Source organism: Alteromonas sp. I10 (genome assembly GCF_003201515.1).
Lineage (GTDB): Bacteria > Pseudomonadota > Gammaproteobacteria > Enterobacterales > Alteromonadaceae > Alteromonas > Alteromonas macleodii.
This window is the reverse complement of record NZ_QJJN01000004.1, coordinates 288,358-346,028: the sequence shown is the minus strand read 5'-3', so window position 1 is coordinate 346,028 and position 57,671 is coordinate 288,358. Positions and strand designations below refer to the sequence as shown.

Here is a 57,671-nt window from a genome sequence, read left to right as displayed (position 1 = left end):
TTTCAGTATTTCATACTGATTGTCGTCTGCTTTGTCGTCTAACCATTCGCTAAATTCAAGCAGAGCAAGTTCGGCTTCCATTCTTACTTCAGGCGCCAACTTATCGTTAGTTACTGCTTTCATCACTGCATTTAACGCCACTAACTGTAAGCGTTTTGCTAATGGGCTTTGTGACTTATTTTTATACCAATGAACGTTAAGTATTTGCTTCACCAGCATAGAAACGCCTACTTTTTTACGTCTGTCATTAGTGCTTCTTGTTTGCCACTCCAAGCGGTTTAAGCGCTCTGGGTGCAATAGTAATTCAAACGCAAAGTTAGATGCAGAAGCGGCGGTAGAAACAGGGTCTAACATTAACCCCATTTTGCCCTTAAAGTGCTCGCGAGTAATATCGTCGCCATACGCTGTCGGTGGAATAAGGGCGAGTACCGATTCAGGTATCGTCAGGTAATCAGCGGTAGTAGCTGTAATTAACTGCTGCATAGCGCGTTGCTGCACTGCAGGCGCTACAAACTGTTGGCCCTGTGCTTTGGTATAGTCACCTTTGCGTTCGTATTCATACACTAAGCCGCCGACTTGCTTTGCAACGGCTTCTAACTGATAACGGTGGAGTAAGTAAATAGGCACTAAAGCATTTTCAAGCGAGGATAAACTGCTATTTGGGCTTAAGGTGTCTAAACCTAAATTGGCTAACGCCAGTTCGCGTACTTGTGAAATTTCATCGAAAGCATCTAGCGGATTGCTACCGTTTTCCCACATATGGCCGTTTGCCGATGCATGGCGACTACTGCGGGTATCGGGGTCTGACTTAAAACTTAAACCCTCATTACGGCCTTTTACGATAATTTTTGCCAAGACTTCGGTTGCCTCTACGTCGCTGGCAAAATCTTGATAGCCATACGCTACGGCGTGAATATCCCATGCGCCTATGCCTTTATCATACGCGCCTTCCAAGCTAATTTTGCCGTTTTTAATACTAATTTTGGGATGAGGATAATCCATTACCGACGCACGGTTATTTTCACTTGCCGCAAAGTTGTGGGCTATACCCAATGTGTGCCCTACTTCGTGGGCTGAAAGCTGCCTAATGCGGTCTAAAGCCATTTCTTGCTGTGCAGTGGTGTCGGTGCTGCCGTCCTTAAAAGGACTGGTTAGGCCAAGGGCAATTAAATAATCTTGTCTTACACGCAATGAGCCGAGCGTAACGTGACCTTTGATAATTTCACCAGTGCGCGGGTCGACAACCGACGAACCATAAGACCAACCGCGCGTTGCGCGATGTACCCAGTTGATTACGTTATAGCGCACGTCCATTGGGTCGGCACCTTCGGGCAATACTTTCACCTGAAACGCATCTTTGTAGCCTGCGGCTTCATAGGCTTGATTCCACCAGCTCGCCCCTTCTTTAAGCGCGGTCATTACGGGTTCTGGAATACCAGGATCTAGGTAATACACAATAGGCTCCACTGCTTCGCTCATTGCAGCATGCGGGGTTTTCTTGTTTAAACGATGGCGGGTAATAAAACGCTGTTCAGTAGGCTCGCTGATAGGCGTTGAATAATCAAAGTAACTGAATTTCCAGTAGCCCGAGTACGGGTGGTACTCTCTGGGCGTGTAATTATCGTCAGGCAGAGCCACAAACGAATGATGCAAGTGCACCGACAAGCTTTCTGGGTCGGGCGTAACTTGCTGCACGTATTCGCCTGGCTTCTTACCTGCAAAGGTGACTAAAGCCTCTAATTCAGTATTTTTTTCAAAACCTTTGGTTTTAGGTAAATACACGCCGCTTCGCATGTTATCTACGCTAAAACTGCCTTGGTTAGTTCCCGCTAAGCGATTGCCAATGCCATGGATATCGCTTAATAAGAACGGTGTGTAATCTATTAGACTGGCGCTGTCGTTTTTGGCTACCAGCGTAAAACCTGCGATAACCGAATCAGCAAAGGCTTCATCAATGCTCTGCTTCTCAGCGTCGCTGCCATGGGCTGCTCGGTATTTGGTGTTGTGCTGCTTTAATAAAACCTTGTTTCCAAATTTTTCAAAGCTTACTAAACGCGTGTTGCCTAGCTGGCCGCGATCAAGGCCAATGTCGTTAGACCCTACACCGTACGGCAAGCTACTTTGAAACAGGTATTCGGCGTGGTCTGTTGGCACCGCCAAGTAAACTTTGTCACTTTCATCGTCATAGTAAACAGGAATTAAACCATCTTTTTTGGTCATATTGCTGGTGAATTCACCAATGCTTGGCAGCGCAGCCAATGCGGAAGACGTAGACACGACAAATAATACCGTAATCGCAATGGCCGATTTGCCCGATGCTTTTACTTGTCGTGCCGCTTTATGAAAAATGTTCAATTGCAGCATGCAGTTAGTCCTTATTATTGTGAATTTCTAGCCTACCCTATGTGGTGGGTTTTGCCCATGGTAGTTCATCGTTTAATGCGCTCTTTTTGCTTGTTATTTAGCTGTGAACAGGCTTGGTTTTTCCTACCGAAGGTAATGCACTAAAAACGCAACTATATGGAAGAAAACAGCTGGCATTGACTCTGCTCAATTGCCGTTTAAACATTCAAAAACACAAGCGACAACAAATTATTTGATCTTGGTCAACACCAAGCTTTGTTTGAGTTGTAGAGGTATTTTACGGCTTATAAAATCCGCCGCCTTGTTTAAAGCGTCTAGTAGCGGTTTTTATCTATGACTTCAAAATTATCACCTAATCGCAGCTCTTCTAACCTACGTGAAGACTCAGTTTCAACATTGCCAAACCAAACGTTAATCGCGCCAGAGTTGCTTGCACCTGCGGGTAGCTTACGCAACATGCGCTACGCTTTCGCCTATGGCGCTGATGCTGTTTATGCTGGGCAGCCACGCTACTCGCTTCGCGTAAGAAACAACGAATTCAGCCTTGAGAACTTAGCGATAGGCATAAAAGAAGCACATGCTTTAGGTAAAAAGTTCTATGTAGTAAGCAACATTGCTCCGCACAACAGTAAGCTAGGTACCTACCTTAAAGATATTTCACCAGTAATTGCTATGAAGCCCGATGCGTTAATTATGTCAGACCCAGGGCTTATTATGATGGTGCGCGACGCCTTCCCTGAAATGCCTATTCACTTGAGTGTACAGGCCAATGCGGTGAACTACGCCACGGTGAAGTTTTGGCAGAAACAAGGCATAGAGCGCGTTATTTTGTCCCGAGAGCTCTCTTTGGAAGAAATTGAAACTATTCGCGAGCATGTTCCAGACATGGCATTGGAAGTGTTTGTGCATGGCGCGCTTTGTATGGCGTATTCGGGGCGCTGCTTATTGTCTGGATATATGAATAAACGCGATCCGAATCAGGGCACTTGTACCAATGCTTGTCGATGGTCTTACGATGTTAAGGCAGGCGAGGAAAACGAAACTGGCGACATCGTTCTAACCAATGAGATTAATAAGGCAGTTACAGCACCTCAAGTGGTAATTCCTACCCTTGGTGAAGGCACGCCAAGCTCCCAAGTGTTTATGTTAGAAGAAAAGGAAAAGCCTGGCGAACTGATGCCAGCTTTTGAAGACGAACATGGCACCTATATCATGAATTCTAAAGATTTGCGTGCCGTGCAACATGTTGGCAGGTTAACCCAAATGGGCGTGCATAGTTTAAAAATAGAAGGCCGCACTAAATCACATTACTACTGTGCCCGAACCGCTCAAGTCTATAGAAAAGCAATTGACGACGCGGTAGCAGGAAAGCCATTTGATAGTACATTAATGGGAAGCTTGGAAACTTTAGCTCATCGAGGTTATACCGAAGGTTTCTTGCGTCGCCATGCGCACCACGCGTATCAGAACTATGAGTATGGCCACTCAGTCAGCGATAAACAGCAATTTGTTGGTGAAGTGATTGACCGTTGTGAAGAGTCTAACTATGCAATTATAAACGTTAAAAACAAATTCTGTGTAGGTGACTCGCTTGAGTTGATGACGCCAAGCGGCAACATTACCTTTACTCTAAATGAGATGCTGGATAAGAGAAACCATTCTATTACGGATGCTAAGGGTTCAGGACACCAAGTAAGAATACCGATACCCAGCGATGTGTCTCTAAACTTTGCCCTACTGCTGCGAAATTTAGATGAAGGCGTTGATACCCGCAATCCGTTTCGAAAAGCTCCTAGTGCAGTAACACCCGAAAACGCGAGCGAGGCATAATGCATGGCACTGCTTATTCTTGATAGCTGCATTAACTGCGACATGTGCGAACCCGAATGCCCTAATGCCGCTATAAGCATGGGCAGTAAAGTGTATGAAATAGACCCATTACGCTGTACAGAATGCGTGGGGCATTACGATGCGCCCACTTGCGTAGCGGTATGCCCAATAGATGTTGTTAAGCCTGACCCGCACAATAAAGAATCACTAGACGAGTTGGCCGAAAAGTTTGTTCGTTTAAATAGTTATCTATGAAGTAAGTCAGCGAGTTAATTGTACTTCTCGAAGAATTCCCTTGAATCATAACCAAGAGTGATCCCTAATTGCGGTACAGTTTGAATTGGCACTACTAATAAGGGTTTTATTTTGAAGTTTGCCTCTCGCGCTACAGTGATCTCTCCGTTTCTTGCTATGGCCTATGGCGAAAAAGCCACGGCACTAGAACAGCAAGGTAAAGATGTTATAAGACTTAATTTAGGCGAGCCTGATTTCGGCGCACCCGCGGCAGTGCTCGCCGCAATGAAAGAAAGCTTAAATGCCCCAGTTTTTCCCTATACCTCGGCGCTGGGCATGCCTGAACTACGTGAAGCCATTGCACGCTTTTATGAAGTTAAACATGGCGTAGCTGTAAGCCCTTCTAGAGTGGTCGTGACCGCTGGGGCTTCTGGCGCTTTACTTTTGGCAAGTGCTGCCTTGGTTGAACCAGGCGACAACGTGATATTGGGCGACCCTTCTTACCCTTGTAACCGACGTTTTTTAAACGCATTTGGCGCAGAGGTAACGCTGGTACCAACACGCAGTGAGGATAACTTTCAGCTAACCGCAACAAGTGTTGCCGATAATTGGAAGCACAACACGAAAGGTGTACTTATTGCCACACCTGCCAATCCTACTGGTACGGTTATAGATGCAGAAGAGTTGACTAAAATTGGCGAGTACTGCAAATCCAAAGGTGGCTTCTTAATTGTTGACGAAATTTACTTGGATCTATCGCTTTCGGCTGATCTTGATGTACGCAATGATACATTCGCTTCCCAATCGACCTTGGGCACTGATACCAAACTTCAAACCGTACTTGCCAATGCACAGCTTGAAGAAACAGTGGTCGTAATAAACAGTTTTTCCAAATATTTTGGCATGACCGGCTGGCGTCTTGGCTGGTGTGTGGTACCTGAAGCAATGACGCCCATCGTTGAAAAACTCGCGCAGAATTTGTTTATTTGCCCCTCTACCCTATCGCAAAAAGCCGCTCTTGCGTGCTTTAAACCAGAAGCATTGGCGCAATGCGAGCAAAACCGCCATACGCTGGAAAAGCGTGCTTCCCTTGTTTTTAGTGCACTTGAAAATATGGGGCTTGGTTTAGATGCAAAGCCTGACGGTGCGTTTTACGCCTACATCAATATTAAACATACGGACTTAACTGCAATTGAATTTTGTGATGCCCTACTTTCACAACATAACGTAGCGCTTACGCCGGGTAATGATTTTGGTGAGCACAATGCCAACCATTACGTAAGACTGTCTTTCGCCACTAGCATTGAACGCTTGGAGGAAGGGCTTTCACGGCTTGCTGAGTTTGTAGAATCATTAAGCTAACGCTTTTTTATGCTCACCATTTAATTTCGTGAATAGACAAATATTACCGAAAAAAATGATAGATATGGGTGCTTGTGCGTATATTGAGTAACGCATATTGATGACACGTGTCGAAACGAGATAAAACAGGACAAAACAATGAGTAACGAACGGGAATTTGATGTAGTTATTTTCGGTGCTACAGGTTTTACGGGTAAGTTAGTAGCTGAATATTTTCAGGCTCAGTATGGCAGCGATGACAACGTTAAGTGGGCGGTCGCAGGCCGAAACGAAGCTAAACTCAACGGCGTAAAAAAGGAGCTAGGCATTAGTGAAAGCGTTGCTAGCATTGTAGCCGATGGTGATGATGATGACGCGCTAAATGCGTTGACGAAGCGCACAGCCGTTGTACTTACCACTGTTGGTCCGTATCAAATTTACGGTGAAAAGTTACTTTCTGCATGTGTCGATAACGGCACCGGCTATACAGATCTTTGCGGTGAGCCAGCCTGGATGCACCAAATGATCAATAAATACGAAGCGAAAGCTAAAGAAACCGGCGCAAACATTGTGTTCTCGTGTGGCTTTGACTCTGTGCCTTTTGACCTTGGTGTGTACTACCTTCAAGAACATGCCAAAAAGCAAACTGGCGATGTCATTGAATATGTAAAAGGTCGCGTTCGTAAAATGCAGGGCACGTTCTCTGGCGGTACGGCTGCAAGTTTAAAAGCGACCATGGCGGCTGCGCACAAAGATAAGTCTGTCATGGCGGCACTTATTAACCCGCACTCATTAACCGATGGCGCGTCAAATCAGCCACAGCCCGATGGCAATAAACCTTACTTCGATGAGCAGTTAGGCACATGGGTTGCACCATTTATTATGGCGGCCATCAATACTAAAAACGTTCATCGCACGAACTACCTGGGCGGATATAGCTACGGCAAGAACTTTCAATATGATGAAATGATGATGACTGGTCCAGGTGAGAAAGGTGAAGCCATGGCGAATCACGTTGCCAAAGATAAGTCGCTTGCAAGTGATGATGGCCCTAAACCAGGTGAAGGCCCGAGCAAAGAAGAGCGCGAAAATGGCTTTTACGATGTCATGTTTGTGGGTACCGCTACCAATGGTGATATGCTAGCCGTATCGGTAAAAGGCGACAAGGATCCAGGTTACGGCTCTACCAGTAAAATGATTTCAGAATCTGCCCTTTGCTTGTGCAAAGACGTTAGTTTATCTGGTGGTTTCTTCACACCTGCGGCAGCACTTGGTAACAAGCTTATCCGCCGTTTAGAAGAAAATGCAGGCTTAACGTTTGCTATCGAGAAATAGCGATTCAAAAAACGAAGGCTGAACACAAATTGCGTTCAGCCTTTTCTCTCTGCGCTAGGTGTTATTGTTGTTTTTTAAGCGAGTACCGCTTTTAATGCTTTAACGCACGCGTCAGTTTCTTCAGGTGTCCCTACGCTAATACGTGACCATGAGTCGTACCCAGGCCACGTGCGCCCTACAACCTTTATACCTTGAGCTTTCATCTTTTCTGCAAATTTATCGTGCGGCATGCCCGTATCTATGTAAATAAAATTCCCTTGTGGATTTGGCGCAAACGGCTGCTTTAACTCTTTAGCTACTTTTACTAACTTTTCACGCTCAGTTTTAATGCGTGAGCGCATTGTGTTTAAGTTCTCATGATCATCCATACTTGCCATACCCGCTACTAATGCCAAGTAATTCACACCACCCATGCGCAGCATACCGCCCATTGTTTTAGCTTGCTCAGCAGGCATGATGGCGTAACCGAGACGCTGTCCCGCCATGGCGTGAATTTTAGAGAAGGTGCGGCAAATCACCACGTTGTACCCTTCAGCTACTAGCTTCGATTGCACATTAGCGGGGTAAGCATCAGACATTTCAATGTAGGCTTCATCGATGAAAACCTGTGCTTTCTTCGATACGCGTTTTGCAAAAGCGGTAAGCTTCGCCGCATCTACCATGCTCCCTGTCGGATTATTTGGATTACATACGTACACAGCAGTCGTATCTTCGGTTACTGCAGCTTCAATTGCATCTAGGTCAAAAGTCATATCATTGGCTAACGGCACGTAGGTCACGTCTGCCCCCATAAACTCAGCGCCCCGTGGTACGCCTTCGTAGGTTGCCATAGACGTTACCAGCTTATTGCCGTTTTTGGTGATCCAGTCCGCATAGCCAAAAAGAATAGGTGAAGATCCATTCGTAATTACGATTTGCTCAGCAGATACGCCTTCTTGCTCAGCAATTTTTTGCGCTAACACTTCAACCGTAGCGTCGGTATAACGCGCTAGGTTTAAAAGCTCACTTTGCATTGCCTTTGCGGCTTTTTTTGACGGCCCAAAGGCATTTTCATTCGACGATAGGCGAATAAGACCATCGTTTACATTGGGGGTAGCAGACGGGAAGTGTTCAGTTTGCATACCTGCGGCACGAAGGTCGCCCATAATACTGTCAACGCTGGTCGTTAGCGCTACTGCTCCTGCACCTAATCCCACTGACTTTAACCAATTACGACGTGAAGAATTCACGGTGCTCTGTTGTTCATTTTTATTCATATTTCGCTCTGTCTTCCGTCTATATTCACTTTAGACTAAAGGCTTAATTTTAAACGCGCAATAGCATAAAAACGCTAAACCATTGACATAAATGCACTTTCTACGTGCATGTGGCGCACTAAAATTGACAATGTAAGTAGTTTTAATGTGTTAAGCGGTTACATTGCGGTGCAGTGCTTTTATTAGCATTTAGGCGTTTGCGATGAATGACATTTTTTAGAGAGGAGTGATAAAAAATAAAAGCGTGTACGAACACGCTTTATCTATGTAGTAATTGAAATAGCTCAGCTATTGACTTTACTTCCTGCGTTTTAGTCGCAAAAAAGCAGCGGCAGATAATATAAAAATGCCAAAAGATGCAGGCTCTGAAACTTGAGCAACTGAGAGTTGTGCGTTTCGGCCGATATCATTAGCTTCTTCATCAGTTCTGATATACCAAGTTCCATCGTCAAAAAACTCCAAATCGAATCTGACTAATTTTAAGAGAGCTTCTTCACCTGTATTGACCAAAGTACTCATCTTAATATATTCGCCGGTCGACTGGTTCACAGGGACATAAGTATCAAAAGATATCGATAAAAAATAACTTTCCAAATCACCTGTAATTTTACCTGATACGCTCAAGTTCTCGCCAAATTCAGCGTAATAGCCCTCTGGAGGAACCGTACCAATAACTGTAGTGACAAAATCAGTCCGTCCAATGTCGTTAAATATAGCGTCAGAGTTATCAATCCAAGTATCTCCTGAAGAATAACTCGCGTTATATATAATTAAATTGTCTACATGATTTGATGGACCATCGTATTGAAATGAATAAAGGTTAGACGAATTAAACCGAAAATCTTCGCCATAAGTAAAGCCATCTACAACAATGTTACCAGATACATCTACTGCATTTGAAAAACTATTGTCTCCCTTCGTGCCTAAACAATCAGAACAACTTCCTGTCCAACTAATTATCGTTCTGTTTTGAGCATCGGTTTCGAGTATTAAGCCGGCCGACGCTGATGAAGCCACTCCCATTAAAGCTACTGAAAAACAGGCATTTCTTAAGTACATCTTAATTCCCTTTGTTAATTATTGTGATACATCCAAGATATATAATGCTTTCATTATTAAGCAAAAACTAATCCACTTTTATTTTATAATTAATTCAATCACTTAAAATAACCAGGCTCAATGCTGTAATTTTTTTCGACACCCATTTATGAGTCGGATGTTTTCTAACTGTTAGATTTCGTAAGGAAAGTGCGAAAAAAGAAATGATGAGATTTGGCAAGATATCAACCTTAAAAAATGACTAAAAATTGGTATTTAAAGAAAGGCTTCATGAGGATTTAAACTATTTCCGAGTACGCCAGTAACTATTGCTAGTAGTTTACAAATGACAGGAGTTAAATATGGCTAAGGACCACGGCAACCAAATTAAAAACGACGACACTTACGAAGCCCTTCGCGACGAAGGCTACAGTAAAGAGAAGTCGGCGCGCATTGCCAATGCGCAAGCCAATAGCGAACAAACGCCTTCTAAAGATGGTGGAAAAGGCAAAAAGTACGAGGATCGCACTAAAGATGAACTGTATCAAAAGGCCAAGGAAGTGGGTATTGAAGGTCGCTCTAAAATGAGCAAAGACGAATTAATTGATGCGTTACGCAATCATTAGTGGCTGATAGACCGCCACATACAAAAACTGGTCACTGTGGCGGTGATGATTATGTTTTATCAGACACGCATAATTTGTGCATTTCGTAGCAAACTTCAACTTCAAGTAAAGATCTACCGCCTCAATAGTAGGCGACTACCTCTTCGCCCGACCAATACATGACAATATTTCATGATAAAATGAAAATAAGTCATTTTTATTCATAGTTAAATCAACGTATAACGTGTTCATAGCTTTTACAGCAGTCTCACTACTCGGTTTAACTTTAGGAATAGAAGCGCATTCTCATGAACAACAACGTGAACACAGATTTCTCTTTTACTATTAACAGCGTTCAGTTTAATGAAGATTATCGCCCTTCAGACAACACACGCATCACCACCAACTTCGCCAATTTAGCTCGTGGTCAACGCCGCAAAGAAAATTTGCGCGATGCACTAAGCATGATAAACAACCGCTTTAATGCACTGGCTAGCTGGGATAATGAAAGTGGCGATCGCTATGCTGTCGAACTTGAAATTGTGTCGGTAGATATCGACGTTGAGGGTAACGGCAACACATTCCCAACTATCGAAATCTTACAAACCAATATCATTGACAAAAAAACGGGCAAGCGTACCCAAGGTATTGTGGGAAACAACTTCTCGTCTTATGTTCGCGATTATGACTTTAGCGTTCGCCTCTCTAATCACAATCGCGGCCAGTCTTCGTTCAGTGTCCCTACCGATTTTGGTGATCTGCACGGAAAGTTGTTTAAGTATTTCGTTAATTCAGAAGCCTATAAAGCACATTTTTCAAAGCTGCCGGTCATTTGTTTAAGCGTTTCCGACAATAAAACCTACCGTCGAACAGAAAATCAGCACCCCGTTTTAGGTGTTGAATATCAGCCTAATGAATCATCACTAACTGAACAGTATTTCAAGAAGATGGGCTTAAACGTGCGCTACTTCATGCCACCAAACAGTGCTGCTCCTTTTGCATTTTATTTCTTTGGTGATTTGTTAAACGACTACACCAATTTGGAGCTTATCAGCACTATTGCCACGATGGAGACCTTCCAAAAAATTTATCGCCCTGAGATTTATAACGCTAACGCCCAGGCAGGTTTAAGCTACAAACCAAACTTGAAAAATAGCGATCACTCAGTGACTCGCATTGTTTATGACCGTGAAGAGCGGACTCATCTAGCCGTTGAACAAGGCAAGTTCGTAGAAGAGAACTTTATAAAGCCTTATCAACACAAGCTAGCGCAATTCACAGCAAGCTACGCCTGATCCGTTCATCTAGATACTTGCGATATTCAAACCGCATACGTTGCGACACAAAACTATGATAAGGGCAGCACGTTCTGCCCTTCGCGCATCCATACAAATTATTGATTAGAAGAAAGCGAATTACATGAAAAAACTACTCCCCACTTCAATTGCAGGCAGTCTTCCAAAACCATCGTGGCTTGCACAGCCTGAAACCCTGTGGTCGCCGTGGAAGCTAGAAGATGAAGCATTAGAGGAAGGCAAAAAAGACGCGCTTCGCGTTACGCTTCAGGAACAAGCCCTATCAGGCATAGATATTGTGTGTGACGGTGAGCAAACCCGTCAGCATTTTGTAACTACCTTTATTGAGCACCTTGACGGTGTTGATTTTGAAAACCGTAAAACCGTACGTATTCGCAATCGCTACGACGCTAGCGTACCTGTCGTTACCCAAGCTGTTACACGGCCAAAATCAGTGTTCGTTGAAGATGCAAAGTTCTTAAGGAGCCAAACCGATCAGCCCATCAAATGGGCGTTACCTGGCCCTATGACGATGGTTGATACGCTGTACGACGACCATTATAAAAGTCGCGAGAAACTTGCGTGGGAGTTTGCCAAAATACTAAACCAAGAGGCAAAGGAGCTTGAGGCTGCTGGTGTTGACATTATCCAGTTTGATGAACCTTCGTTTAACGTATTTTTCGATGAAGTCAATGAATGGGGTATTGCCGCATTAGAAAGAGCCATTGAAGGGCTTAAATGCGAAACTGCAGTGCACATTTGCTACGGATATGGCATCAAAGCTAATACCGACTGGAAGAAGACATTGGGCTCTGAGTGGCGACAATATGAGGAGAGCTTTCCTAAGCTAGCAAAATCTAATATTGATATGGTTTCTCTGGAGTGCCATAACTCTCATGTACCCATTGAACTGATCTCGCTTCTTAAAGGCAAAAAAGTGATGGTGGGCGCTATTGATGTTGCAACTGACACAATAGAGACACCAGAAGAAGTAGCAGCTACATTACGTGAAGCATTAAAGTACGTGGATGCCGACAAACTCTACCCTTGTACAAACTGTGGTATGGCCCCCCTTTCTCGAAAGGTTGCTCGTGGCAAGCTTGAAGCGCTCAGCGCAGGTGCTGAAATAGTAAGACAGGAATTACTGTGTAAACTCAGCGCTTAATACGCCCCAAAACTTTTAATAAAAGCGAGTTTTTTGAAAGCGCACTAGAGCCCATATCAACGTGGGCTTTTTTATTTCTAGCGGTTAAAAAGAGTATCAGCGTTATTCTCATCCGTTCGGCCCTTTTAAGGTTAACCCTCTTACATTATTTATAGCTTTTACAGAATAAAGATAATTAAAAATATAACACAATAAACAGTAACGAATATTTAACTTATGAGAAACATTAGCAATTACTTAATTAAAAACAGCGACAAAACAACCATTATTCACGTTAAAAAAAGAAACTTTAATATACACGGTTTAAATTTACTCAGTTAGTGCAATATACGAGCAAAAACCTTCTAACTCAAAATTAACCAAGCAAATTAAAAACAAGACGAAAACCGCTTAATAAGCGCCCTAAAAAGACACTTTTCGACCACATGGTCAATATAAAAACAATTATTGAACATTATTAATACAACACTTAAAAATATTAATTAAACCTACTATTTATAAATTCTTTAAAATTAAGTTAACTCTTTCATGGCCAGAATTTAATTCACCGCAAAAAATTGATTTATTTAATACTAGATAATTAGAATGCGCGCCATTGCGACATAAGTAAAAACTACGCATGCAATTTGGCTAGCCCTTGCCTATTTACAGGGCATTAACCTACAACAAGCACGTAAATCTAATTCACTAGGAACAATCCATGAAAAATATTGCAACTGCAGTTCAGTTAGCATTAGCAGGAAGTGTCGCGTTGACCTCAGGCAACGTTCTTGCACAGGACTCAACAAATGAAAGCGCTGACGTTGAAAAAATTCAGGTCACCGGTTCTCGTATCTCTCGTCAGGGCGCTATCGCTCCATCACCAGTAACAGCCATTTCTGGTGAGTCACTTCTTAATTCAGGTGCGATGAACATTGGTGAGGTGCTTAATGAGCTTCCTTCACTTGCAAACACATTCTCATTGGGTAATTCAGGTCAATTTATTGGAACTGCTGGTCTGAATATTCTTGACCTACGTGGTATGGGTACTGACCGCACATTAGTATTGGTAGACGGTAAACGTCACGTATCTTCTTCAGCAGGTTCTGCAGCGGTTGATACCAACACCATCCCTACTTCGTGGATTGAGCGCGTAGAAATCGTTACTGGCGGTGCTTCTGCGGTTTATGGTGCAGATGCAGTAACTGGTGTTGTTAACTTCATTCTTAAAAAGAACATTGAAGGTTTCGACGTGAGTGCGACGCAAGGCTTTGCACAGGAAAACGGTTATAAGAACGATAAATACCAAGCATCATACGGCTTTAACTTCGACAATGATCGCGGCAACATTGCTTTTGCAGCCGAATACAGCTCACAAGAAGCTTTAGAGGCCCTTGACAACCCTTGGACTGCAACGTCGTATCGTAATATGAGCTTTGAAAGCATCATGGGATACGAGCGCAGTGAAGACCAGTTAAATTCAACGGCATTTCCTGACAACTTTTACACTGCTAATGCGGGCTACTACACACTAAACAACTCTGGCGTCTTTGGCGGCAACTCTCAGACTTTCAACGCTGACGGTTCAATTCGCGAAATCTACACCGGTGATCAAGTAGACGGTGCGTTCTGCGCAAACTGTGATTCGTTTAACCTGCGCCAGTTTACGCAGCTTCAGCCTGAGTTTGATCGTACTAACCTAAATGTAAAAGGTAACTACGAGCTAAACGACGACACCACAGTGTATGCACAGGCAAAGTACGCGCGTACTCGTGCAATTACAATGGGCCAGCCTGCTTTCTTCTATGGCGGCTCAGAGACGACAATCAAAAAAGGTAATCCTTTCTTAGATGAAACTGTTGTCGAGTATATGAAGGCGAATGGTGACCTTAAAAGTATTCAGCTTAACCGCATGATGACCGATTTAGGGCGCCGCACCGAAGCAGACGAGCGTGAAACTTACCGCTACGTGCTAGGTATCGAAGGCTACATGGGTGACGAGTGGAGCTACGAGGCGTTTGTAAACTACGGCAAAACTGAATTAGAGCGTGAGAACCGCAACAACCTTATTTTGCAAAATTTCGAGAATGCACTTAACGCAATAACTGACGGCGATGGAAACATTGTTTGTGCTTCAGGTAGTGATGACGGCTGTGTACCGCTGAACATTATGGGCTTTGGTCAGCCATCACAAGAAGCAATTGACTACGTCAATACTACATCAGTTGGCACAAGCAAAATTGAACAATACAACGCTGGCGCAACCATCGCAAACTCTGGTATTTATGAATTACCTGCAGGATACGTTGGCTTTGCAGCCGGTGTTGAATATCGCAAAGAAAAAAGCGAAATTGAAGAACCTGATAATGCAGCGGGTACCTTTTTCAACACTCTAGGTGAAGATAAAGGCGATTACGATGTATCAGAAGTATTTACTGAAGTTACTATTCCACTACTTGCCGATCTCCCTGGCGTAGAAATGCTGACATTTGATACTGCGGCGCGGATTGCCAACTACTCTTCGATTGGCAACGCGAAAAGCTGGAAGCTTGGTCTAGATTGGAAAGTGTATGAAGATTTACGTCTACGTGCGACAAAATCATCTGCACTACGCGCGCCGAACATCGGTGAACTTTATGGTGAAGCAAGCCAAACCTTCTTCCGCGTAGACGATCCATGTCGTACAGACAACCTTGCTGACTTAGCCAACGCCGACCAACGCATTGCAAACTGTGCAGCGTTAGGTATCCCTGCAGATTTCAACTCTGATTACGACTCAGCAACGCTAGAAGGCGTAAACGGTGGAAACATCGACTTGCAAGCGGAGAGCTCAATATCTAAAACACTAGGTGTTGTCTATACTCCTAGCTGGTTTAAAGGCTTTACCGCTACTGTTGACTACTGGGAAATCGAGCTGACAGACGCGATTTCGTCTATTGACGGCCAAACAATTTTGGACCGCTGTGTTGACTCTGAGTCGGGTATTAACAACGTATACTGTGGCCTTATCGACCGTGATGGAACTACCGGTGAAATCACTCAGATTCGTAGCTATGCATTGAACATCGCGGGTCAAGAAGCCAAGGGTATCGACTTCGAACTAGGATATGATTTCGACGCGCTAGAAGGCGCATTCCGTACTAGCTTGATTGCGACTTACCTTAAAGACCGCAAAGAATTTCCATTCCAAGATAACCCTGAAGTATTCTATCAGTACGCAGGTACGGCAGGTGAATCTGATTGGCAGGGTGTATTCACCATCAACTATAGCCGTGGTGATTGGGAAGCAAGCTGGAAAACTCGCTACCTAGAACGTTCAAGCCTTTACGACAACCAAAAGTTAGCGCGTAACCCAAATCCGAGCAACCGCATGGAACTGCCTTCATACGCAGTGACTGACGTAACCGCGGGTTACAACTTTGCTAACGGTGTTAGCCTAACCGTGGGTATTGATAACCTGTTTAATCGTGCGCTACCGACAGGCACAACAGGCACGGGTTCAATAGACGGCGCGTACGACAACATTGGCCGCTTCGGATACGTAACCGTAGCGTACAAAATGTAATTTACGTAATATTGAGCAATGATAAAAACGGCGCTTATTAGCGCCGTTTTTTTATTATAAAGTTAACATGACGTCATTTTATCGCTATATAGACGTCTATACGGTTGCCATTCACATAGTACTCGAAGTCTATTGAAAACGTCCTTTCATACTCGGCACCTCCTTCTGTGAAGTAGCGCCAAATATCGCTCCATGCATCAATGGCAATTTGCGGCATTTCACCTTGTCGCGAAAAAACGAGATACTTTCCTGCGGGAATAGTGATGTGCTCAACCTTTAAATGTTCTGGCACTGAGTCACCGTCAAACCCAGCCAACACGGAAAAGTCACCGGAATGATCGGATTCGTAATTGAAATACACGCCATACACTCGCTCGCCGCCTTTATAGTTAACAGCTATCGAATTATCAAACCTTTGCCAAAGTGTGGGTATCTTTCCCATCGGTGAGAATTCAGTGTGATTATTGGTAATCACCGAAAAGCCTTTAATATCTATCGGTGAAGAGAGGTTCCTTACGTTCATACAACGTCCTAATTGTTAAGCATACAGAAAGTTAGTCTAAGCAAACAGATTCAGACAAACCATGTTCCAGCAGAATGACTTTAACACCTTACCTTAAGTTTCACTCTTAATGGTACGTTTCTTGATTCAGTTTTTGATAAAATGATAAACGCCTCTCAAAATAAAAAACAAAATTAGGACACACCATGGCACATTCAGGAAACGTCGTTATTTCAGGTGATGGTTACGATGTTATTGACTGCGAAACGTGCGGATTCAAACATGTTACGCCACTTCCAGACAAGCTCGAAAATGAGACTCTTTATCGTGACAGCCATTATGATGACGGCGAACGAGATAGGCTAAACTACTATGAGCGAGACCGCGATTGGTGGCTCATGAGCTATCGCGACGTGCTTAACGAAATAGCTCAATTTATCTCGCCTAATGATGATAATACTCTGGTTGATATTGGCTGCGGTGCAGGCCTGTTTTTGGAAGCAGCCAAAGAGGAAGGGTGGAATACAGTTGGTGTCGAAATAAGTACAATAGCGGCAAACCATTGCCGTGATAAAGGCTTAGATATCATTAATAGCAGCTTCGATGCTGACCTAACCAGCCTTCCAAAAAACATCAAAGTGGTTCACATGCGCAATATTCTAGAACATGTTCCCGACCCATTCTCTCTAATCAATGTGGCTTTCGACAAACTTGCCAGTGGTGGTGTTTTAGTTGTGGGTGTCCCTAATGACTTCAACCCTCTGCAAGAAGGCTTAAGAAAAACACAAGACTACAAACCTTGGTGGGTTGCTGTCCCACACCACCTTAATTACTTTGATTTTGACTCGCTAGAAGCACTCGTTTCAAAATGTGGATTTAATCCTTTAAGCCGTTTTTCCAGCTTCCCGCTAGACCTGTTTCTAGCGATGGGCGACAACTACATTGAAACGCCAAGCGTGGGCCGAGAATGTCACCTGAAACGTGTCAACTTTGAATGGTTCATGGAAAATGCGGGGTTAAGCCACTTACGACAAGATATCTATCGCGCTTTTTCTAACCTAAACTTAGGAAGAGAAGCCATTGTTATCGCGCAAAAGCCTTAGGATTGTTAATGAAAATTGAATATATAACGAATGCGAGTTTTTTGTTTACTTTCAGTGACGGAACAACGGTTTTAACCGATCCTTGGTATGAAGACGGCATTTACCATGGCCTTCTTTTCAATTACCCTCCTATGCATGAAAAGCAGCGCACACGCTATCTAAATTTAAAGCCCGACTATTTATATATTAGTCACATTCACGGTGACCACTTTAATCCTTTTACGCTATCTCATTTTGATAAAGACATCCCAATATTGATCGGTAAATTTCCGACCCCTGCCCTTCGCTTAGCTTTACAGCAATTAGGGTTTACGAATATTACGGAATGTACCTTTGACAAACCTTGGGAACTTGGCGAGCACAGTATAACCATTATAAAAGAGTTTTCAGGGTCTTCTGACGATATCGTGAATGAAACAAACATACCTGTTGATTCGTCGATATATCTTGAAGATGGAAACGGGTACAAGGTATTTTTTGCTGTAGACAACCCGATGCAAATTAGGCACGCAGAGCAAATTAAGGCGACCTTCGGTAAGCTTGATGCTGCAATTCTTGCTTACAGTGGCGCAAGTATTTACCCCTTTGTTTTTTCTCATTATAGCGATGATGAGAAACACACTCGCGTAGCACAGTTAAAAGCCTCTCGATTACAGAAGTTTTGCCAACTTGCGGAAATTATTGATGCAGATTTCAATATTCCAGCAGCTGGATCTTTTGTGATAGCAGGAACAGGTTATCAATACGCGCAGTATCAACATCAAGCATGCCCTGAGGAAATAGAATCGGCCTGGCGTAATCACAATCTTAACGAGAATAAGCTGGTCATGTTATCGACCGGTGACGCTCTGGACTTAGCTTCCCGTTCGACAGAGCACTCGCCTCTCGCGCTAGATAGGAATTTTACTCAGCAAGACAGAATAAACTACGCTGAGTCTCTAGCTGATTTTCCTTGCGAGCTTCACAGAATAACTTGGCCTGACGGGCTTATGATGCCAATCAATAGCTTAATTTTTAAGGCCAGAGCAAACGTATGGAGCGCGCAAGAAAGGTTATCTACATTCCCAGATACTGATGTGGTTTTACACATTAAGCCGGTAGAGCAACTGCAAGCTGGCTTGCAATGCCCAATCTACGCCAAGATAGACATGAAAAATGAACGCGTTCAAATAAATACATTGTTTGAGCCTACGGAAGATAAACCTTATATCAAGTTTACAATGACTACCCAGGTGCTTATAGCGCTTCTTCTAGGCGGTACATTTTGGAACGTAGCTGAGTACCACATGACAATTGAACGCGTTCCTAATCAATTCGATCCTACTCTACGAAGCTTGATGTCGTATTTTAAACTGTAGTGCGCTGAGTCATTTTGCTCATTTGGCCATCATAAATCGCACGCGTTTGCAGCGGGTAGCATAGACGGTGTTCGCGACCGCTGCCATAGCGTTTTGGTTATTAGACTTTAATTTTCAATACTTTCCCTTATCAACGAGCATTTCAGTTTTAGAACAAATATAATCCGGTTTTGTCTCATCCAGGTTGCAATATATTGTGAATCAACGTTTTTTACTTGCCATAGTCGCAGTGCTTTTGGCGATGGTAACCATACAGTCTGGTGCATCGTTTGCGAAACAACTCTTTCCTATAGTTGGCCCTGAAGGCACCAGTGCTCTTCGTGCGTTTTTCGCCGCGTTGGTGTTAACAGTAATTTTTAGACCTTGGAGAGCGCGCTTAAGCGCAAAAGGATGGCGTAACGTTATTTTCTACGGCGCTTGCTTAGGCGCAATGAATATCATCTTCTATCTTGCGATTGAGCGTATTCCCCTTGGCATAGGTGTTGCGCTTGAGTTCACCGGACCATTGGCTGTGGCATTTTTTAGTGCCAGAAAAAAGAGAGACTTTGCTTGGGCTATTTTAGCCGTTGCAGGCGTTTGTTTGCTGCTTCCCGATATTGGCGGCGCGTCGGCCGAGAGCTTAGATCCCGTCGGCGTTATTCTTGCCCTTACAGCCGGAGCGTTTTGGGCCGGTTACATCGTATTTGGAAACAAAACAGGCAACGAAGGTTCTGGCGGTGTTACGGTAACATTAGGCATGCTAGTGGCCGCTATCTGTGTAGTGCCTATTGGCGTTGCAAGTCAAGGTATCGCCTTACTCTCGCCACAGGCTATTTTCATCGGGTTCGCTGTAGGCGTATTCTCGTCGGCTATCCCGTATACGTTAGAAATGAGTGCAATGCGCAATATGCCTAAGCAAACCTTCAGCATTATGATGAGTGTTGAGCCTGCCGTTGCAGCCATAGCGGCGTTCATCATTATTGATGAAACCCTCACGCTTTCACAATGGTTTGCAGTGGCTTTAGTCGTTATTGCTACCGCTGGGAGTTCAGCTACGCAAAAACAACTACCCAAACAAAAACAAATTGAAACCCTTTCCTAGGGCCTGTTGACCTTTGGTGTACGAATTTTGGTCTAAATGGAAGCCTTTTAATCGCGAAACAGTCCTGCAAGCCTAGCGAGCTAAGTTAAAGGACTGTGACAAAGAGTAAAAGGCTTCCATAACGACCCCTTCGGGCAGCGCCTTTGTGCCATCTATACTGCGTTGAATGTTTTCGATTTAGAACCACTAAACCGTCAAACATCCGCCTTGTCTAGATGGCACACAGACCGCTGCAAAAATGTACAACAAAGGTCAACAGGCCCTAGGGTTTCAAACCTTCTGTACTTTTTTACCATCCTTATTTCCCCCTTTTTGAACTCAGGTCTTATTCTTTTCGTTAAACAAATTAAGTTAATAGTTGATTTAGTGGCTTAGGGAATAATTATGAAACATTATGCGGTAAACACAGAAGTAGAATGGGAATGGGGAAACGGTAGTGCAACGGGAAATATCAGAGAAAAATTTACCAATGATGTAGAGCGCACGATTAAGGGTTCGTCGGTAAAACGAGAGGCTAGCGACAGCGACCCAGCATATCTCATTGAACAGGACGACGGTAGCAAAGTGCTAAAATCTCACAGCGAAATTACGAAGTCGTCTTAATTTTTTGATTAATAAACCTAAACGAAAAATGCAGCGTTCTTTTTTCACTGATAGCGATGTCGTCAATATAGCGAAGTCGCTCATTGGTAACTTCCTGTTTAGTAACGTCGACGGCGTACTAACCGGGGGAACGATAACAGAAACGGAAGCCTACCGTGGACATCATGATCTTGCCATGGAGAAACACCTGTTGCGGCGCCCTTCTTCGATAACAACACTTAAAAAGCAAGGCGGCGTTGCTTACATCTACACCATTTATGGTTCTCACAGTATGTTGAATATTGTTACAAATGACGCTGACCACACTGATTCAGTTCTGATCCGAAAAATTAAGCCTACAGAAGGTGTAGACAAAATGCGCGAACGTCGCGGCATGAAGACATCATTGCGTAATCTATGTGACGGTCCAGCTAAGCTGACACAAGCTCTTGCGATAACACCTGCGCTTAATGGTGAGCCTGTAGTGAATAACACTTTGATTTGGATTGAGGAAAGTAACCATGCCATTGCTAGTAAACATATCACTAGTTCGCATCGCATTGGCATAGACTACGCAAAAGACGATCAAACCGGTAAGCTAGGTGCACGGGATGACACAACCTTGCCTTGGCGGTTCACGCTTAAGTAGCGCACCTCAATTGAAACTACTTCGCAAAAGCGAAAGTCAGCTTGCAGTCGATGTATTTGAGCAATTTGTTTACCACCCTTGGCACGGCAATATCACCGTTAGCAATTTTTGATTCAACATAAATATCGCAGTCATCATATTGAATTTGCTGGCGAATAACGTAATCGTTGAGTTCGTCAAACAGGCTTTCTTTTAAAGGCACCATGCCAATGAACGCACCTGAGCCTTTTTCATCTACAAATTCTTCACGCTTACTAAAGTAAGCGCCTTCAATTTCTCGTTTTAGCGTATACGCCTGCATGGCATCTAATTTTGTTAAGCGAAAGTGCACGCTAGTTTGGGAGTCTGTCACTGGTTATCTCAGTTTTTCTTGAAGTTTATCTAAATGGCTACTGCTTTATTTCCACTTTCCAAGGCGGGTTCACTCTATTCTCTCCTGCCCAGTACAGCTTTATTTTGTTGCCAGAGGGATCTCTTAAAATGGCCTCTTTCCAAAGGTAGCGCTGCTGCGTTGGCGGCTGCTCAAAACGAATACCTTTTTCCACAAGAGAGGTATACAACTCTTCTAGCGTCTCGTGTTCAAAATAGATCACACTGTGATTTTGAGCACTTTCGCTTTCTAAAGAGAGCGAAAAAGTGGACGAGCCTTCTGGACACGTGAATCTGGCATAATGCGGTGTATCTACAATTTGAGTGAACCCAAGTGTAAGGTAAAACTCCACCGCTTCGACCATATTGGTAACGGGTAACGTAACTTGGTTCAATTCCATGAAGACCTGCTCCTTGTATTTGTATTGTTTGCGCTAGATTTAATCGTCGCGTCCTAGATAAGCGTGAATAGCTATGATTTTACCGTTTTCATTAAATTTCAAGACATCAACAACGAACAGTGTTTCAGACTTATCCACCACAATTTTGAGCTCACCAGACACCATCTTCTCGTTTACCATAGTAGACAGCACATCTATTTCTATCGAGTCAGCATTCTCAAAGTTCTTACGTGTTTCATCAACGGCTAACCGTTTACCTTTTACAGAAATTTTCCAGTCCCTTAATGCAATGTCATCCGCAAACATATCGGAAACACTGTCTAGGTCCTTTTGTTCATAGGCTCTTAAGTATTGAATAAAGACTTCGACCCACTCCATTTTACGTGTTCCCTTTATCAGTTTTTTAAAAGACACAAGCCAATCGGTTTACACCCAAAAGGCCAGCGTCCAGTTAATATAACCGTTACACTATCAAAAATAACGTGGCTGCTGTGGCCGCGCCCATTGTAAGGTTAAACTGCCGTCTTCGAGTTGGCGAACTCAACCACACGCGTATTTTTGCGCCTACCGCTGCCCAAAGCGAGATGCTTGGAAAACCAATCACGGCAAAAGCGGTAACAATCGCAATACCAGATTGGGTGTAGTGCTCGCCAGGCAGTGAAAACGTGCCTACGCTGGCTAACGCCATCATCCATGCTTTAGGGTTAATTAACTGAAATAATGCCCCTTCCCACCACTTGAGCGGCCCTTGGCGTTTGGTCGACTTAATTTTGTTTTCTACTAGGCCTACTGGCTCATCTACGGGGCCAGTGGCAATTTTGAACGCTAACCATAACAGGTATGCCACGCCAAGCACTTTTAGCACACTGTACAGTACGGGAAATATGTTGAACAGCGCACCAATGCCCAGCAGTGTGCTTATCATTAGACCTGCAACACCAATTACAATACCCAGCATGTGCGGCAGCGAACGTTTATAACCGTATTGTGCCCCAGAAGCCAATAGCATCATATTATTCGGGCCAGGCGTTACCGTACTGATGAATGCGAATGTCGCAAGCGCGATGAGTAAAGATGTTTCCATGACAGTCCTTATGTGTTGAGGTGAGCAATGCGTTTCTTTAAAAGAAAGGGGTCGGTTAACCAAACGCTTGTTTTTCACCAACACAATACAATCATATTTTTGTATGCATCATACCCAAATACGCTTAAAAACAGCCATACAGTTTAGTCATGGTAACGTCTGTATGGTAGTTATTTCACCAATCTGTATGGTTAAAAGCTCCTGTCAATTAAGATATAGTTATCTGTATGCAGATAACTTCATAAGAATAAATATTGCGATGACGCTTTACGAAACATTAGCCAATGAACTTAAAGCCCAAATCGAGCGTGGTGTTTTTGAGGTGGGGAACAAGTTACCTTCGGTTAGGCAGCTGTCAACGGAGCATAAAGTAAGTATAGCTACCGTGCAGGAAGCATATCGAGTGTTAGAAGCGCAGCAACTGGTAGAGGCAAAACCTAAATCAGGTTATTTTGTCGCCCGTAGTATCTTAATAGATAACACCCCTAGCATGACGAAGCCTCCGCAACGCCCTATGGATGTGTCTCAATGGGAAGATGTGCTAGACACTCTACTTAATACCTTCAATAAAGATCATGACGCTAAAACCCTGTGCCAGTTTCAGCATGCCATGCCCAACATGACTGCCAAAACCCTTAAACCGCTTATAAAACGCCTGCATGAACTCACCAAACATCGAGCCTTGGACGGCATGATATACGGTGACGTAAAAGGTGATGAAACTCTGCGAAAACAGCTAAGCCGATTGGCCGCAGCATCTGGCTGTGTGTTGCAAAGCGACGAATTCATTGTGACTTCTGGCTGCCAGGAAGCCTTATCTGTTTGCCTTCGCGCAGTGGCGAGCGCCGGTGATGTGATAGCGGTAGAATCCCCCGGATTCTACGGTGCTATGCAAGCTATAAAAGGCGCTGAATTAAAAGCATTAGAGATCCCCACCGACTCTGAAACAGGACTGAGTTTAGAGGCATTAAAGCTAGCGCTTGATCAATGGCCGATCAAGGCCATTTTAGTCGCCCCAACGGTAAATAACCCTCAAGGATTCGTTATGCCTGAGGCGAAAAAGAAAGCGTTATATGAATTGGCCAGAGAGTACGATGTAGCCATTATTGAAGATGATATTTACGGCGATATTGCCTACGCTTACCCTCGTCCAAAAACCATTAAATCTTTCGATAAAGATGGGCGTGTTTTACTGTGCTCCTCGTTTTCAAAAACGCTAGCGCCTGGTTTTCGCGTGGGTTGGATAGCGCCGGGAAGCTATAGAAATAAAGTGCTCCACGTTAAATATGTCAGTAGCTCTATGTGCCCTACTCTACCCCAATTAGCTATAGCCAGTTTCATTGAGCAAGGCGGTTATGACAAACATATTCGGGCTATGCGTCACCATTACCTAAGTGCACGAGACGCACTACGTTCAGACATTAAGCGTTACTTTCCCGCCGACACCTGTATTAGCTACCCTCAAGGGGGCTATGTGCTTTGGGTAGAGCTAAACAGCCGTTATGACTCCGTGAAGCTGGCTGACGAAGCCAAGCAAAAAGGAATTTATGTCGCGCCAGGGCAGCTATTTTCGGCAACAGGTAAGTATCGACATTGCCTGCGTTTTAATTTCATTGATAGTACGCAGGCTGCGCGCACCGAAGCTATTCAGCGTCTTGGTGAGATGCTTGTTGCACAAGAAGCCTAATTTTTTATACAAAGTGCGTAAACCCAAGGGCAGTTGATCCACATCAACGCAGGCTAGCCGTAAGTCCACCAAAATAAAACCATCCAAACTAACCTGTGAAACTTTGTATGCTTACGTTAGTGAATAATACAGATGCGAATGATGACATTGTGCCTGAAGCACACGGACTATACCGTCTGCATTTAAAGCCTAACACGCAAATGGCGATAGAGAATAAGCCCGTCTTCGGTGCGAATATTACGCTACATAGCAGCGTATTGAAGCACGATAATTTTGTGGCAACGCCAGATAATATATTAGGTTGGCTGGATCACTGCGGTTTGTCACACTTTGCAGTGAAAGCCGAGACCGACAATTCAGAAAGTGAAGACACGTCTGTACTTTTGCCTTCACAGTTTTTAAATGCCGAAGGCGGAATTTTGCGTGTAACTGCCCCCACCCGCATTTATCTAATCAGCAAAACCCCAATTGATATTAACAAACGCGGCCTGTGCCTTTTTACGCCAGTAAAATAACGACCCAGAAATGTACTCTGACCCCAAAATTTTGGGGGTCAGAGTACATTTTCTTTTATTCGACTTCTGTGGTGGCGTTTGATGTGCTCTCTAGTTGCAAGCTTATTGCCTCAGAAAGCCCGGAATAACGCTTATCCACCCGTTGAACCATGTGGCTAAATGTAGCGTTGTCAGAAATAATTAAGCAGCCGTCTTTAGCTCGGGTTAACCCTGTGTACACTAGGCCTCGATGAAATAAATTGGCGGCTTTCTCGCTATCAGGCTTAGGTAAAATAAGTACGACATGGTTAAACTCAGAGCCTTGAGATTTATGTATGGTCATGGCATACACAGTTTCAAACTGCGGTACTCTTGATAGCGATATGCTGCGCAACGCTTGTTTTTCCTGTAGCGCCTTGTCAGCATTGTCTCCCGCATTTGCCGAAGCATTCTGACTTGAACCGTTTTGACCTGAAGCTTGGCTCTCTTGGTAAAACCACGCATATAGCTTTCCTTTGCTGTCAGGCCAGATTACACCAACCTCACCGTTTGATAGTCGTTGAGGATGATGATTCTTTACAATCATAATGGGCTGACCTTGATAGAAATGGCCTTCCCGCTTTCTGATCTTGTGCTTGATAGCATCGAACACCAAATTATTCAGGCCTTCTACGCCCATTCCGCCCTTGCGGACCGGGGTTAGCCACCTAACCACATTCAGGCGATTAAGCGCTTCTTCGGCACTGCCAGCATCAAAAATAGGCAAGAAGCTTTCTTTGGCCAACTGGTGTAAATCACGGCCGCTAACCTGGAACTCTGGCCATAGGTGAACGCCAGATTGTAGGCGTGATGCCGTATTTGAACCAAGACCCGCACTTTCGTTATTTTCGCCAGCCTTATCGGTAATAGCGGCAAGTGCACCGCTTGCATCACCTCGTTGTATGGCCGTTGCAACTTTTGCCACCTGCCCCTTGAAGCGCTGAGGTGCTTGAAGAGTTGCTACATAGCTTTTTGCCTGCTCATCAACAGGTAACAGAGGCAAATGCGGGCACAGCGTAGCAATGTGCTGACGCATCAACGATGGCACGCCACCTAAAGAAAGCCCGTCGCCATGACTGTTTAAGCTATTTGAACTATATGCGCTGTTTGTGCCATTTGACACATTCTCGTTTTCGTCAAAACTTGCTGTCTCGGTACTAACTAGCTGCTCTAGCACGTTACCGAGCTCAACCGCAGGAAGCTGGTCGGCATCACCGATAAAATAGAGCCGTGCATGGTCTGGTAACGCTCGTACTATGCGCGTCATTAGCGCTAAGTCGACCATACTTGCTTCATCGACAATAAGTACATCTGCTGCCAATTGATTGTGCTGATTGAACTTAGTCGATACACCGTGCTCGCGCAATCCTAGTAATCTATGTAGCGTCACAGCATCGGTAGGCACGTTGTTAAGTACTGTGTCGTTCAACTTGCCGCGAAGCCCGTCTATGCTGTTCATGATAGATTCGGTCATACGCTGTTGCGCTTTACCTGTAGGCGCTGCGAGCACAATTTTTAAGTTTTCATCGCAAGCCTGTAGCGCCAGTAATAAGCGCAATACAGTATAGGTTTTACCTGTTCCTGGCCCACCGTTTATAACGCAAAAGCGCTGCATTAGGCTTTTCGCCACCGCTATTTGCTGCCAATCTTGCCGATCGGTTGTTTCGGTAGGAAAGATTGCTGGCCAAAGTTGCTTTACTTTTTCGCTTGCCTCATCACTTAACGGCGTAAGCGCAGCTCGTTTTACAACATTGCGTGCTACTTCTTGTTCAAATTCATAGTAGCGACGGCTGTACAGCTTGCCGTTGCTATAGACAAATAGTTGAGCCACCTGCTCGTTAACCAGTGCGCTTTTTAAAATTCTAAGTAACGGTGTTTGTTGTGGCACGTCAACACCTGCTTTGGGCGCTTTTTCCTGCTCGGTTTGTTCAACCAGCGTCAGTGAAGCAGCCGCCGCCCCATTACTGCTATGCTCATTCGTTTCAACCGCCAAGGCTGCCTCTTGTTCTGCGACTACCTCTTTAAAAAGCGTCGTACCCGCTATGTCTTTTAGATAGATACAGCTGTGGCCATTGCGCTGCATATACGACAAGTATGCTAAGATCCCAGCCCAAATAAACTGTTCTTCTTGCTCCAGTTCATCAATAAAGCCAAATTCTTTTGCGACAAATTTGTCGATCGCCTCGATGCCAAACAAGTTATCAAAAAATGACGGTACAGAGTGTTGATTGCTTTTCATTATTTTCCTTTGCTTTAGCCTCTATGATGTTGACTACTCGTCATCGAAACTAAACTGCTGCTGACCCGAAGACGTTTGTTCCAAAGGCTGGTGAGAGCTGCCTGCATTCGAAGAACTATTGCCTTGCTGGGCATCGTCTTTGCTCGCAAATATCCCGTCTAATCGATTGAGTACAGACGATGGAACATCAGTATAAAATACCCCTTCCCCGCGCTCGTTTTCTGGGTGCATACCGCGTAGATACAAGTAATACACTCCACCAAAATGCATATCTGGGTCGTAGTTAGGCAGCGTATTCTTTAAATAGCGATGTAGCGCCAAGCAGTAAATTAAGTACTGAAGGTCGTAAAGGTGATGCTGGTTATTGTGAAACAGCGCTGTTGGCGTGTAGCTATCAAGGGTATCGCCAAGCCAGGTTGATTTGTAGTCTGCCACATAAAACTGACCGTCATGTTCAAAAATCAAATCAATAAACCCGTGCATCATTCCCTGTAATTTAGCTGTGATTAATTGAGGCGCTGTTTCCATCTCGCCACCAATAACGTCAGCTACGTTTTGCCTATGGGTAGCGAGTACTTCACGAAGCTGAGTCCATTGCGTGTCGTTCATTGGAAAATAGAATTCGGCTTCGCGCAGGGTTTGCGCTAAGGGCAAATCACTCATACTTAGCTGCATATTGGGATACAAAGGCGTCTGTAGCGCTTCTTCTAACCATTCATAGAGTAGCGGCGTTCGCTTTTCATCTAACCCGAAGCGGTTAACCAGTTCCTTACCCGTTTCTTCCCAATCGGGCGCACTAAAGTCACTGCGCTCTAGAATATCGTGAAGTAAATTACCTGCGCTCGCACCTTTCTCTAGGGTAAAACGCAGATCATTTTTACTTACCGTACTTTCAACAGCTGCCGAGGAATTGATGTCTGCATCAATTGAGCCCATCTCACCCATGAGGGTGTCGCTTGCATACACTTCTTCATCTCGAATGGTTTGAAGTACGGGCACACTAGGAAGGGTTTGACCCAAGGGCTCTGTTGATGCGCCGCTCTCTGCTGCTGTGCCTGTTTCAACGCTTTGGTTAGCACCAACCGTGGTTAAACGGCTCATTGCTGAGAATGAATACAGTCGCCATTCTTCGCTTGCCGTGCCGGTAAATTGCAACGCGGTAAGCTGAGGTAACTCATCTTCTTGTTCAAAGCCAGTATACACTTCCTCAAACTCATCACCGTCGATATAGCAGGCATGGGACGCTTCTTCTTCAGCAACACGGTTTAACACACTTGACCAATCGTTGTTGCTGCCATCGCCGCCTACACCAAGTGCTCGTGCTAATGCGCTTCTTTCATTGTTAGTCAGCGGTACAACGCCCATGTAACAGCGATGGGCAGCTCGTGTTACCGCCACATAGGCCAGTCGCATGTCTTCCGCTTCACTCTCACTTTGAACGCGAGCTATGGCCTGTGGCGTCTGCCCAAGCTGCATTTGCAAATCTTGTTTTTCTTCGTCGTAATAAGTAAATATTTGCGACGTAGTGTTGCCGTTTTTAGCGGCGTCTCTGTAGCCGGTGGCAAAAGGAACAAACACGATGGGGTACTCTAGCCCTTTCGAGCCGTGCTGAGTAATAAGTCGAATAAGTTGGCTGTCACTTTCAAGGCGCAAAGTAAGCTCTTCATCGCTTTCAGGCTTATGAATTTGCTTATTCAACCAGTCGAGTAGCTGCTCTGGGCGCTGGTGAGTAGTGCTAGCTTTTTCCAGCACTTCGGCTAGGTGTTGATAGTTAGTAAGGGCGCGTTCCACGCTGTCAGCATGAGGTTGATAGCTATCTTGCATTAAATACAGCAGCACACTCATGCACCCTTTTTGCAGCCACATATCCCGCAGCGACAATACCTTGTCGATAGCAGCATCCCACTGCGCGTCATCTTCATGGTATAGCAATTCAATAAGTGTTTGGGCACTATAACCCCAAAGCGGTGACGCCAAGCTCGACGCTACTTTACTGGTGTCGTTAGCATGCCAAATACCGTTAAGTAACCGCAGTACATCTTTGGCTTCGGCACTGGCAAATAAGTTACTGCGATCGCTTAGATAAACGCACGCCAAGCCTTTTTGCTGCAGTACACTTTTGATAGCGCCAGCTTCGGTCCTGTCTTTCACCAAGATAGCGATATCCTGAGGCTTAACAGGCGCGGTGCCACCATTGGCGGTTTGAAAGTGCGCTTCGTTCAATAAGCGGTAAATCTCTTGCGCAATCCACTGAGCCATCTTGCGACGCATAATGTGGGCGTTTTCTTTGTCGTCCAAACACATGCTAACGTAGTTCATTGCGCTGCGTTTCGTTACAGCACTTTTCATTACACCGCTCTTCATTACAGCACTTTTCATTACCTTGTCTTGTTCGGCAGGGTCGATAAGTGGCGTTTTTGCCGCGGCCGCTTTAGGCGTAAATTCCACAGGGTTGTATTTGATATCAAAACCAAACACATCGGCAGGTCTATTTGATGCCACAGGCGCGCCATAAAATAACCGATTATAGGCTTTAACCATTCCCTCAACCGAGCGCCAGTTGGTATTCATCACCCAGCGGTAATCTGCCTGCCTACCCGCTTTTAAATAGGTAAAAATATCGCCACCGCGAAAGCGATAAATCGCCTGCTTGGGGTCACCTATCATTAATAATGCACTTTCGTTAGCATCCGCAAGATTAGGATAAACTGCGTCTAAAATAGCGTACTGCTTTGCATCGGTATCTTGAAATTCGTCAATAAGCGCTACGGGAAACTTCTTACGAAGCTCAGGCACAAGGGTATTGTTCGGCTTCACCACTTCGTCGGCGAGCATGCGAATAAGGTCGTCGAAGTCGATAACGCCAAGCTGCTTTTTCTGCTTTTCAACGCGGGATTTGATGAACGCAATGGCTTCAACCACCAGCTTGAATACAGGCACCTTACCAAGCGCTTTGTCTTTCTCACTAAATGCTTTTTTAAGCGCCCCTGCAAAATCTTTTATAGGCGTTAAGATCTCTTTTACACCAGATGAATTTCGCGCATATCGGTTACCTTTAACAAAGGCTTCCGCTTCGGGCGGCGGAAGATAATAACTTTGTTCATCCACGCAAGAACGCAACCAAGCTTTAAGTGCAGCCAATTCCTGCGGCCGCTCTTTTTTATGGGCCGGTGTTTTGATGAGCTGTTCTACCAATAGCCCTTCATTATCCTCTACGCTTTGAAGTAGAGACTTCACGTAGGCTAAAGACGTGTGCGGCGCTTCATCTAGCTGCGTTTTACACGCCGCCTCAATATCCTCTTCACTAAGCAATATTGGGGTCAGAGTACTTTTAATGCTGGCGTTAAACTCTCGCAGCAGTTTTTCAGGTGTATGCCAGCCAGACTCTGCCAGTAGCCTAAACTCGTCCTCACTTTTGCTAATTTTTCGAATGAAGTCTTCGGCAGCTTCAAGGTATAAGTCGCTGGTGTCATTGCCCAAATTAAGCGACATGGCAAAGCCGCTGTTAAATGCTAATTGGGTAATAACATGCTGACAAAAGCCGTGAATAGTAAACACCGAGGCTTCATCAAGCTCCAGCTGCGCCGCTTTTAAAAGTGCCAAACTCTCGTCAATATCACAGCTATTAAATAAATACTGATAAACCGGGTCACAGCCACTGTCTATTTCATTGCCGTTATCTTTGGCTTGCTGCCAAATAAGGAGGGCTTCTCTTAGTGTTGCCGCAATACGCCCCTTTATTTCTTCGGTCGCGGCTTTGGTGAAAGTCATCACCAATATTTCTTTGACGGTAAGCTTTTTTTCAAGCAATAGACGCAGATACAAGCGCGTAATATTAAAGGTTTTACCTGTGCCCGCGCTGGCCTCAATAAGGTGGCGCCCTTTTAACGGCATAGCGACGACATCGAGTAATTGCGCTTCAGTGCCGCTGTGGTCGTCGGTTTGCGGCTGAGATTGTTCGTCTATAGGGTTATCAGAGGATGTAGGGTTGTAACTCATAGCTTCTCCTCCTGAGACGCATTGTTGACCATGGCGAGCAGCACAAAAGCACTTAAATACGGCACATCGTTCCAACTCACGCCCTGAGGAAACAACCAATTTAAGTAAGGGTTGCTTGCCATATCGGCGCTGAACTGCCCGCTACTTTGCTGCCAGTCGGTTAATGCTTGCTGTAACTCTATCGTGTTAAAAAGTGCAGCGGCTTGATTCACCGCCTGTTTCGCTTTTTCATGTTTTTCATTTGTCGTTTCGCTAGCTACAGCGTTGTCTTTATCAGTGAACGGGCACATCTCGTCAATTGCATGTCGAACTTGGCTAAGTATCGCTTTGTCGGTTTCACTAGTCCCGTCCGCACTCTCTAGTAGCGCATGCAGAATGTCGGTAAACATCTCAGGCTTTATGCTTTCCACTACAGGCTTAGTGTCTGAATTTCTGGTTCCGGGCATAAAAGTACCGAACAAACTTAAATGAATAGGTGTCGGCGCCGTGTAAACTGCCATATAAAGCTGTTCAATAAACAAAAGTAAACGCACAGCAGTTTCGCGATCGTAAGCGGAGAAACGCTGCTTTTTCAAAATGGTTTCGCCCTTTTCCCAAGCACACGAATAGATATCCAGCGGATAGTTGCTGTAGCTGGTTTCTTCATCGCTGCTTGAAAAAACTAATTGTGAGATGAAGAAACCCAAAGCGCGATGTGCGTCAATCTTGCCTGCACAAAGCTCGACTAGCGCGTCACTGCCTAATAATGCCGATGAAGTAAAGGTGATGTATTTGCCTTGAAAGTGCGCTTTTTTAGGCTCCGCGTCATGAGGGCCCATGGCCTGACTCAATGCCAACGCCCCGTCTTTCCACATGTCAACTTCATCTCTGGCAACGGGGTTATTGGGAATATCCCCTCTAAGCGACGCAAACGTGATCACTTTTTCACTATAGGAAAGAGAGGTGACATCATCTTTCTCTGGCGCAACGCGCTCTGCAGACGAAAAGATAGCGTCGAGCACCTGGTAGCGGAGCAGCGCATTGGTTTCAAACGGCTCGCTATTTTCAAGTAGCGTAAACGATTGAGACAGATTCACACCAAGGCGTTGTACGGAAAAATACTCCAGCGGATCTTTGAAAGCTCTTGCAATTTGAATACCTGATAAACGAAGCGATTGCGTTGATAGTGCGTCAGATGATGGCGCTAACGTTGCTGTATCCGCATCATTGGTAGAGTCATTATCTGCTTCATCGGTATTTAATTTCGTTTTTTGTAACGCGTCAGCTAACCGTAACCACCCTGTTTCGTAGCTCGGCAAGGTTCCCGTGAACCCCTCTTCACTGAACGGGTGTAGCGGCGCGTTAACGCTGTACTTTGATAAATCCAGTGCGTAGCTGTTTTCTAGCATATCCATGAACTCAGCCAATACTAGACTCGGTTGTCGCTCACTATTATTAGTAACGTCGTTCCCTTGGTAACTTAAATATAAGCTGTCTCTGGTGGAAATAATGGCTTCTAGGAATAAATACCTGTCTTCCAAACGCCGTGAGCGGTCACCGATTTGGCGGCCAGCACCTGCCATTAAATCGAGGCCAAGTGGGCTTGATTTTCTGGGGAATTCACTGTCGTTCAGGCCCAAAATGCACACTTTTTTAAACGGTATGCTTCGCATGGGCAGCATTGAACACACCGTAACCTGACCGGTCATAAAGTGGTTACCAGCATCTGGCGACGAGAATCGATTGAGTAGCAGGTCGCGAACCTGACGAAGGGTGAGTTCGTGTTCATAACCTGCCTCTTCGCATCGTGCAGCAAGATCGGCAGCAACTTTGGCAATAAGATCCCAACTTTGCTGCTGCTCTTTTATCGGCATAAAACACGCATCTCTAAGCGATATTAAGGCTTTAGACCACTGCGCGGCCGTCCTTGGGGCTGTTAATACTTGGGCAAACTCACCCAACAGCGCCACAACGTCAATAAGCTTGCCTAGCGTAAGCGCACTTTGTCCTTCAACGTCGGGAATAGTAAGTAAGTCACTCACAATGACTTCACTATCTGGTGCAAGCATACCCATAAGTAATCGACGTATTCCCCACCACCAGCTGTAAGTGTCGTCTAGATCAACACCTTCTGAAACGGCCGTTTTATGGGCGCTATTAAGACCCCAATGAATATGAGCTTGTTTTAGCCAAACCACCATTTGCTCGATATCATCTTGTGACACTGAGAAACGCTTTTGCACTGAATCTAGCTGCAGATAATCCATAATGTCCGACACACCAAAGCGGCTATCGGGCAGCTGTAACAGCGCCATAAACGCCGCAATCAACGGCTCTGCATCCATTGGGCTTCTATCTGCAATGGTACACGGAAGCCTAACCTGCCCTCTGCCAGCCAAAGCCTTTGTGCCTACTCTGTGAAATACAGCATCAACAAATGGCGCGTAGTTTTCGATGGCGGGGCACATCACCAGAATATCAGATGGGGTGCGCGTTTTATCTTGAGATAACCAGTGTAACAAGTGGTCGTGTAAAACCTGCACTTCGCGAAGTGCGGAATGGGTACACATGATAGTAACGCTATCGTCTTTTTCTCTTAAATCATGAGTAAGTGGCTTCGGTTGAGCGGCTTGCAATATATCGTTGTGAATATATTCGAGTAGACCATAACGGTGAACGTTCTCACCACTGTTAGAAGCCTCTTCAAAATCCGGTGAATCAAACGCACTAATCTCAAAGGTATCTAGCTCAGTAATTAAGTTGAATAGCTCTCTGCCCTGTTTACCTAAGTTGCCAAGCAGCGGGTTTGACTGATCTTCTTCCATCCATTTCTTAAGGCCTTCTAAGCGCAATAGCTTCGCCTGTTCACTACTGCTTTTCGCTTCCCCCCAATAATTAATGCTAGGATTTAAGTGAAATATATGAATATCAATGTGCTGCGCGAGGGCGTCAAAAAACGCGATAAGCTGTGGGGCCATAGTATTAATAGCAAACACTATCACACGATTAGGCAATTTGTTCGTTGGCTCATTCGGTAAATGACCAGCTTCTAACGCCTCTAGGGTCATTTGATGCAAACGTGCAGGATGCAGCGGTTGCTCTTTGACCAATATGCGCCAAATTTCGCTTTGCCATATCTCCATGTCATCAAATACAGCGCGTTCGTTAGCTTCCCATTTAAACAACCAGTCTGGGCGGTACAACAAGTATTGCTCGTACACGTCGGCCAGAGCGGTAGCAAGCTGAAGGCGCTGTAACCCCTGCTCTTGTTCACTTCCCGCATTTTGCCAATACCGGTTAACTTGTTCGAAGGCTTCTGCGCTCATTAGCGAGCCATCTTGGAGAATATTGTCGATACGCCATGTCAGTACTTCACGACGATAGGGAGATTGCTTGGGTACTTTGTCTTGTCCTAATACAGTACGTGCTGTATTCCACATAAAGCGCACCGGTAAAGGATAATCAATATTCATTGCCACACCGTGTTCTGTGGCAATCTGCATACTGATCCAGTGCTGCATTCCCGGGCTTTCAACCAAGATGGTTTCTGGTGTAAACACACCCATGGGCTGCTGACGTAAAAGCGTGGTGAGAAGAAAACTTAAGTGTTCTAATTTATTAGAGGGATATAGCGCAAGCAATCGAAAAATCCTTTGTAGAACGTGCTTTTAGATACTGTGCAAAGACTGTACAGGTATCGTCGACCTTATAATTTAGTGTATCGCATTGGGCTCAGTAGTTAAGTTATTTCTCCAAAATTTAGATAAGCAAATGTCTTATGATAATAAAACAAATACCGGGGGGCATGGCGAAATCAATACCCGGAGAGTTCTAAGCAAAGTGATAGAGAGATCTGGCGCAGTAAATGAGTACAAAGAAGCGTGTGTGGGCGATTTTCAGACAAAAAAAAACCCACACAGACCTCAGGACACGAAAAATCTGTATGGGTAAGGTTTACGGTCTACTCAGTAACAACGTGAATAAGCGTTGCCTGGCACTCATTCACGTTAGCGCTACTGAGCAGCACTGTTAACGATTTATGTTTTGCAGGTTGAATGCCAACTTTTTAACCATTAAATATCAACAACTTACACGAAACGAGAAAACATGACCAATAAGTCATAGTTTTACCGTGGTGCAAGTGCACCACGAGCAAGCAGACATTAAAGAAAGCGCTTTACTCTCGCTGCCGTAAATTTAGCAGTTTCTCCCGAAGCGTCATTCAAGTACAATTTCGCCTTTACGAAACGCAACACAATTTCACGGTCAGGAGCAACAATGTTAACCGCGCAACAACTCGCCACTATGCTTTCTCTTCAGGATAAAATGAACGCCAAAGTAAACCCAGACTGGCTAAATGCTGGTTACGGATACTTACGTGCAGCAATGGTAGAGTCAGTTGAAGCAATTGAGCATCACGGCTGGAAATGGTGGAAAGCACAGCAAAAAGACTTACCACAGCTTCAAATGGAATTGGTGGATATCTGGCACTTTGCACTAAGTGCTTGCATTATTGAATATAAAGGCGATATCGCTGAATCTGCAAAAAGTATTGCTTCTGAATTAGCAAGTGGCAAAACGCTAGTAACCTTCGATGGAAAGGACTACGACGCGTCAAATCTGTCGCTTCTTGATAATTTAGAGCTCATGACGGGCCTTTGCGCCGCCAAACGCTTTAGCGTGCCACTATTCATGTTCATCGTAAGCCAGTGTGAAATGTCAGCTGACGAACTGTATCGTCAGTACGTAGGTAAAAATGTGCTCAATTTTTTCCGCCAAGATAACGGCTACAAAGAAGGCACTTACGTAAAAGTGTGGGAAGGTCGTGAAGACAACGAGCACCTGGTAGAAGTAATGGATGCCCTAGATTTAACGAAGCCAGAATTTAGCGACTTAGTGTATGAAGGGTTACGCTCTCGCTACCCTTCTTAAAGCGACCATTGCGTTTCGTTTGACGCGATTTAGCCTCGCTGTAGTATTTATAGCCCAACACAGTTTCAACGCTTATTGCGTCTCCTTCCGATAACAAAAAGCTCTGTCATAGACAGAGCTTTTTTAATTATTGCCAAAGCAAAAGACTCAACGACGATTTTACGCGTCAACCCAAACTAATTTGTCGCTATAGCTACCTTGGATAATATCTACAAAGCGGTCTTCTAAAACATGACGTTTTACTTTGAGCGTCGGAGTCAGCAAGTCGTTTTCGATGCTCCATTCGTTTTTCATAATGACAACGCGATCCATAACTTGATGGCTTTCCAGTTTTGCGTTGATAGCTTCGAATGTTTTCTTAAGGCTTGCTTCAATGCCCGCTTTATCTTTTTTCTGCGCTTCTTCACTAAGCACCAGCAAAGCCACAGGTTGAGGCAAATTAGTCCCCGTTACACACACTTGCTCAACAATAGGGTTTTCCATGAATTTTGCTTCAATCGGCGCTGGCGTCACATACTTACCCTTCGCGGTTTTAAAGATGTCTTTTAAACGACCAGTAATTTTAACGTAGCCATCAGCATCAATGACCCCTTTATCGCCAGTGCGCAGATAACCATCCTCAGTAAAGACTTCAGCCGTTTTTTGTGGTTCCAAGTAGTATTCCAGCATATTGCACGGCGACTTAACTTGAATCTCACCTTCTTCTGACGTGCGAATGTCTACGCCGTCGTATGGCTTGCCGATACAGCCGATTTTATCATGACGGAAAGGTACACTGCCGGTGCCATAAGCACTGTTCTCGGTCATTCCCCATCCCTCAGAAATGTAGATACCAATTTTCGCGAACCATTCAATGACTGCTGGTGCAAGTGGCGCCGAACCGCTTGCCCACAAACGTGCGTTATTAATGCCCAAGCCATCGCGAATTTTTTTCGCAACAATTTTGTTCAAAATTGGAATTTTAAGCAGCGTATCCAGTTTCTTCTGCGGCATTTTCGCTAACACGCCCATCTGAAACTTTGTCCATAAACGCGGTACCGAAATAAATAGCGTTGGCTGACAGTGACCTACATCCCGTTGGAAGGTAGTTAAATCTTCTACAAAGTGAATTTTGCCACCACTGTAGTAGCTTGAAAGCTCGACCAGTACACGCTCTGTAATATGCGCAAGTGGTAAGTAGCTCATTGTGCGATCGTTTTGGTTAATACCCAACTGATCGAGCGAACGACGCGCTGCCCAACAAGCCGTATTGTAACTGTGCACCACCCCTTTAGGCTGACCGGTACTGCCAGACGTATAAATGATTGTCATCAAATCATCCATATCAGGTACAGGCGAGTCTGTTATGGGCGCGATATCCATAAACGCTTTCCACTGCTGCTTAGTAGCAATGTTTGGATAAGGAAAGGCAACCGTTAAATATTCTGAAGGAATAGAGGCAACTTGTTCCGCAGTATTATCTAGTTTTCCAACGAACAATAGCTGTACGTCAGCATGTTTCAATACATACTGGACCGTGTCTGGACCGGCTGTTGAGAAAATAGGTACCGACACGTGACCTGCCATCATAATGCCCAGATCAGCGATAAACCACTCAGCACAGTTTTTTGAAAAGATACCTATACGGCTGCCTTGCGGGAAATCGAATTCACGTAAACGTGCTGCCACTTTTCTGGCTTGTTCGGCGACTTGCTTCCATGTGTAGTCGTGGTATTCACCGTTAATAGGCTGCGTAAGAAATACGTCGTTCCCACGGCTCTGTTCCCAGTGGTACAACATACTTAATGGCGATGTTATTACTTCCGTGGTATTTGCGTTTGCTGTCATGTCTAGCGGCATAAGTCACTCATATGTTGTTATAATGTAGCTCATTTTTACAATGATTTCACAGACTTCTAATAAGCCCTATTTTTTATTGAAAAACAAGCTTTTTAAACAAGCGTTTACATTCTATGCGACGAATAACAAGGCTTTAGAGGCTAAATTTAGTTTTCTTATAGATTTGGCTTTTGAATCTTTATGGTCTTATCTGTTAGAAAAACGCGGTAAATATCGACGTTTTACCACGCTTTAAATAACAGCGGTGCAACTTCCTCGGCGGTACAAGGCTTGGCGTAGAAATAGCCCTGGTGGAAATAACACGCTTTTCCAATCAATTCTTCTGCTTGCGCTTTTGTTTCAACGCCTTCCGCAACACAACTCATATTCAAGTTATTCGCTAACGTAATGGTTGTTGTTACCAGCGCTTCGTTTGCATTACCCGGCGCCATTTCGTTAACGAAGCTCTTGTCGATTTTTAATACCGACAACGGATAACGCTTTAAATAGCTTAAAGACGAGTAACCTGTACCAAAATCGTCAAGGGCTAATACAAAACCTTCTTTCACAAACCGATTAATCTGTCTTAACGCATTGTCACTGTCATCCATCAATACGCCTTCGGTAATCTCGAATCGAAACGCTTCTTTGGGTAGATTGAACTCATCAAGCAGGGTTAGCACACCGGTTAAGTCGAATTCGGTTTTGAAGTGAAGTGCAGATAGATTAATAGAGACAAATCCCGTGAAGCCTTGGCTGTACCAGGACGACAAGTCCTCTGCCGCTCTTCGCATTGCCTGTCGTGTAACTTCTATTATGTACTTCAATTCTTCAAGTACCGGAATGAACTGATCGGGGAAAAGAGGCTCGTTATCCAGTTTTCCTCGCAGCAGTAACTCAACCCCAATAGTGGTATTAGTTCTGGCATCTATAATTGGCTGGTAGTGATTGAAGAAGCAGTCGTCTGAATAGGCACGTTTTACTTTATTTTCAAGCTGTAAACGCGTTTTGGCACGTTCATTCATGTCTGTCGTAAAGTAGGTAAAGCCGCTTAATGCGTCCTTCTTCGCCGTATACATGGCCACATCAGCCTGCTTGATAAGCTCAGCAGGCTCAGAGGCGTCTTCTGGATAAAACGCCACGCCAATACTGCAAGAAACACGAAGCACTTCCTCTGCTAACGATATAGGCGTTTCTACTGACTCAATGATTTGGGCCACGAATGAGCTCAAGTCGTCATTGGCATTAACTTCCTCAATAACAATAACGAATTCATCGCCACCTAATCGCGCAACGGTGCCCGACTCAGCCACAAGGTTTCGCATTCGGTTGGCTACAATGCGCAGCAGTTTGTCACCGTAGTCATGCCCAAGTGAGTCGTTAATACCTTTAAATCTATCCAAGTCAACAAACATCACCGCCACACGATGCTCATGATGACGGGCAAGCCCAATAGCATGCTCCAGTCTGTCTAGCAGCAATGTTCTGTTGACCAAGCCTGTTAAGCTATCGTAGGTCGCGATTTTCAGAAGTTTGCGCTCAGCATTTTTTTGTTCTGTGATGTCGGAAATAACAATCAGGTAATGCTCTGCAGTATTACTTTCGCCACTTACCGCTGTTATATCAATAAGCACGTCGTAGCGCTTGCCATCAGCACCATCGATCACGGCCTCGTCTTTCCAAAAATCCCCTCCCTGCATTTCCGGTAATTTGCCAGACAGGTGTCTATTCAACGTTGGGTAACGCAAATAAAGTCGTGCCAACTGCTTGGGTAACGGCTCTTTATTATTAAAGCCGAACACGTGTTCAAAAGCTGGGTTCGCGGCAACTAAACGCTTTTCTTTATCAAAAATTAAAACCCAGTCTCGAGTTTGTCTAAAAGCGTCACTGAATAGCGTTACCTGCTGCTGAGCTTTTTGTAGTCTAAACAGTTGGCGTTGACGGGAGAGTAAATATGCTACGAATAAACTTACGATGAGCGCTGCGTAAATAGTATATGCAAGCGGTGAACGCAGAGGCGCATGTGGCATATAAAGCGTAATTTCAGCCGGTAGCACGTTATAGTCGAAACTACCTGGCGTGGGGGCAACAGAAAAAACGTAGTCACCCGGTTCTATGTTGGTAAAGGTTATTTTTGCATCGTCAGTCACGCCTTCTGTAACGACGCGATCACCGTTCAACAGCTTGTAGTAGTACTTTACTTTTCCTATGCCTGACATCGCTAATGACGAAAAATGGATTGTTAACCCATAATCTTCGTAATCGAGATCGAAATGATGTCCACTTAGGTTTTTAAGCGGCTGATTAAGCACCCTATTATCTACGGCAACTTCCGTTATAGCAGTTTGCTTACTGAGCAAACTTCTTCCAACTTCCAAGCTTTCCAATTGCGATGCAGAGAAAACCACAGCGCCGCTCGTCGAACCGTAAGCCAGTCGACCGTCCTTAAGCTTAAGCGAAGCCCCTTGGTTAAACTCAGAAACACTTAGCTCTCGTCCGTAGATAAAGTTCTTGATTTGGCCGGTAGACGGATCGTAATTGTGTAACCCTTTGTGCGAACTAAACCAGATATTGCCTGCTTCGTCTTTTTGCAGCCCGTAAACAATGTTTGATAATAAAATATTCGATTCATTTAGGTTGTACAACGGCTCAAACGTGTCTGCGTCTATACCAACCAACCCTACGCCACTGTATGCAAGCCACAGCACACCCATATCGTCGATAACCCACGACGATATAGAGCGATCTCGGCCACGCTGTAGCTCTGAGAATCGATAGACCAATTCATGCTGAAACGTCTCTGGGTCGATTAACCACAAACCACCTTCGGTAGCAAAAAATAATCGATCATTGTGGTAATGAGACTGCCCCAAGAAACCCAATGAAAAATTTATGTCAAAAACACGAGGATCCAGCTCTAAAGAGGAAATTTCTTTCTCGTCCACGTCATACTTTATAAAACCTTCGTTGCCAATAAAGTACAAATCCCCTTTATCTGAAAGCATCATTCCCGTGCCATACGCATCAAATATGGTGTTATCACCACCTTTTAATACCTCTGGCCGGTTAGCCTTCCCTGTTTCCATATCAAACAACCGTATTCCGTTGTACGTATTGAGAAACAATTCGCCACTTTGCGTTGGAACAATTTTGTCTACGGCTCCTTCGCCGATAATCGCTCTTTGGCTTTTTGAATACAGATACTTCTCAGACTTTTTGGTCGTGAAATCATAGTGATTAAGCCCATTTTCTGTACCTATCCAAATTTTATTAGGCTCAGTCTCGGCAAACGACCACACCACATGGCTAGTCAAAACGCTAGCCTCTCCTGCTCGTTCATTCTGGATGGCAAAAATATCCGCACTTTTCACACCGAAATACAGCGCGCCAGCATAGACTGAACTTAACCAGAGGTTGTCAGATTCATCTTTGGCAATGGCGATAATTTTTTTGTTTGAAATTTCGGTGAAACCGTTATGCGGTTCTAAGATGTGTTCGTATTCCCAACCACCTGCTTTTTTACTCAGCTGATATAGCCCTTTATTAGTGCCCATCCAAAAAGCGTTGTCTTTGTACTGAACCAACGTCCACACGTTTCTGTCGGATACAACCTGTGTAAAGACATGTTCTTTTTCGCCTTGTACCTGCTTGAGAAAGTCTTGTTTCTGAGCAACAAATACGCCCAAAACCGTTGAAATCCACACCCTGTCCTTATCGTCTAAAAGTAGAAACTTTGCATTGGCGTTATCGAGGTTTTCGGGAATATCACCCAGGTAATCAAGTCTACGTAAAGGCTGTTCTAAATTGTTGATATTTTTGACGTACACCCCCGATGTAGTGGCTACCAGTAAGGTGTCTTCAACGGTGATTGCCGCCCGGATGCTTTGGCTGTTACCCAACAGCGGCTCAGGGAGCTTTGCTATTCGCTCAAGGGTTTTAGTTTGCGTGTTAAATTTATGCACTTCTTCTGTCAGTGCAATGATAAGGTGCGTGTCATCTTGCCAATGAAAGGTTTCCGCATGTTGCACAAAACCTTCAAAGTCGTGGTAGTACGTTGGCTCTAATTGCACCACATCCTGAGTGGCTAAATCGAGATAATAAACTCCTCTGCCGTACACGCTAAACCACAACGCTTCAGTACCTTGAAGAGCAAGTCGATAAATGGATGAGTCGATAAGAGAATTGTCTGGACCTGCTACTCGTTTAGTTCTTACTCCATCCCAACGAACCAAACCACCTTCTGTGGCTATCCACACAAAGCCATCTTCGTTTATAACAATGTCGTTGACGATATCTTGCGGAAGGCCATTTTTGGTCGATAAAGACTGAAAGACGGGATTAGACAGTCGCGGTGAGGCCACCGCTTGTAGGCTTACAACTAAAACCAGCAGTAAAAGATAGTTGAAATATCTCATCAAAAATGGGTCGCACGTTTTAAATTTTTATTATAAACCCAAGTGTAACAGAATGTTTTAAACTTGGGCAGCTTCTAAAATGAGGTTTTTAAAAACGTGAAGGACACATCTATCGCATTGATAAATAAAAATTAATTTTTCTAAAGAGTGCAATATGAACAAAAGCAAAAGGCGCGTCCGACTAAATACACTTAGGGCTATTTCGATATTTTTATTTTACTCTTGCTGTACAGGAATGCGACCAACTGGAACAACCTGCCTGCGAATGCTTGGCTGTGGCGCTAGCCTGTACAAATCACCGTTCTGCCCTACATAGGTCTTTTTAATACCGCACGCTTTAGCAATATTTGCATGTGCTTGAAGGTGTTGATGCTCGCCGTGAACCGGAATAGCAATGGTAGGTTTTACCCAATGATACATGAGCTTTAATTCTTCTTCACAGGGGTGACCGCTGGCATGAATTGGCAGCGTGCTATCTTCACTGTGAATAACCGTTACTCCCTTTGCCTGCAGCGCTTTAGTTAGTCGGCCTACACTTTCTTCATTTCCAGGAATAACTATCGAAGAAAATAGCACAGTATCCCCTTTATCTAAACTAAGGTGAGGGTGAGTGTCTTTTGCAAAACGCGCCAGCGCGGTATTTTTCTCGCCCTGGCTGCCTGTCGCTACGGCTAAAACTTCATGGGGGGGAAGATAACCTAAATGTTGGGGATCGGTCACAGGTAAATCGTCTGGCCAAATGCCCTGTTGCTTGGCAATGCCGTACATGTTCATTAACGAACGACCGTACAGCGCCATGTAGCGCTTAGTTTTCTTCGCGACTTTAGCCAGCGAAATTAGCCGTGCTATATTGCTACCAAAGCATCCTACCACCGCTCTCCCCTTTAACGGCGCGATAGTGCTTAATAGGCCGTCGTAACAATTTCTCTCTGAAATTGAAAAGCCCGGTTTTGTTGCATTGGTAGAGTCTCCAACCATGGCAAGAATATTCTCACTGCCTAGTCGCTTGTAAAGGCTAACGTCAAAAGGTAAACCTGTTATGGGGTTGGCATCAATTTTCCAGTCTGCTGTATGCAATACTGTGCCTACTGGTGTATTGATTTTTAGTGCGAAGGGTTCTGGAAGCGAATGAGTAATGGCTAGCCAGTTAACGCTAAAAGGCCCGATTTGCTTGGTATCGCCTGCATCGACTTCAATAATGGCAATACGGTTAGCCAATTTGCTCCTTGCAAGCTTTCGCCTTAACACTTCGGCGGTAAAAGACGTAGTATAAATTGGCTTTTGGAAACGTTCCCAAAGGTAAGGAATTGCGCCTACATGATCTTCATGGGCGTGGGTAATGACAATGCCAGCTAGTGCTTCTTTTTGTTTAGCAATAAATGAGGGGTCCGGAGCCACAACGCGATGCGTAGTGGCTTTGAACGTATTCTGGTTAGACGCTTGGCTGACGCCTTTGTAGGCAGGTACGAGAGGCTCATCAAAAGAAACCCCACAGTCAACCATTAACCATTGACCATCGTGACCATACAAATTGAGGTTCATCCCAATTTCGCCCGTTCCGCCTAACGGAAGAAACCACAAATCATCAGCAGATGGGTGCAACAAAACGGCTATTACCTTCTCTCAGAGCATTGAATATTAGTTTGACGTTTAAATCTATGAGCGCAGAGCCATCATTCGTGCAATTCAGCATTAAGTTGGTCTATCACTTCGGCCCACGCAGCGTCTTCAACAATGGCATCTTTCAAAAATGCAGACTGACTTTCATTCCAATAAGGCGCTTCATGAAGATGTTGGCTCTTATTCAGCCCTCGATGTGTTTCAAAAAATTCAGCAATTTCTTCGTCTGAACTTCCTAAACCTAGTTGGCTGAATAGACTATTCATTGTGGGTTGCTCAGTAAACATAACGCCTCCTTGGGTTATCAATTAAGGGCACAATAAACGCCAGATACGTTGTACCCAACTAACTTTTTTATGCCCCATTTGCTTACTGGATAATTACCCTTTGTCTTCCCCTTGAGATCACATCTTAAAGGTAGTCAGCGAACTCTTCTGGCGTAATCACCTCTCCTTCTTCAGCAGGTACAGGACATACAATGACCATTAATTCATCTTGCGTCATGCCCGGCACCCACTTAGTCAAAAACTCTTCGGTGCTTAATTCCATCGCTTCACAGTGTGCCCAGTCTTCGGTTGCCCACAAAAGTGCTAACTCAGCATCAGGCCAAACCGGAACACCATCTTCTTCATCAGTAGTTAGCATTACGCAGCCGTGCTCATCTTTAAGAATGAAGAGTTTCTCTTCCGCTTTAATTGTTGCAAGGCTTGCTTCTAGTCGTTGAAATGCGTTTTTTTCCAATAAAGGATGTAATTGTGACATAAGTTTCTCTCTTTAATTCTGCGACTCACATGCCTTTAAATTAGGCACAGTGGGTAAATTTAATGGCAGCGGTTAACACGCTTTAGACACGCTTTCTATTATCTCTGCTAGACCCACTCGTCTGACTTGCTTCATGCTGTGCACATACACCTTAAACGATACGTTTTCTAACGTTTCGATTCTGGTCACTTTCACACTACCGGGTAACTGACTCTCAACGTTGGTCGGTAATACGGCAATACCACCTTCGCTCTGTAAATTGTTAAGCGCAAGATTCAACGAATTGGTTCTTAACTTTGCATCGCGAAGTTGAGGGTAAGCAGTAAGCAACCAGTCTCTTGCCTTAGTTCCCCAATCAATAGCCACAAAATCTGCTGCATCAATAGTCTCAGACGCTTGTCCAATTCTATATAGCGCCAAATCCTGCTCTAGTAATACATCACTGTTTACTTCTTCAGATTTCAACGGTTCAGTGGAGAATGATAAGTCTGTCACCCTTTCGTGCAATTGTCGCGAAAGGGTATCTAACGTAAGAACTTCAGCCTTTACTGACCAATCGGGAAACGAGTTGTGTAGGTGACTGAGCATCTGAGGCAATAACAGCTCGCTCGCCAGCTGTGTTGCGCCGCAAACAACATATTCAGAGGATTGAATTTGGAGCTCTTGTTTTGCTTCGTTTAGCGTTGCGCATAATTGCCTAGCGTAAGGCAGAAGTTTCTCACCAGATTGAGTGAGCTGTATACTGTTGCGTTGCCTAATAAAAAGCGTGGTATGAAAATACTCTTCAAGTAGCTTTATGCGCGCACTGACTGCAGATTGAGTGAGGTAAAGGTTTTCAGCCGCTTTACCAAAGTGACGAGTTTTTGCCACCTCTATAAAGGTGGTGAGAAAGCGTATATCCATGCTTATTGTACAACCGAATCAAAGTGGGTCTAAATTGACACAGATAATACGGCAAGTAAACACAAAAGCACAGAAGCGCACCGCTATAAACGGTACGCTTTATTAAAATTTCACCAACTCGCTGAATTAATACTCTTCTTGGTGCAGGCGACGCTGTTTGTCACGGCGTTGCAGGTCACGCTTCTGCTTTTCCTTTACAGTACTTTGACGTTTGGAATTTGGCTTTTTAGCGTGAAAATCTTCCTCTTCTACCGAGTCCCATTCATCACGCTGGTAACGATAGTCTTTACTCATTGACTTCTCTGGGTTGTTAACACACCTCAATTATTATCTTAAGCGACAAAATAGAAAACGAATTTTAATCATCGTAGCGACAAGAATTTTTGATTATTCCCATCAGTGATTTTCATAGACTTTTAACGTCCAACTCAATTACGCTCGTGTTATAGCGACGCCCGTTGCAGGGCCAATAATTAAATACCTACATTTTACTTTAATTTCAAAAACTTAGGCATATGACGCTTGAGGTTATACCCTCGCACTTTCTGTATACTTTTCAAACGTAATCTAAAATTTAGTGTTAGATTTTATACCGTTAAAAATTTTTTATTGATAAGAGAAAAATCTTTTGTTTTATCTTCGTTTTTAATTATCTTAAAAGTGCGCTGAACAAAACATTACGTTGGGTACAACATGAAAAGTTTAGCTATTCGACAATCTGCAAAACCTTATATTGACCGTCAGAAGTTTCCATACGGTTTTCGTAAATCAGGTGACTTCAGTATTACTGAAGCCGATCTTCTAACCCACTACGGCAAAACACTGCTAGGACTTGAAAGTGGCGAATTGTCGCCTGAAAGTGATGATGAGAGACATTTCGTCGAATTCGTTACAGGTAAAGTTGAAGCTAGCAATAACCTAGAGAAAGCCTGGGCGAAATACGTCAGATTAGCAAGGGGCAAAAAGCACTTCTACACCCTTCACAGCAGTGCGAGTAACCAATCAGACTATGATGAAGACTACTCTGATGAAGAATTCGATGTAGCATAATGCTACAGCATTACTAAAAAGCTCGCTCCGGCGAGCTTTTTTGTTATTGAACAAATGATCTCAATCAACTTCAGACAAGAACAAAATGAAGAAACATTAAGGACTGTCTACACTTAGTAGTAATACAGAGTGATGTGCAGTGAATTGTGCATTTCATTCTGAAAAACGAGCCCATGCAAAGGAGGCGCAACGATGATCATTAGTTCAAAACAGCTTACTCACTTTTCAATACATGCCCTAGATGACAAAGTGGGCGGCATCCGCGATATCCTTTTCGATGACGAAACCTTCACTGTTCGCTACTTGGTCGCAGATACCAATACTTGGCTACCGCTTAGCCGTAAAGTGGTGATATCACCTATATCTGTCAAACAGTTAGATGAAGATAGTGAGTCTGTTCATATCAATATGACAGTTGATACATTAAAAAACAGCCCCTCTATTGACGAACATAAGCCTGTGTCACGTGAATACGAAGAAAATCTCTTCAAATATTTTGGTTACGGATACTACTGGATTGGACCAGGAGCTTGGGGGGAGTTCGCACATCCAAATGAACTGGTCGAATTACAGCGCGCTGAAGAGTCTGAAACTGAAAACCCGAAAAAGAGCACCAACCACCTAAGAGCAGTGGGCGAAGTTGGTGGATATGAAGTTGCTACAACCACTGATAACGTTGGCCACATCAGTAACTTCGTCATTGACACCGAAAGCTGGAAGATAATCATGCTAGTGGTAGATACCAACAACTGGCTTCCGGGTGGCAAACATCTCGCACTTCTACCTAGCGATATTGAAAGTATCGACTGGGCGGCGCACAGCGTAGTAGTGAATTTAAGTCACGACGAATTGGTTGATAGACCTGAAGTGGAAAGTGAAAAAATATCTGAAGAAGGCTATGTGCCTATGCTTTGCGAGCAATTGAATAAAAAAGGAAATTAATAACCGAAGAATGTCACTGTTGGCGATTTTTAGTTAGGAACTTTACAATGTCCGTTGTTGAAGGCGGACATTGTAGCTTAGGATACAAAAAGAAGATTACTCGCAGAAAAATTCGTACATCAAAGCAATCAAACGCTTGACGCGCTCGTCTGCTAAGCGGTAGTAAATAGTTTGACCTTCCCTTCTTGTGGCCACCATCTTTGATTCTCGCAATAAAGCAAGATGCTGAGAAATCACTGGCTGCGAGACGCTAACAACTTCGAGAAGTTCGGTTACCGATTTTTCCTCTTTCAGCAACGAACAAAGCACCATAAGGCGTGTTTTATTCGCGAATTGCTTTAGGAAGATCTCGGCTTCCGCAGCGTGTTCCATTATATCATCTGAACCTATTACCATATCCTCGGACATAAGCACTCTCTATCTGTAAAGTATTTCGGCACCAATTTAGCCATTTACTATACTAAAGTATAAGACATTTTGCCGACCTGCCAATTTATGCGACGAATCCCTGTATTTTACATTGTTTTATTACGCTGACATCAATATATTAGATTTTACTTATTTTAACCAAGTTTAGGCAAAAAGGAAAAGTATGCTTATAGATATGAAGACTCGAATAGAAAACATAGACGATAACTTACGCACTGTATCTGCGGAGCAAGCGGCCAGTGAGTGCCGAAACAATAGCGGTATACTGATTGATGTACGGGAGAGTGCCGAAGTTGCCAATCAGCCCGTACCTTCTGCGCTTCACATACCACGCGGCGTGCTCGAAATGAAGGCACTGGAACAGTTTAAAGATGCTTCAGCGCCACTTTATATTCACTGTGCATCGGGCATTCGAGCAAAACTAGCAGCAGAGCAACTTATAAAAATGGGCTATGAGAACGTTTCGGTGGTGACATGCCCTGTACCCACGATAAACCAAGCAAACCGAAAATGACTTCTTAACCACGTGTATGCTATAAGTATTGTTAATTAAGAGTTTTAAGGCGCTGTATGCTGAAATCTACGTTAGAACAATGGCGAATGTTCAAAGCCGTCGTCGATGCAGGCGGCTTTAATCAAGCTGCTGCTGAAGTTCACAAAAGTCAATCGAGCGTTCACCACGCGGTTCAAAAGCTTGAAAACGCCATTGGTGTGTCGTTGTTTGAGAATATTGGACGTAAAGTCCAGCTTTCTCCGCAAGGCGAACTTATGTATCGCCGTGCCTCTTTTTTGCTGAGCGAAGCGCACAAGCTCGAGGCCGTTGCCAATAGCCTTCAATCTGGCACAGAAACAACTTTACGCATAGCGGTGGATATTATTTTTCCGTCTGAATTGCTTTATAACGTGCTAGCGAAAGTTTCTGCTGAGTTCCCGCTGCTTCGTATCGAGATAGAAGAAACTGTGCTCAGTGGCGCAAATTCACTTTTGAGCAATGGTAAAGTTGATTTAGGCATCTCTCCTTTCGTATTTCCAAATGGCTTTAGCGAAGACTTGTGCGAAATTGAGTTTGCAGCTGTCGCTCACGCCGACCATCCACTACACCAATTAGATAGAACGCTCACACTGGAAGACTTAAAAGCGCATCGTCAAATTGTGGTAAGGGATTCATCTGCGGAGCGTAAAGCTGATGTGGGCTGGTTAGGTGCAGAGCAACGCTGGACCGTAAGCCACGTTAGAACGTCATTAGATATTATTGCTCAGGGGTTGGGTTTTGCGTGGCTGCCTATAGCAATAATTAAAGATGAGCTTGAAGACGGTACACTCGTTCCCCTTCCCCTGGATAATAATGCAGCATTGCGTAAGGCGCTCCTTTATCTGTCTTTTGAAGACGGCGATACGTTGGGGCCAGCTGCCCGTGCTTTTATTGGTGAGCTACGATATCAAACAATGAACCTTCCATCGTCAGATTTTATGCTCGATTCGTGTACTGAGTAGTTTGACCATCAGCTTAGAGCGACTGCAAGGCGTTCAAATCCAAGTATAAAGCCAAATAGCGACAATGAAACACCAACTAACGCCACAGCACCATCGTCTGTGGCCATGCCTATTGCCATAATAAAAACAGCAAAAGCGGGAATAAGGCCCATAAAGGGAATAAGCTCCAGAGGAATCATTACAAGTCCGCAACCTGCACAACATAATGCGATGAGTGATCTGAACACAGGCTGGCGCATGAAAAAACACCGAGGAACTAAAAAGCGGTCTACGCGTACTGCATACGGTTTAACCTTTTCGACAATGTAGCGAAGCTGATCGGCGTCACAGTTTAGTTGCATCACTTTTTGCGGTAACCAAGGATGCCTACGACCGAGTAAAATTTGCAACGCGATGAGTAAAATTGTCCCACCCGCTAAAGATGGGATCCCAGGGATGGCCCCAATCGGTGTGCAAGCGATAAAAGATGGCAGCGCCAACATTGGTCCAAAGCCTCTTTTCTCCATCACATCCCAGAACTCAGCAAACTCGAACGTATCTTGTCTTGCTCGCGGCTGCATTTTCCCCAACAACTCGTACAAGGTCATTGATCTTACAGCTGTTTTTCCCCACATCTTCAATTCCTTTGATATCACATTACCAGCGAACGTCGCGCTAATCAGACGGGCTCCTCGCCTAATTAATATACATTTCTTGCACCTACTCGATTTACCATAGTGAGATTGCAAGTAACCTTAGACAGGCAAATCGTGCGAAAAATATGCCATCGAATGCATGTGACGGTGTGTTGAAGACAGGAATACTTTTTGCAAATGCCCCTGATAAGTAAAGTAAAATCACCTAATAAAACAAAGACAGATATAGACATTCTGTACTTTAGTGCGATGTGTACCGCTGATCGCAAAGAGTTGATAAATTAGAAGAACGTAGCGCAACCGACTATCCCTGGCATCCAGGCAAATGTTCAAGATTTCCGGGTTGCTTGAAGCGTTTAGATATTTTCCGATGCGCTTACGCTTTATCAATTTAAACCAGCGTATAAATAAACTTTAAATATGCCCATTAGCATTCAGTTGTTAATAGCGTATGATAAAACTATAACATTGATTCTATTCCATATTTTTTCTGAATAGGAAACGAAAGAAGAGAGGGACATCCACGTGCTTACCGTACTTTTAGTTGATGACGACGCCGAGTTCACAGAAGTAGCTTGTACTATCATCGAATTTCTTGGCCACGAAGTACTTACCGCTGCCACACTCAAAGAAGCCCGCGATTGGTTAGAGAAAGAAACCTTTGACCATGTACTGCTTGATTTCATGCTACCCGATGGAAGCGGCGCGCACTTGTTCAATGAGTTAGATGCACTTTCTAAGCGCCCTCGCGTTACTTTGATAACGGGTCACCCTTCTGTGAAAAGCGTTATAAAGGGTCTGTGTGGCCCCACGGTCGACTATCTCGTTAAACCAATTCAACGGGAGGAAATAGAGGCTGTATTAAGTCAAAAGCCAAAAGAAAAAGCACCTGCGCAAGAAAAAATAGAGAAACATTTTGACTTGCTGATTGGTGAATCGCCAATTATGAAAGAGCTCTACAAGCTGATTTCTAGAGTGAGTAAAACCAGCGCTAACGTAATGCTGCTTGGTGAAAGCGGTGTAGGTAAAGAAGTGGTAGCTGCCGCAATTCATCGTGCTTCAGAAAGTGAAGGTCCCTATATTGCAACCAACTGTGGTGCATTCTCAAAAGAACTAATAGGTAGCGAACTTTTCGGTCACGAAAAAGGAGCATTTACCGGCGCTGTAGGACGTAAGGAAGGTGTTTTCGAACAAGCTGAGGGCGGCACGCTCTTTTTGGACGAAATCACAGAAATGCCCATTGATATGCAGCCCAACTTACTCCGCGTTTTAGAAAACAAGGTTGTTATTCGTGTGGGCGGAACGAAGACCATCCCGGTGAGCTGCCGCGTTGTATCTGCCACGAACCGAACAATGGAAGAGATTGCGCAAAGCAAAGTACTGCGCGAAGACATCTACTTCAGACTTGCGGTGTTCCCAATCACCATTCCTCCGCTACGCGAAAGAAAGGAAGATATTCCATTACTAGCAAAAACCTTTATTGCTGAATTCAATAAAGATAATGGCTCGCAATTTAAGTGGGAAGATAGTCAACTCGATACGTTACAAGCTTATGACTGGCCCGGTAACGTGCGTGAGCTAAGACACTTTGTGCATCGCGCTGCCATTATGAGCGACCCTGAAAAGAGTGAGATTGAATTACCAAAAACCATTGAATCACCATTTGCTCAAAAACAGAGCACGACACCGGCACTTCAAGCCGGTAGAACCATTGAAGACGTGGAAAAAGAGCTAATTTATGCCACGTTGGAAAAAGTGAATGGCAATAAGACCACCGCAGCAGAAATGCTGGGAATTAGTACAAAAACGCTTTACAACCGTCTTCATGCATATGGCGACTTAAGTAAAGATGACTAAGTAAGAGGTATTCGGCATGACTAGCGAAGAATTTTCTCGACTAAGTGTTTATGTGCATGATGCACGCAAACCATTAAACAGAATATCAATGCAAGCTGAGCTAGTAAAAATGGCATTAAACGGTGACGTTGCACCTGAAAAGGCATTAGTGGCGTTGGATAAAATAATAAGCAGTGCTAAAGACTGCAGCCATACTCTTGCTGAAATGACATCAGAGTTAAGTGGCAATGTTTCGGATTAAGTAAATGATTACTAAAGTATTGTCTTCACTATACAGTTGGATAATTTTAGTTGTTCTGGTCATTATTGTAATAACTGCTAATTCATTTTACGTAGTTAGTACATTGAATGACCTTTCTGCTCTGGAAGCGCGGCTGTTCACTACGAACCGTGTTATCAATGCAGTTAACCGCCTTCACGTTGCTGTACTTCGCGTGGAGTCTGGTCAGCGCGGCTATATGCTAACTGGCGATGAAGAATATCTTACCGACTACACCGAAACGTTAAGCGTAATCGGCGAATTAATGGATGAGGTAGAAGTAAGCTCCTTCTCTTCAGATATTAACGACCAGTCCATCCGCATCGAAGAACTTTTGTCTTTAACCAAAGCAAAAATCAATGAAGTCATTGAAGTAGTTGAGCTGTATAAAGAAGGGAAAGAGCAACAAGCTGTCATTTTAGTGAATAGCGATAAGGGTATAAAACTCTACAAACAGTTTGAAACCTTATTTAGAGAAATCGACGGTTCAGAACGAGATATGCAAGGCACGCATTTAGCCAACTTAATGAGCCTAAGAAGGGACTCCGTTAATACGCTGATCATTTCCTCTGCAACGACTCTGCTACTGATTATTACGGTATTTTTATTGCTCAAAATAAATTCCCGTGAGCATGAGAAGTATCAAGCTGACCTAGAGTCTGTTAACGAAGACCTAGAATCTCGGATAGCAGATAGAACGCAAGAGTTAAGTGTTTATTCAGACGAATTAGCACGAAGTAATAGAGAGTTGGAAGATTTTGCCTTTGTGGCGTCACACGATCTTCAAGAACCATTGAGAAAAATTCGGGCATTTGGTAACCGCCTAGAATCGGGTTACAACGATGTCATAGACGAACGAGGCAAAGATTACCTTGCGCGCATGCTCAATGCAGCAGAGCGGATGTCCATGCTTATTTCAGATCTTCTCGCCTTTTCTCGCGTTTCCACACGAGGTAAAGAGTTTGACGACGTTAATCTAGGCACCGTAGTGGATAGCATCATGGGCGATTTGGAAATCGCTATCGATGAAAAGTCTGCGCAAATAAATGTTAGCGATATGCCGACTATTCGCGGTGACAAATCGCAATTAGAGCAGCTGTTTTTAAACTTAGTGTCTAACGCACTGAAATTTCAGAGCGAGGGCGTGAGACCTGAAGTAACGATATCTGCAAGGGACGCGACGGAAGAAGAAACGAAAGACATTCTACTTGCTGAAGAATATGACTGGACAAAAATTACCGTATCAGACAACGGTATAGGGTTCGAGCAATCGTTTGCTGAAAAAATATTTGCCCCTTTCCAACGCCTTCACGGTAGAAGTGAATACAAAGGGACGGGGATTGGGCTTGCCGTTTGTCGTCGTATTGTAGAACGGCACAACGGTCAAATAACCGCAGTTAGTTCTCCTGGAAAAGGGGCAACATTCTCGATCATAATACCCAAAAATAGTGAACCGTTTGGTTCTAACAACAATAATGGAGAAACACACAATGACGCGTAAACAAACTCAGCCTATCAATATACTTATGGCGGACGATGACGAAGACGACCGCTTACTTACGGTTGACGCGCTCAAAGAGAGCCGCGTTCTAAACAATCTGTTTTGTGTTGAAGATGGCGTTGAATTATTAGAGTTTCTTCGACATGAAGGTAAATATACAGATCCTGCATCGGCACCGCGACCTAGTCTTATTTTGCTTGATCTAAATATGCCAAGAAAAGACGGTAGAGAGGCGCTGCAAGAACTGAAAAATGACCCCAAGCTTCGCAGTATCCCGGTGGTAATTCTCACTACCTCTAAAGAAGAGGAAGATATGCTTCGCGGTTATGATCTAGGTTGCGCATCTTACATTACAAAACCAGTGAACTTTGAAGGATTGGTTGAACTAATGCGCGCGCTCGGACGTTACTGGATAGAGTTCGTAGAATTACCACACGAGTAAAAGAGGTACTAGATGACAGAGGTAATAAAAATTCTGTTGGTAGAGGATGATGAAGATGATTACTTCTTAACCTCTGATTATCTAGCGCAGTGCGAGTCACCTACGTTTGAGTTGACGTGGGTGACGAATAGTTTAGACGCAGTAGAGGCATTAAAGACACAAAGTTTCGACCTGTGTTTGTTAGATTACTTACTGGGTGCTGAGAACGCGATTGATGTACTGGGTGTTTTAAAATCTAACCAGTTCAATCTACCCGTGGTAATACTTACCGGACAGTCGGATGCTACCGTCGATGAAATGGTGATGCGAGCAGGTGCCGCAGACTATTTGCAAAAATCGGAAATTGAATCACCGCGGTTTATGCGCACGATTAGATACGCCATGGTTCGCCGTGACATCGAGAACGAGCGAATTGAGCGGAACAAAGTAGAGCAAAAGAACAAGGCCAAAGATAAGTTCCTTGCGCATTTAGGGCATGAGCTGCGCACCCCCCTCACCTCTATTCTTGGCTACACCGAACTGCTTATAGACGATGCGAGAAACAGCCCTTTTCAACAAGAGTTATCTATTATCCACTCTAATGGCAAGCACCTGTTAAGCCTACTCAATGATTTGCTAGACATGTCGCGGATAATGGCAGAGAAACTTGAACTCAACATTAAGGAAGTGAACTTAAGCGCGTTTTTGACAGACATTCACTCATTAATGCGTTTGAATGCCAAAGACAAAGGACTAAGCCTTAACGTTGTTTCAAAAACAAAAATACCAGAGTTTATACACACAGATCCTACCCGCCTGCGTCAGGTATTGTTGAACCTTATTTCGAATGCCGTGAAATTTACTGATAAGGGCAGTATCACGCTTACCATCTCTCTCGACGAGCCATCTGAAAACGATTCGAGTCAAACACTGCTGCGGTTTTCTGTAGATGATACAGGTATCGGCATGCCGCCTGATAAGCTCATCAATATTTTTCAGCCTTTCGAACAAATAGAAGATGTAATGCGCGCCAATCATGGCGGAGCAGGACTTGGACTTGCCATTTGCAAAGAGCTTGTCACTAAACTGGGCGGCGACATTGATGTTAAATCTCGTCTAGGAGAAAGCAGCACATTTACATTTGATATAAACCCTGGCGATGTTTCTGAACAGCCTCGTGTAGATCTTGAATTAGGCCAAATTCAACCTGTCGAGTCTAGTAGCATCAATTTAAACGTGACTGGACGCGTATTAATTGTTGATGACTTGCGAGAAATTCGACGGCTAACTGGTCACCTTGTGAGTCAATCTCAAGCTGATATTAGCTACGCTGAAAATGGCGTAAAAGCACTGGAAGCCGTGTTGCAGGCGGATGAACACAACCAGCCCTTCGACCTCGTTTTAATGGATATTCATATGCCAGTGATGAATGGCATAGAAGCCCTGCATGCGATTAGACGACATGGGCAGGATATCCCAGTGATTGCTGTGACAGCAGCAAGCCGCAAAGGCTTAAGAGAATCATTGATTCGCGAAGGGTTTAACGACGTAATTGGAAAGCCCATTGACCGGTTTGCACTGGCTAACTTGCTTTCGCAATACCTTCCGCCAGGTAATCACGTAACATTTACCAACGTGGAAGCCCAAGTTGCAGACATGCCAATGAACAAGCCGTATGCTCCAGAGGACGAGACCGCTTATCGAGGGCTTGCAAACCCTGGGCAAGCAGAGCAGAAAATCCAGTCTACGGATTCAAATGGTAATTCAGATCAGCCTGCCAATAAGCACATACTTGTGATTGAAGACGATGAGGATGCGGCGGAGTTACTGCAATTGTTTCTTTCCCACTTAGGTCATACGGTCACTACTCAGTACAGCGGTGCTGAAGCATTACAGGCTGCAGAAAATCAAAGTTTCGATCACATTCTTATGGACCTTACCCTTCCCGATTATAACGGTTACGACTTAGCGAGTGAGCTCAAGCAAAAGCTACCAGATGCCATCCTTACTATTGTAAGCGGTCACGAAGCGGACTCCGAAGCGATGACAACCATAGGGATCAACAGTGCATTGCTCAAACCTGTCACCAAAGACGATTTAGCCTCGGTAGTGGGCTGAAAAGTTAATTTTATCGCTGCCAACCTGTACCGAATGTCGGAGGTTGAGCAGCGCATCATCAAGACCAAGAAAATATTACAGACGTAAGACACAACAGTGTGTGAGACTTGCAAATAAGCACCTCACGCAACAATAGAAAAATAAAAATAAGCCATATAAAACAGTAAGATAATAGTTTGGTATACCAGTTGCAGCTATCTATGTGAACCCAAAATATTAAGGAGAGTATTATGGCTACACAAGCTTCAGCTAAATCGCAAACAGTTAAACGTAACGGTACAAACGGCGTGGCTGAGCCGAGTCACCCAGTAACGGATCAACTGAAAGATTCTCTTCATGCGTCAGTAGACAAGTTAGCAGACAGTGCAGGGATTGCAGAGGAAAACATTCGTCGCACTGCGACATCGTCTGCAGAGAACATGTCAGCGAGAAAGCGTCTGGCACAGCAAAAATGGCAGGCGTCGAAAGTACGTAGATATGCCATTGAGAACCCAGTAGCGACAGCGGGTATCGCTTTCGCAGCAGGAATGTTAGTGACGTCACTTTTACGTAAGAAGTAATACGATGACTGTACCAGATTTTCGAAGAGCAAATTTCAATTTGTGCACAGAAAATCCTTTTCGCCTGACGCCGCCCGCGGCGCAGGCGAATCCTAATGTTACAAGCAACGGTGACAATGCTAACGCTGCATCAGCCACCTCTGAACACTCTGCACAATACAAGTCAACACAAACACAACAGAACAAGTCAACGCAACAGAATTGCCCGGATCCATCGTTTTCGGATATCTTCTCGGCATTCTCCGAAGCATTGACCCAGCGAAAAGCGCAGGGTTTGGCATTTCTAGAGCTCACTAACAGTGAATTGATGCTCATTAAAAAGAGTTTCTATGTTACAGTCTTCGCATGTCTAGCGGCATTTGCAGTGGGCACTGTATGTTGG

47 protein-coding genes (2 of these 47 only partly in view) are annotated in these 57,671 nt (G+C 44.3%); 27 read left to right on the top strand and 20 right to left on the bottom strand.

What is annotated here, in order from left to right:
• A protein-coding gene (locus BZA03_RS10500) for a zinc-dependent metalloprotease (protein ID WP_110288737.1) crosses the window boundary here: on the bottom strand, nt 1-2,364 show its 5' portion. The gene continues 84 nt to the left of window position 1, outside the view; 2,364 of the gene's 2,448 nt are visible here — the first part of the coding sequence; the start codon lies at nt 2,362-2,364; its stop codon lies off the left edge, out of view.
• Between the two features lie 333 nt (nt 2,365-2,697).
• On the opposite strand from BZA03_RS10500, the gene yegQ reads away from it, so the two are divergent.
• The 4 genes from yegQ to BZA03_RS10480 all read left to right on the top strand — a co-directional run bounded on the left by yegQ (nt 2,698) and on the right by BZA03_RS10480 (nt 7,104).
• The gene (gene yegQ / locus BZA03_RS10495) at nt 2,698-4,194 is read left to right on the top strand and encodes a tRNA 5-hydroxyuridine modification protein YegQ (protein WP_110288736.1); all 1,497 of its coding nucleotides are present in this window, start codon (nt 2,698-2,700) and stop codon (nt 4,192-4,194) included.
• 3 nt (nt 4,195-4,197) lie between these two features.
• On the top strand, nt 4,198-4,449 hold the full coding sequence (locus BZA03_RS10490) for a YfhL family 4Fe-4S dicluster ferredoxin (protein ID WP_110288735.1): 252 nt from the start codon (nt 4,198-4,200) through the stop codon (nt 4,447-4,449).
• 111 nt (nt 4,450-4,560) lie between these two features.
• Nucleotides 4,561-5,790 carry an aminotransferase class I/II-fold pyridoxal phosphate-dependent enzyme gene (locus tag BZA03_RS10485; RefSeq protein ID WP_110288734.1) on the top strand — a complete coding sequence of 410 codons (1,230 nt, stop codon included), beginning with the start codon at nt 4,561-4,563 and terminating at the stop codon, nt 5,788-5,790.
• A gap of 138 nt (nt 5,791-5,928) precedes the next feature.
• On the top strand, nt 5,929-7,104 hold the full coding sequence (locus BZA03_RS10480; RefSeq protein WP_110288733.1) for a trans-acting enoyl reductase family protein: 1,176 nt from the start codon (nt 5,929-5,931) through the stop codon (nt 7,102-7,104).
• A 74-nt stretch (nt 7,105-7,178) separates the two neighbouring features.
• Here BZA03_RS10480 and BZA03_RS10475 read toward each other — a convergent pair whose 3' ends face one another.
• Together BZA03_RS10475 and BZA03_RS10470 are read right to left on the bottom strand one after the other, a co-directional pair.
• Nucleotides 7,179-8,360 (bottom strand): histidinol-phosphate transaminase, encoded by a 1,182-nt coding sequence (locus tag BZA03_RS10475; protein ID WP_110288732.1) that lies wholly within the window; start codon nt 8,358-8,360, stop codon nt 7,179-7,181.
• Between the two features lie 297 nt (nt 8,361-8,657).
• Nucleotides 8,658-9,419: a hypothetical protein gene (locus BZA03_RS10470; RefSeq protein ID WP_110288731.1), complete on the bottom strand. Its 762-nt coding sequence runs from the start codon at nt 9,417-9,419 to the stop codon at nt 8,658-8,660.
• A gap of 341 nt (nt 9,420-9,760) precedes the next feature.
• On the opposite strand from BZA03_RS10470, the gene BZA03_RS10465 reads away from it, so the two are divergent.
• The 4 genes from BZA03_RS10465 (at nt 9,761) to BZA03_RS10450 (ending at nt 16,007) form a co-directional block, all read left to right on the top strand.
• Nucleotides 9,761-10,024 carry a Rho termination factor N-terminal domain-containing protein gene (locus BZA03_RS10465; protein WP_110288730.1) on the top strand — a complete coding sequence of 88 codons (264 nt, stop codon included), beginning with the start codon at nt 9,761-9,763 and terminating at the stop codon, nt 10,022-10,024.
• A 299-nt stretch (nt 10,025-10,323) separates the two neighbouring features.
• A complete protein-coding gene (locus tag BZA03_RS10460) occupies nt 10,324-11,298 on the top strand; it encodes a DUF1852 domain-containing protein (RefSeq protein ID WP_014949789.1) in 975 nt (324 codons plus the stop codon).
• A gap of 124 nt (nt 11,299-11,422) precedes the next feature.
• Nucleotides 11,423-12,463, top strand: coding sequence for a methionine synthase (locus BZA03_RS10455; RefSeq protein WP_110288729.1), 1,041 nt, complete (start codon nt 11,423-11,425; stop codon nt 12,461-12,463).
• A gap of 700 nt (nt 12,464-13,163) precedes the next feature.
• Nucleotides 13,164-16,007, top strand: coding sequence for a TonB-dependent receptor domain-containing protein (locus tag BZA03_RS10450; protein ID WP_110288728.1), 2,844 nt, complete (start codon nt 13,164-13,166; stop codon nt 16,005-16,007).
• A gap of 73 nt (nt 16,008-16,080) precedes the next feature.
• On the opposite strand, the gene BZA03_RS10445 is transcribed toward BZA03_RS10450, so the two are convergent.
• Nucleotides 16,081-16,530: a GyrI-like domain-containing protein gene (locus BZA03_RS10445; RefSeq protein ID WP_110288727.1), complete on the bottom strand. Its 450-nt coding sequence runs from the start codon at nt 16,528-16,530 to the stop codon at nt 16,081-16,083.
• A gap of 185 nt (nt 16,531-16,715) precedes the next feature.
• Here BZA03_RS10445 and BZA03_RS10440 point away from each other — a divergent pair, with 185 nt between their 5' ends.
• The 5 genes from BZA03_RS10440 (at nt 16,716) to BZA03_RS10420 (ending at nt 21,282) form a co-directional block, all read left to right on the top strand.
• Nucleotides 16,716-17,612 carry a class I SAM-dependent methyltransferase gene (locus BZA03_RS10440; protein WP_110288726.1) on the top strand — a complete coding sequence of 299 codons (897 nt, stop codon included), beginning with the start codon at nt 16,716-16,718 and terminating at the stop codon, nt 17,610-17,612.
• Between the two features lie 8 nt (nt 17,613-17,620).
• Nucleotides 17,621-18,970, top strand: a complete 1,350-nt coding sequence (locus BZA03_RS10435) for an MBL fold metallo-hydrolase (protein ID WP_110288725.1) — start codon at nt 17,621-17,623, stop codon at nt 18,968-18,970.
• Nucleotides 18,971-19,166: 196 nt separating this feature from the next.
• Nucleotides 19,167-20,051: a DMT family transporter gene (locus BZA03_RS10430; RefSeq protein ID WP_014949793.1), complete on the top strand. Its 885-nt coding sequence runs from the start codon at nt 19,167-19,169 to the stop codon at nt 20,049-20,051.
• Nucleotides 20,052-20,435: 384 nt separating this feature from the next.
• The gene (locus tag BZA03_RS10425) at nt 20,436-20,654 is read left to right on the top strand and encodes a DUF2945 domain-containing protein (protein WP_014949794.1); all 219 of its coding nucleotides are present in this window, start codon (nt 20,436-20,438) and stop codon (nt 20,652-20,654) included.
• A gap of 28 nt (nt 20,655-20,682) precedes the next feature.
• Nucleotides 20,683-21,282 (top strand): DNA-3-methyladenine glycosylase, encoded by a 600-nt coding sequence (locus tag BZA03_RS10420; RefSeq protein ID WP_110288724.1) that lies wholly within the window; start codon nt 20,683-20,685, stop codon nt 21,280-21,282.
• A gap of 16 nt (nt 21,283-21,298) precedes the next feature.
• Here BZA03_RS10420 and BZA03_RS10415 read toward each other — a convergent pair whose 3' ends face one another.
• The 4 genes from BZA03_RS10415 to BZA03_RS10400 form a co-directional block, all read right to left on the bottom strand.
• Entirely contained in the window at nt 21,299-21,634 is a 336-nt protein-coding gene (locus BZA03_RS10415) for a hypothetical protein (protein ID WP_014979563.1), read from the bottom strand.
• 37 nt (nt 21,635-21,671) lie between these two features.
• A complete protein-coding gene (locus BZA03_RS10410) occupies nt 21,672-22,052 on the bottom strand; it encodes a VOC family protein (protein WP_110288723.1) in 381 nt (126 codons plus the stop codon).
• Between the two features lie 39 nt (nt 22,053-22,091).
• The gene (locus BZA03_RS10405; protein ID WP_039225393.1) at nt 22,092-22,430 is read right to left on the bottom strand and encodes a nuclear transport factor 2 family protein; all 339 of its coding nucleotides are present in this window, start codon (nt 22,428-22,430) and stop codon (nt 22,092-22,094) included.
• A gap of 85 nt (nt 22,431-22,515) precedes the next feature.
• Nucleotides 22,516-23,136, bottom strand: a complete 621-nt coding sequence (locus BZA03_RS10400) for a LysE family translocator (RefSeq protein ID WP_039225391.1) — start codon at nt 23,134-23,136, stop codon at nt 22,516-22,518.
• 259 nt (nt 23,137-23,395) lie between these two features.
• Here BZA03_RS10400 and BZA03_RS10395 point away from each other — a divergent pair, with 259 nt between their 5' ends.
• Together BZA03_RS10395 and BZA03_RS10390 are read left to right on the top strand one after the other, a co-directional pair.
• Nucleotides 23,396-24,823, top strand: a complete 1,428-nt coding sequence (locus BZA03_RS10395) for a PLP-dependent aminotransferase family protein (protein WP_039225389.1) — start codon at nt 23,396-23,398, stop codon at nt 24,821-24,823.
• A gap of 107 nt (nt 24,824-24,930) precedes the next feature.
• Nucleotides 24,931-25,338: a hypothetical protein gene (locus BZA03_RS10390; protein ID WP_039216512.1), complete on the top strand. Its 408-nt coding sequence runs from the start codon at nt 24,931-24,933 to the stop codon at nt 25,336-25,338.
• Nucleotides 25,339-25,393: 55 nt separating this feature from the next.
• Here the strand turns inward: BZA03_RS10390 and recD are convergent, their stop codons facing one another.
• From recD to recC, 3 genes are read right to left on the bottom strand one after another with little or no spacing between them, the layout of a single operon-like run.
• Nucleotides 25,394-27,595, bottom strand: a complete 2,202-nt coding sequence (recD, locus tag BZA03_RS10385; RefSeq protein ID WP_110288722.1) for an exodeoxyribonuclease V subunit alpha — start codon at nt 27,593-27,595, stop codon at nt 25,394-25,396.
• 33 nt (nt 27,596-27,628) lie between these two features.
• On the bottom strand, nt 27,629-31,594 hold the full coding sequence (gene recB, locus BZA03_RS10380) for an exodeoxyribonuclease V subunit beta (RefSeq protein WP_110288721.1): 3,966 nt from the start codon (nt 31,592-31,594) through the stop codon (nt 27,629-27,631).
• Nucleotides 31,591-35,214, bottom strand: coding sequence for an exodeoxyribonuclease V subunit gamma (recC, locus tag BZA03_RS10375; protein ID WP_110288720.1), 3,624 nt, complete (start codon nt 35,212-35,214; stop codon nt 31,591-31,593). The genes recB and recC overlap by 4 nt, the downstream gene beginning before the upstream one ends.
• A gap of 637 nt (nt 35,215-35,851) precedes the next feature.
• Between recC and BZA03_RS10365 the strand changes: the two genes are divergently transcribed.
• A complete protein-coding gene (locus BZA03_RS10365) occupies nt 35,852-36,505 on the top strand; it encodes a dUTP diphosphatase (RefSeq protein ID WP_110288718.1) in 654 nt (217 codons plus the stop codon).
• Between the two features lie 159 nt (nt 36,506-36,664).
• Here BZA03_RS10365 and BZA03_RS10360 read toward each other — a convergent pair whose 3' ends face one another.
• The 7 genes from BZA03_RS10360 to BZA03_RS20415 form a co-directional block, all read right to left on the bottom strand.
• The gene (locus BZA03_RS10360; RefSeq protein ID WP_014949806.1) at nt 36,665-38,344 is read right to left on the bottom strand and encodes an AMP-binding protein; all 1,680 of its coding nucleotides are present in this window, start codon (nt 38,342-38,344) and stop codon (nt 36,665-36,667) included.
• A gap of 221 nt (nt 38,345-38,565) precedes the next feature.
• Nucleotides 38,566-42,738: an EAL domain-containing protein gene (locus tag BZA03_RS10350; RefSeq protein WP_110288717.1), complete on the bottom strand. Its 4,173-nt coding sequence runs from the start codon at nt 42,736-42,738 to the stop codon at nt 38,566-38,568.
• Between the two features lie 216 nt (nt 42,739-42,954).
• Entirely contained in the window at nt 42,955-44,343 is a 1,389-nt protein-coding gene (locus BZA03_RS10345) for a ribonuclease J (protein WP_110288716.1), read from the bottom strand.
• Nucleotides 44,344-44,411: 68 nt separating this feature from the next.
• Nucleotides 44,412-44,645, bottom strand: coding sequence for a DUF2789 domain-containing protein (locus BZA03_RS10340; RefSeq protein WP_014949810.1), 234 nt, complete (start codon nt 44,643-44,645; stop codon nt 44,412-44,414).
• Nucleotides 44,646-44,769: 124 nt separating this feature from the next.
• The gene (locus BZA03_RS10335; protein ID WP_014949811.1) at nt 44,770-45,120 is read right to left on the bottom strand and encodes a DUF2750 domain-containing protein; all 351 of its coding nucleotides are present in this window, start codon (nt 45,118-45,120) and stop codon (nt 44,770-44,772) included.
• 72 nt (nt 45,121-45,192) lie between these two features.
• Entirely contained in the window at nt 45,193-46,023 is an 831-nt protein-coding gene (locus BZA03_RS10330) for a LysR family transcriptional regulator (protein WP_014979575.1), read from the bottom strand.
• Nucleotides 46,024-46,149: 126 nt separating this feature from the next.
• Nucleotides 46,150-46,317, bottom strand: a complete 168-nt coding sequence (locus tag BZA03_RS20415) for a hypothetical protein (RefSeq protein ID WP_014949813.1) — start codon at nt 46,315-46,317, stop codon at nt 46,150-46,152.
• 399 nt (nt 46,318-46,716) lie between these two features.
• Between BZA03_RS20415 and maoP the strand changes: the two genes are divergently transcribed.
• The gene (maoP, locus tag BZA03_RS10325) at nt 46,717-47,073 is read left to right on the top strand and encodes a DUF413 domain-containing protein (RefSeq protein ID WP_014949814.1); all 357 of its coding nucleotides are present in this window, start codon (nt 46,717-46,719) and stop codon (nt 47,071-47,073) included.
• A gap of 192 nt (nt 47,074-47,265) precedes the next feature.
• Nucleotides 47,266-48,015 (top strand): PRC-barrel domain-containing protein, encoded by a 750-nt coding sequence (locus BZA03_RS10320; protein WP_101564948.1) that lies wholly within the window; start codon nt 47,266-47,268, stop codon nt 48,013-48,015.
• 96 nt (nt 48,016-48,111) lie between these two features.
• Here the strand turns inward: BZA03_RS10320 and BZA03_RS10315 are convergent, their stop codons facing one another.
• Complete coding sequence (locus tag BZA03_RS10315; protein ID WP_014949816.1) at nt 48,112-48,423, bottom strand: helix-turn-helix transcriptional regulator; 312 nt, start codon at nt 48,421-48,423, stop codon at nt 48,112-48,114.
• A 184-nt stretch (nt 48,424-48,607) separates the two neighbouring features.
• Here BZA03_RS10315 and BZA03_RS10310 point away from each other — a divergent pair, with 184 nt between their 5' ends.
• Both BZA03_RS10310 and BZA03_RS10305 read left to right on the top strand, forming a co-directional pair.
• The gene (locus BZA03_RS10310) at nt 48,608-48,958 is read left to right on the top strand and encodes a rhodanese-like domain-containing protein (protein WP_014949817.1); all 351 of its coding nucleotides are present in this window, start codon (nt 48,608-48,610) and stop codon (nt 48,956-48,958) included.
• A 56-nt stretch (nt 48,959-49,014) separates the two neighbouring features.
• Complete coding sequence (locus tag BZA03_RS10305; RefSeq protein ID WP_014976801.1) at nt 49,015-49,938, top strand: LysR family transcriptional regulator; 924 nt, start codon at nt 49,015-49,017, stop codon at nt 49,936-49,938.
• A gap of 8 nt (nt 49,939-49,946) precedes the next feature.
• Here the strand turns inward: BZA03_RS10305 and BZA03_RS10300 are convergent, their stop codons facing one another.
• Nucleotides 49,947-50,552 (bottom strand): exopolysaccharide biosynthesis protein, encoded by a 606-nt coding sequence (locus BZA03_RS10300; protein ID WP_014976802.1) that lies wholly within the window; start codon nt 50,550-50,552, stop codon nt 49,947-49,949.
• 546 nt (nt 50,553-51,098) lie between these two features.
• Here BZA03_RS10300 and BZA03_RS10295 point away from each other — a divergent pair.
• From BZA03_RS10295 to BZA03_RS10265, 7 genes are all read left to right on the top strand, one after another.
• Nucleotides 51,099-52,430, top strand: a complete 1,332-nt coding sequence (locus BZA03_RS10295) for a sigma-54 dependent transcriptional regulator (protein ID WP_110288715.1) — start codon at nt 51,099-51,101, stop codon at nt 52,428-52,430.
• Between the two features lie 16 nt (nt 52,431-52,446).
• Nucleotides 52,447-52,671: a hypothetical protein gene (locus BZA03_RS10290; protein ID WP_014979579.1), complete on the top strand. Its 225-nt coding sequence runs from the start codon at nt 52,447-52,449 to the stop codon at nt 52,669-52,671.
• Between the two features lie 4 nt (nt 52,672-52,675).
• Nucleotides 52,676-54,190 (top strand): ATP-binding protein, encoded by a 1,515-nt coding sequence (locus tag BZA03_RS10285; protein ID WP_039225365.1) that lies wholly within the window; start codon nt 52,676-52,678, stop codon nt 54,188-54,190.
• Nucleotides 54,180-54,632: a response regulator gene (locus BZA03_RS10280; protein WP_014949823.1), complete on the top strand. Its 453-nt coding sequence runs from the start codon at nt 54,180-54,182 to the stop codon at nt 54,630-54,632. Before BZA03_RS10285 ends, BZA03_RS10280 begins: the two co-directional genes overlap by 11 nt.
• A gap of 12 nt (nt 54,633-54,644) precedes the next feature.
• On the top strand, nt 54,645-56,729 hold the full coding sequence (locus tag BZA03_RS10275; protein WP_110288714.1) for a response regulator: 2,085 nt from the start codon (nt 54,645-54,647) through the stop codon (nt 56,727-56,729).
• Nucleotides 56,730-56,959: 230 nt separating this feature from the next.
• Nucleotides 56,960-57,289 carry a hypothetical protein gene (locus BZA03_RS10270; protein ID WP_014949825.1) on the top strand — a complete coding sequence of 110 codons (330 nt, stop codon included), beginning with the start codon at nt 56,960-56,962 and terminating at the stop codon, nt 57,287-57,289.
• A 4-nt stretch (nt 57,290-57,293) separates the two neighbouring features.
• Nucleotides 57,294-57,671, top strand: the 5' portion of a protein-coding gene (locus BZA03_RS10265; protein ID WP_110288713.1) for a hypothetical protein. The gene runs 186 nt beyond the window's last position; only the first 378 of its 564 coding nucleotides appear in the window; the start codon lies at nt 57,294-57,296; its stop codon lies off the right edge, out of view.

Bases quoted from the DNA above. Each gene is read 5' to 3' on its own strand.
- BZA03_RS10440 (WP_110288726.1), top strand. From the start codon at position 16,716: ATGGCACATTCAGGAAACGTCGTTATTTCAGGTGATGGTTACGATGTT.
- recD (WP_110288722.1), bottom strand. From the start codon at position 27,595: ATGAAAAGCAATCAACACTCTGTACCGTCATTTTTTGATAACTTGTTT.
- BZA03_RS10435 (WP_110288725.1), top strand. From the start codon at position 17,621: ATGAAAATTGAATATATAACGAATGCGAGTTTTTTGTTTACTTTCAGT.
- BZA03_RS10320 (WP_101564948.1), top strand. From the start codon at position 47,266: ATGATCATTAGTTCAAAACAGCTTACTCACTTTTCAATACATGCCCTA.
- BZA03_RS10365 (WP_110288718.1), top strand. From the start codon at position 35,852: ATGTTAACCGCGCAACAACTCGCCACTATGCTTTCTCTTCAGGATAAA.
- BZA03_RS10310 (WP_014949817.1), top strand. From the start codon at position 48,608: ATGCTTATAGATATGAAGACTCGAATAGAAAACATAGACGATAACTTA.
- BZA03_RS10400 (WP_039225391.1), bottom strand. From the start codon at position 23,136: ATGGAAACATCTTTACTCATCGCGCTTGCGACATTCGCATTCATCAGT.
- BZA03_RS10350 (WP_110288717.1), bottom strand. From the start codon at position 42,738: ATGAGATATTTCAACTATCTTTTACTGCTGGTTTTAGTTGTAAGCCTA.
- BZA03_RS10290 (WP_014979579.1), top strand. From the start codon at position 52,447: ATGACTAGCGAAGAATTTTCTCGACTAAGTGTTTATGTGCATGATGCA.
- yegQ (WP_110288736.1), top strand. From the start codon at position 2,698: ATGACTTCAAAATTATCACCTAATCGCAGCTCTTCTAACCTACGTGAA.
- BZA03_RS10490 (WP_110288735.1), top strand. From the start codon at position 4,198: ATGGCACTGCTTATTCTTGATAGCTGCATTAACTGCGACATGTGCGAA.
- BZA03_RS10465 (WP_110288730.1), top strand. From the start codon at position 9,761: ATGGCTAAGGACCACGGCAACCAAATTAAAAACGACGACACTTACGAA.
- BZA03_RS10445 (WP_110288727.1), bottom strand. From the start codon at position 16,530: ATGAACGTAAGGAACCTCTCTTCACCGATAGATATTAAAGGCTTTTCG.
- maoP (WP_014949814.1), top strand. From the start codon at position 46,717: ATGAAAAGTTTAGCTATTCGACAATCTGCAAAACCTTATATTGACCGT.
- BZA03_RS10340 (WP_014949810.1), bottom strand. From the start codon at position 44,645: ATGTTTACTGAGCAACCCACAATGAATAGTCTATTCAGCCAACTAGGT.
- BZA03_RS10275 (WP_110288714.1), top strand. From the start codon at position 54,645: ATGACAGAGGTAATAAAAATTCTGTTGGTAGAGGATGATGAAGATGAT.
- BZA03_RS10285 (WP_039225365.1), top strand. From the start codon at position 52,676: ATGATTACTAAAGTATTGTCTTCACTATACAGTTGGATAATTTTAGTT.
- BZA03_RS10410 (WP_110288723.1), bottom strand. From the start codon at position 22,052: ATGGAATTGAACCAAGTTACGTTACCCGTTACCAATATGGTCGAAGCG.
- BZA03_RS20415 (WP_014949813.1), bottom strand. From the start codon at position 46,317: ATGAGTAAAGACTATCGTTACCAGCGTGATGAATGGGACTCGGTAGAA.
- BZA03_RS10360 (WP_014949806.1), bottom strand. From the start codon at position 38,344: ATGCCGCTAGACATGACAGCAAACGCAAATACCACGGAAGTAATAACA.
- BZA03_RS10305 (WP_014976801.1), top strand. From the start codon at position 49,015: ATGCTGAAATCTACGTTAGAACAATGGCGAATGTTCAAAGCCGTCGTC.
- BZA03_RS10330 (WP_014979575.1), bottom strand. From the start codon at position 46,023: ATGGATATACGCTTTCTCACCACCTTTATAGAGGTGGCAAAAACTCGT.
- recB (WP_110288721.1), bottom strand. From the start codon at position 31,594: ATGAGTTACAACCCTACATCCTCTGATAACCCTATAGACGAACAATCT.
- BZA03_RS10335 (WP_014949811.1), bottom strand. From the start codon at position 45,120: ATGTCACAATTACATCCTTTATTGGAAAAAAACGCATTTCAACGACTA.
- BZA03_RS10425 (WP_014949794.1), top strand. From the start codon at position 20,436: ATGAAACATTATGCGGTAAACACAGAAGTAGAATGGGAATGGGGAAAC.
- BZA03_RS10475 (WP_110288732.1), bottom strand. From the start codon at position 8,360: ATGAATAAAAATGAACAACAGAGCACCGTGAATTCTTCACGTCGTAAT.
- BZA03_RS10395 (WP_039225389.1), top strand. From the start codon at position 23,396: ATGACGCTTTACGAAACATTAGCCAATGAACTTAAAGCCCAAATCGAG.
- BZA03_RS10270 (WP_014949825.1), top strand. From the start codon at position 56,960: ATGGCTACACAAGCTTCAGCTAAATCGCAAACAGTTAAACGTAACGGT.
- BZA03_RS10280 (WP_014949823.1), top strand. From the start codon at position 54,180: ATGACGCGTAAACAAACTCAGCCTATCAATATACTTATGGCGGACGAT.
- BZA03_RS10420 (WP_110288724.1), top strand. From the start codon at position 20,683: ATGCAGCGTTCTTTTTTCACTGATAGCGATGTCGTCAATATAGCGAAG.
- BZA03_RS10405 (WP_039225393.1), bottom strand. From the start codon at position 22,430: ATGGAGTGGGTCGAAGTCTTTATTCAATACTTAAGAGCCTATGAACAA.
- BZA03_RS10455 (WP_110288729.1), top strand. From the start codon at position 11,423: ATGAAAAAACTACTCCCCACTTCAATTGCAGGCAGTCTTCCAAAACCA.
- BZA03_RS10480 (WP_110288733.1), top strand. From the start codon at position 5,929: ATGAGTAACGAACGGGAATTTGATGTAGTTATTTTCGGTGCTACAGGT.
- BZA03_RS10470 (WP_110288731.1), bottom strand. From the start codon at position 9,419: ATGTACTTAAGAAATGCCTGTTTTTCAGTAGCTTTAATGGGAGTGGCT.
- BZA03_RS10390 (WP_039216512.1), top strand. From the start codon at position 24,931: ATGCTTACGTTAGTGAATAATACAGATGCGAATGATGACATTGTGCCT.
- BZA03_RS10450 (WP_110288728.1), top strand. From the start codon at position 13,164: ATGAAAAATATTGCAACTGCAGTTCAGTTAGCATTAGCAGGAAGTGTC.
- BZA03_RS10300 (WP_014976802.1), bottom strand. From the start codon at position 50,552: ATGTGGGGAAAAACAGCTGTAAGATCAATGACCTTGTACGAGTTGTTG.
- BZA03_RS10315 (WP_014949816.1), bottom strand. From the start codon at position 48,423: ATGTCCGAGGATATGGTAATAGGTTCAGATGATATAATGGAACACGCT.